General features: G+C 70.8%; 51 protein-coding genes and 1 pseudogene (2 of these 52 cut by a window edge). 17 read left to right on the top strand and 35 right to left on the bottom strand.

Annotation, left to right across the window (positions count from 1 at the left end; all coding sequences use genetic code 11):
- The 5 genes from ACW7GZ_RS13710 to ACW7GZ_RS13690 form a co-directional block, all read right to left on the bottom strand.
- Positions 1-543, bottom strand: the 5' portion of a protein-coding gene (locus ACW7GZ_RS13710; RefSeq protein WP_457009729.1) for a vitamin K epoxide reductase family protein. Its footprint begins 366 nt before the window's first position; only the first 543 of its 909 coding nucleotides appear in the window; the start codon lies at positions 541-543; its stop codon lies off the left edge, out of view.
- Between the two features lie 68 nt (positions 544-611).
- Entirely contained in the window at positions 612-1391 is a 780-nt protein-coding gene (locus ACW7GZ_RS13705; RefSeq protein WP_457004927.1) for a TSUP family transporter, read from the bottom strand.
- Between the two features lie 114 nt (positions 1392-1505).
- Entirely contained in the window at positions 1506-2522 is a 1017-nt protein-coding gene (locus ACW7GZ_RS13700) for a 3-oxoacyl-ACP synthase III (RefSeq protein ID WP_457004925.1), read from the bottom strand.
- 142 nt (positions 2523-2664) lie between these two features.
- Positions 2665-2973, bottom strand: a complete 309-nt coding sequence (locus ACW7GZ_RS13695) for a DUF4156 domain-containing protein (protein WP_457009727.1) — start codon at positions 2971-2973, stop codon at positions 2665-2667.
- Between the two features lie 63 nt (positions 2974-3036).
- On the bottom strand, positions 3037-5901 hold the full coding sequence (locus ACW7GZ_RS13690; RefSeq protein ID WP_457009725.1) for a M16 family metallopeptidase: 2865 nt from the start codon (positions 5899-5901) through the stop codon (positions 3037-3039).
- Positions 5902-6016: 115 nt separating this feature from the next.
- Here ACW7GZ_RS13690 and ACW7GZ_RS13685 point away from each other — a divergent pair, with 115 nt between their 5' ends.
- The 4 genes from ACW7GZ_RS13685 to ACW7GZ_RS13670 all read left to right on the top strand — a co-directional run bounded on the left by ACW7GZ_RS13685 (position 6017) and on the right by ACW7GZ_RS13670 (position 9313).
- Positions 6017-6730 carry an SDR family oxidoreductase gene (locus ACW7GZ_RS13685; protein ID WP_457004920.1) on the top strand — a complete coding sequence of 238 codons (714 nt, stop codon included), beginning with the start codon at positions 6017-6019 and terminating at the stop codon, positions 6728-6730.
- Positions 6731-6781: 51 nt separating this feature from the next.
- Entirely contained in the window at positions 6782-7246 is a 465-nt protein-coding gene (locus ACW7GZ_RS13680; RefSeq protein ID WP_457004918.1) for a tRNA (cytidine(34)-2'-O)-methyltransferase, read from the top strand.
- Positions 7247-7447: 201 nt separating this feature from the next.
- The gene (locus ACW7GZ_RS13675; protein ID WP_457004916.1) at positions 7448-8014 is read left to right on the top strand and encodes an Ax21 family protein; all 567 of its coding nucleotides are present in this window, start codon (positions 7448-7450) and stop codon (positions 8012-8014) included.
- A gap of 564 nt (positions 8015-8578) precedes the next feature.
- A complete protein-coding gene (locus tag ACW7GZ_RS13670; protein WP_457009837.1) occupies positions 8579-9313 on the top strand; it encodes a hypothetical protein in 735 nt (244 codons plus the stop codon).
- Positions 9314-9330: 17 nt separating this feature from the next.
- On the opposite strand, the pseudogene ACW7GZ_RS13665 reads toward ACW7GZ_RS13670, so the two are convergent.
- The 6 genes and pseudogenes from ACW7GZ_RS13665 to ACW7GZ_RS13640 form a co-directional block, all read right to left on the bottom strand.
- Positions 9331-9426 (bottom strand): annotated as a pseudogene (locus tag ACW7GZ_RS13665) (DUF481 domain-containing protein); the annotation flags it as partial.
- A 29-nt stretch (positions 9427-9455) separates the two neighbouring features.
- Positions 9456-10484 carry an NAD(P)H-dependent glycerol-3-phosphate dehydrogenase gene (locus tag ACW7GZ_RS13660; RefSeq protein ID WP_457005103.1) on the bottom strand — a complete coding sequence of 343 codons (1029 nt, stop codon included), beginning with the start codon at positions 10482-10484 and terminating at the stop codon, positions 9456-9458.
- A gap of 21 nt (positions 10485-10505) precedes the next feature.
- Positions 10506-11048, bottom strand: coding sequence for a protein-export chaperone SecB (gene secB / locus ACW7GZ_RS13655; RefSeq protein ID WP_457004914.1), 543 nt, complete (start codon positions 11046-11048; stop codon positions 10506-10508).
- A gap of 56 nt (positions 11049-11104) precedes the next feature.
- Positions 11105-11545 (bottom strand): rhodanese-like domain-containing protein, encoded by a 441-nt coding sequence (locus ACW7GZ_RS13650; RefSeq protein ID WP_343256070.1) that lies wholly within the window; start codon positions 11543-11545, stop codon positions 11105-11107.
- Between the two features lie 90 nt (positions 11546-11635).
- A complete protein-coding gene (locus ACW7GZ_RS13645; protein WP_457004912.1) occupies positions 11636-12070 on the bottom strand; it encodes a hypothetical protein in 435 nt (144 codons plus the stop codon).
- A 31-nt stretch (positions 12071-12101) separates the two neighbouring features.
- Positions 12102-12560, bottom strand: a complete 459-nt coding sequence (locus ACW7GZ_RS13640; protein WP_457004910.1) for a YiiD C-terminal domain-containing protein — start codon at positions 12558-12560, stop codon at positions 12102-12104.
- A 69-nt stretch (positions 12561-12629) separates the two neighbouring features.
- Here ACW7GZ_RS13640 and ACW7GZ_RS13635 point away from each other — a divergent pair, with 69 nt between their 5' ends.
- From ACW7GZ_RS13635 to ACW7GZ_RS13625, 3 genes are all read left to right on the top strand, one after another.
- Entirely contained in the window at positions 12630-13406 is a 777-nt protein-coding gene (locus tag ACW7GZ_RS13635; RefSeq protein ID WP_457009723.1) for a uroporphyrinogen-III synthase, read from the top strand.
- A 22-nt stretch (positions 13407-13428) separates the two neighbouring features.
- Complete coding sequence (locus tag ACW7GZ_RS13630) at positions 13429-14490, top strand: uroporphyrinogen-III C-methyltransferase (RefSeq protein WP_457009721.1); 1062 nt, start codon at positions 13429-13431, stop codon at positions 14488-14490.
- 82 nt (positions 14491-14572) lie between these two features.
- On the top strand, positions 14573-15838 hold the full coding sequence (locus tag ACW7GZ_RS13625; RefSeq protein WP_457009719.1) for a heme biosynthesis HemY N-terminal domain-containing protein: 1266 nt from the start codon (positions 14573-14575) through the stop codon (positions 15836-15838).
- A 19-nt stretch (positions 15839-15857) separates the two neighbouring features.
- Here ACW7GZ_RS13625 and ACW7GZ_RS13620 read toward each other — a convergent pair whose 3' ends face one another.
- On the bottom strand, positions 15858-17135 hold the full coding sequence (locus ACW7GZ_RS13620) for an acetyl-CoA C-acetyltransferase (RefSeq protein WP_457004904.1): 1278 nt from the start codon (positions 17133-17135) through the stop codon (positions 15858-15860).
- Positions 17136-17212: 77 nt separating this feature from the next.
- Here ACW7GZ_RS13620 and ACW7GZ_RS13615 point away from each other — a divergent pair, with 77 nt between their 5' ends.
- The gene (locus ACW7GZ_RS13615; protein WP_457004902.1) at positions 17213-18142 is read left to right on the top strand and encodes a hypothetical protein; all 930 of its coding nucleotides are present in this window, start codon (positions 17213-17215) and stop codon (positions 18140-18142) included.
- Position 18143: 1 nt separating this feature from the next.
- Here the strand turns inward: ACW7GZ_RS13615 and ACW7GZ_RS13610 are convergent, their stop codons facing one another.
- The 4 genes from ACW7GZ_RS13610 to ACW7GZ_RS13595 all read right to left on the bottom strand — a co-directional run bounded on the left by ACW7GZ_RS13610 (position 18144) and on the right by ACW7GZ_RS13595 (position 21924).
- On the bottom strand, positions 18144-18770 hold the full coding sequence (locus ACW7GZ_RS13610) for a superoxide dismutase family protein (RefSeq protein ID WP_457004901.1): 627 nt from the start codon (positions 18768-18770) through the stop codon (positions 18144-18146).
- Positions 18771-18785: 15 nt separating this feature from the next.
- Complete coding sequence (locus tag ACW7GZ_RS13605; protein ID WP_457009717.1) at positions 18786-19322, bottom strand: superoxide dismutase family protein; 537 nt, start codon at positions 19320-19322, stop codon at positions 18786-18788.
- Positions 19323-19393: 71 nt separating this feature from the next.
- Entirely contained in the window at positions 19394-20842 is a 1449-nt protein-coding gene (gene ntrC, locus ACW7GZ_RS13600; protein ID WP_457009715.1) for a nitrogen regulation protein NR(I), read from the bottom strand.
- Complete coding sequence (locus ACW7GZ_RS13595) at positions 20839-21924, bottom strand: two-component system sensor histidine kinase NtrB (RefSeq protein ID WP_457004897.1); 1086 nt, start codon at positions 21922-21924, stop codon at positions 20839-20841. Before ACW7GZ_RS13595 ends, ntrC begins: the two co-directional genes overlap by 4 nt.
- 182 nt (positions 21925-22106) lie before the next feature.
- On the opposite strand from ACW7GZ_RS13595, the gene ACW7GZ_RS13590 reads away from it, so the two are divergent.
- A complete protein-coding gene (locus ACW7GZ_RS13590; protein WP_457009713.1) occupies positions 22107-26396 on the top strand; it encodes a polymorphic toxin type 46 domain-containing protein in 4290 nt (1429 codons plus the stop codon).
- A gap of 42 nt (positions 26397-26438) precedes the next feature.
- On the opposite strand, the gene ACW7GZ_RS13585 is transcribed toward ACW7GZ_RS13590, so the two are convergent.
- Together ACW7GZ_RS13585 and glnA are read right to left on the bottom strand one after the other, a co-directional pair.
- Complete coding sequence (locus tag ACW7GZ_RS13585; protein WP_457004893.1) at positions 26439-27194, bottom strand: N-acetylmuramoyl-L-alanine amidase; 756 nt, start codon at positions 27192-27194, stop codon at positions 26439-26441.
- Positions 27195-27300: 106 nt separating this feature from the next.
- Positions 27301-28710, bottom strand: coding sequence for a type I glutamate--ammonia ligase (gene glnA, locus ACW7GZ_RS13580; protein WP_457004892.1), 1410 nt, complete (start codon positions 28708-28710; stop codon positions 27301-27303).
- A 330-nt stretch (positions 28711-29040) separates the two neighbouring features.
- Between glnA and ACW7GZ_RS13575 the strand changes: the two genes are divergently transcribed.
- Together ACW7GZ_RS13575 and ACW7GZ_RS13570 are read left to right on the top strand one after the other, a co-directional pair.
- Positions 29041-29850 carry an undecaprenyl-diphosphate phosphatase gene (locus ACW7GZ_RS13575; RefSeq protein WP_457009711.1) on the top strand — a complete coding sequence of 270 codons (810 nt, stop codon included), beginning with the start codon at positions 29041-29043 and terminating at the stop codon, positions 29848-29850.
- Between the two features lie 67 nt (positions 29851-29917).
- Complete coding sequence (locus tag ACW7GZ_RS13570) at positions 29918-30778, top strand: META domain-containing protein (protein ID WP_457009710.1); 861 nt, start codon at positions 29918-29920, stop codon at positions 30776-30778.
- A gap of 134 nt (positions 30779-30912) precedes the next feature.
- Here the strand turns inward: ACW7GZ_RS13570 and ACW7GZ_RS13565 are convergent, their stop codons facing one another.
- The 10 genes from ACW7GZ_RS13565 to ACW7GZ_RS13520 form a co-directional block, all read right to left on the bottom strand.
- Positions 30913-31527 (bottom strand): YbhB/YbcL family Raf kinase inhibitor-like protein, encoded by a 615-nt coding sequence (locus ACW7GZ_RS13565; protein WP_457005100.1) that lies wholly within the window; start codon positions 31525-31527, stop codon positions 30913-30915.
- 31 nt (positions 31528-31558) lie between these two features.
- Positions 31559-33625, bottom strand: coding sequence for a tetratricopeptide repeat protein (locus ACW7GZ_RS13560; protein WP_457009708.1), 2067 nt, complete (start codon positions 33623-33625; stop codon positions 31559-31561).
- A 60-nt stretch (positions 33626-33685) separates the two neighbouring features.
- Positions 33686-34678: a YheT family hydrolase gene (locus ACW7GZ_RS13555; RefSeq protein ID WP_457009706.1), complete on the bottom strand. Its 993-nt coding sequence runs from the start codon at positions 34676-34678 to the stop codon at positions 33686-33688.
- The gene (locus ACW7GZ_RS13550) at positions 34675-35475 is read right to left on the bottom strand and encodes a lysophospholipid acyltransferase family protein (RefSeq protein ID WP_457004882.1); all 801 of its coding nucleotides are present in this window, start codon (positions 35473-35475) and stop codon (positions 34675-34677) included. The genes ACW7GZ_RS13555 and ACW7GZ_RS13550 overlap by 4 nt, the downstream gene beginning before the upstream one ends.
- Positions 35476-35522: 47 nt before the next feature.
- Positions 35523-35957, bottom strand: a complete 435-nt coding sequence (locus ACW7GZ_RS13545) for a hotdog fold thioesterase (protein WP_457004880.1) — start codon at positions 35955-35957, stop codon at positions 35523-35525.
- Between the two features lie 75 nt (positions 35958-36032).
- The gene (locus tag ACW7GZ_RS13540; RefSeq protein WP_457004878.1) at positions 36033-36242 is read right to left on the bottom strand and encodes a hypothetical protein; all 210 of its coding nucleotides are present in this window, start codon (positions 36240-36242) and stop codon (positions 36033-36035) included.
- A gap of 131 nt (positions 36243-36373) precedes the next feature.
- Positions 36374-38266, bottom strand: a complete 1893-nt coding sequence (locus ACW7GZ_RS13535; protein ID WP_457004876.1) for a phospholipase D family protein — start codon at positions 38264-38266, stop codon at positions 36374-36376.
- Positions 38263-38877, bottom strand: coding sequence for a YceI family protein (locus ACW7GZ_RS13530; RefSeq protein ID WP_457009704.1), 615 nt, complete (start codon positions 38875-38877; stop codon positions 38263-38265). The genes ACW7GZ_RS13535 and ACW7GZ_RS13530 overlap by 4 nt, the downstream gene beginning before the upstream one ends.
- Positions 38874-39350 carry a SixA phosphatase family protein gene (locus ACW7GZ_RS13525; protein ID WP_457005098.1) on the bottom strand — a complete coding sequence of 159 codons (477 nt, stop codon included), beginning with the start codon at positions 39348-39350 and terminating at the stop codon, positions 38874-38876. The genes ACW7GZ_RS13530 and ACW7GZ_RS13525 overlap by 4 nt, the downstream gene beginning before the upstream one ends.
- Positions 39351-39395: 45 nt before the next feature.
- Positions 39396-40031 carry a nucleotide-binding protein gene (locus ACW7GZ_RS13520; protein WP_457004874.1) on the bottom strand — a complete coding sequence of 212 codons (636 nt, stop codon included), beginning with the start codon at positions 40029-40031 and terminating at the stop codon, positions 39396-39398.
- 109 nt (positions 40032-40140) lie between these two features.
- On the opposite strand from ACW7GZ_RS13520, the gene ACW7GZ_RS13515 reads away from it, so the two are divergent.
- From ACW7GZ_RS13515 to ACW7GZ_RS13505, 3 genes are all read left to right on the top strand, one after another.
- Positions 40141-41628 (top strand): AAA family ATPase, encoded by a 1488-nt coding sequence (locus ACW7GZ_RS13515; protein WP_457009702.1) that lies wholly within the window; start codon positions 40141-40143, stop codon positions 41626-41628.
- A 91-nt stretch (positions 41629-41719) separates the two neighbouring features.
- A complete protein-coding gene (locus ACW7GZ_RS13510) occupies positions 41720-43384 on the top strand; it encodes a hypothetical protein (RefSeq protein WP_457004871.1) in 1665 nt (554 codons plus the stop codon).
- Between the two features lie 54 nt (positions 43385-43438).
- On the top strand, positions 43439-44227 hold the full coding sequence (locus tag ACW7GZ_RS13505; RefSeq protein WP_457004869.1) for an ankyrin repeat domain-containing protein: 789 nt from the start codon (positions 43439-43441) through the stop codon (positions 44225-44227).
- Between the two features lie 124 nt (positions 44228-44351).
- Here the strand turns inward: ACW7GZ_RS13505 and ACW7GZ_RS13500 are convergent, their stop codons facing one another.
- On the bottom strand, positions 44352-45395 hold the full coding sequence (locus ACW7GZ_RS13500; protein ID WP_457004868.1) for a hypothetical protein: 1044 nt from the start codon (positions 45393-45395) through the stop codon (positions 44352-44354).
- A gap of 168 nt (positions 45396-45563) precedes the next feature.
- Between ACW7GZ_RS13500 and ACW7GZ_RS13495 the strand changes: the two genes are divergently transcribed.
- Both ACW7GZ_RS13495 and ACW7GZ_RS13490 read left to right on the top strand, forming a co-directional pair.
- On the top strand, positions 45564-47096 hold the full coding sequence (locus tag ACW7GZ_RS13495; protein WP_457009700.1) for an Mbeg1-like protein: 1533 nt from the start codon (positions 45564-45566) through the stop codon (positions 47094-47096).
- Between the two features lie 96 nt (positions 47097-47192).
- Positions 47193-47846 carry an ankyrin repeat domain-containing protein gene (locus tag ACW7GZ_RS13490; RefSeq protein ID WP_457009698.1) on the top strand — a complete coding sequence of 218 codons (654 nt, stop codon included), beginning with the start codon at positions 47193-47195 and terminating at the stop codon, positions 47844-47846.
- A 23-nt stretch (positions 47847-47869) separates the two neighbouring features.
- On the opposite strand, the gene ACW7GZ_RS13485 is transcribed toward ACW7GZ_RS13490, so the two are convergent.
- Complete coding sequence (locus ACW7GZ_RS13485) at positions 47870-48508, bottom strand: tetratricopeptide repeat protein (protein ID WP_457004864.1); 639 nt, start codon at positions 48506-48508, stop codon at positions 47870-47872.
- Between the two features lie 290 nt (positions 48509-48798).
- Between ACW7GZ_RS13485 and ACW7GZ_RS13480 the strand changes: the two genes are divergently transcribed.
- On the top strand, positions 48799-52509 hold the full coding sequence (locus ACW7GZ_RS13480) for an indolepyruvate ferredoxin oxidoreductase family protein (protein WP_457009832.1): 3711 nt from the start codon (positions 48799-48801) through the stop codon (positions 52507-52509).
- Positions 52510-52575: 66 nt separating this feature from the next.
- Here ACW7GZ_RS13480 and ACW7GZ_RS13475 read toward each other — a convergent pair whose 3' ends face one another.
- The 5 genes from ACW7GZ_RS13475 to ACW7GZ_RS13455 form a co-directional block, all read right to left on the bottom strand.
- On the bottom strand, positions 52576-52812 hold the full coding sequence (locus tag ACW7GZ_RS13475) for a hypothetical protein (protein WP_457004862.1): 237 nt from the start codon (positions 52810-52812) through the stop codon (positions 52576-52578).
- 123 nt (positions 52813-52935) lie between these two features.
- Positions 52936-53712, bottom strand: a complete 777-nt coding sequence (locus ACW7GZ_RS13470; RefSeq protein WP_457004860.1) for a hypothetical protein — start codon at positions 53710-53712, stop codon at positions 52936-52938.
- Positions 53713-53766: 54 nt separating this feature from the next.
- Complete coding sequence (locus ACW7GZ_RS13465; protein ID WP_457009696.1) at positions 53767-54675, bottom strand: hypothetical protein; 909 nt, start codon at positions 54673-54675, stop codon at positions 53767-53769.
- 249 nt (positions 54676-54924) lie between these two features.
- Positions 54925-55545: a DUF938 domain-containing protein gene (locus ACW7GZ_RS13460; protein WP_457009694.1), complete on the bottom strand. Its 621-nt coding sequence runs from the start codon at positions 55543-55545 to the stop codon at positions 54925-54927.
- Between the two features lie 47 nt (positions 55546-55592).
- Positions 55593-55876, bottom strand: partial view of an aspartyl protease family protein gene (locus tag ACW7GZ_RS13455; protein WP_457009692.1) — the 3' portion only. The gene runs 613 nt beyond the window's last position; 284 of the gene's 897 nt are visible here — the last part of the coding sequence; its start codon lies off the right edge, out of view — the gene reads right to left on this strand; the stop codon is at positions 55593-55595.

The following is a 55876-nucleotide window of genomic DNA, read 5'->3' as shown; positions in this document are numbered from 1 at the left end:
CAGGCCATTGCCCAGGCACCACGTCGACCACTGCGCTCCCGGCGCACTGTCGGGCCGGGCCACGTGCACCAGCACGAAGATCGCAAGCAACGTCGCCAGCGACAGCAGGCACCAGGCGCAGAACGCAGCCAACGCGATCCAGCCCGCCAGGGTCAGGTACACGCTGATCGCCAGGCCCAGGAACGACAGGCGCCATAGCCGCCGCCAGCGCGTCAGCCTCGGTGCCGGCCGCCATGTCACCCACGCCAGCAACGCATACAGCGCGCCGCCCCACAGCGCGATCGGCAGGCCGAGGAAGCGCGACCACTGGCTGTTCTGCACCACGTCACACCCCGAGCCTTCCGAGCAGAACGCCGCACCGGTCTCGCGCATCGCCACCCAGGTCAGGTAGGCGGTCAGCAGCAGGCCGAACGCGGTGAGCACACGCAATGCGATGTCGGTGCTTGATCGTGGCGCTTTCAGCGCTTTCGACGTTGCCGCCACGCCAGCGTCATGCCGTGCCGGCTGCGTCCGTTTCCGCTTGGCCTTCGTTCTCTTGCTCATGCGTACCTGCGTCCCGTGCCCTTGCGTCCGTGCACATTGTGGCCGAGATGCGTCGCTGCGCAGGCAGTTCAGCCGACGACGAACGCCACCAGCGGATTGTCCGGGTCCAACAGCAGCTTCACCGTCAACGCCAGCGACATCACCACCAGCAGCGGCCTGATCGCCTTTCCGCCCACGCGCAGCGCGAGATGCGCGCCCAGCTGCCCACCGGCGATGCTCGCCACCGCCATCACCAGGCCCACCAGCCACAGCACCTGTCCGCCGACGATGAGCGTCGCCAGCGCGGCGACGTTGCTCGCCAGGTTGAGGAACTTGGTGTGCGCCGTGGCCGAGACCAGCCCCATGCCGAACAGCGCCACCAGCGCGGTGGCCATGAACGATCCGGTGCCGGGCCCGAAGAAGCCGTCGTAGAAGCCGATCGCGAACATGATCGTGACCAGGGCCGCGTGCCCCAGCCGCGCGTGGCGTTCGGTTTCGCTGGCCTTCGGTCCGAGCAGGAAGTAGGCGGCCATCGCCACCAGCAGCACCGGCACCAGGCCGGCGAGAAAGGACGGATCCACCAGCTGGATCGCGATCGCGCCGCCAACCGAGCCGGTGAACGCACCCACGGCAGGCCACAGGAAGCGCCGGAAATCGATCCGCCCCTGGCGCGCAAAGGCCAGCACTGCGCCGGCGGTGCCGAAGCTCGACTGCAGCTTGTTGGTGGCGATCGCCTGCACGGGCGGGATGCCGGCCGCCATCAGCGCGGGGATGGTGATCAGCCCGCCGCCGCCGGCCAGCGCATCGATGGTGCCGGCGACGAAGGCCGCCAGCGCCAGCAGGGCCAACACCTCGAAACCGAACTCCATCGAACGACCTCCATCGCGGTGACCATCCGCACCGCCCGCCATGCGGGTGGGTGCCCCTGAAACGACGCGGGGCCGGACAGGCCGGCCCCGGTCAGCTTGCGATGTGGCCCGGTCTTACCAGACCACCTCGGCCATCGAGCAGTTCAGCCCCGAGCCGATGCCCAGCAGCGCGACGCGGTTGCCCTTCTTCAGGCGGCCCTCTTCGCGCAGCTTGCTGAGCACGATCGGCACCGAGGCCGGGCCGATGTTGCCGTGCTCGCCGAAGATGGTCATGACCTTCTTCGGGTCGATGCCCATGGCCTTGGTGAAGGCCGCGGTGTGCACCTTGCTGACCTGGTGGATCACGAACTCGTCGAGTTCGCCGACCACCCAGCCCAGCTTGTGCTTGGCGACCTCGAAGGTCTTGGTGGCCAGCTTCACGCCTTCGATCAGCAGCGTGCGGGTGTCGGTGATCATGCCGTCGAGGTTGCCGCGGCAGAGCTTGTTCCACTCGGTGGCCGCGCGGGTCACGCCGCCGCGGTAGCGCGGTGCGCCCGGGGCGAGTTCGGCGCGTGCCAGCACCATGGCGGCGGCACCGGAGCCGAGGGTGAGCGTGGCCAGCTCGTTGCGGAAGTTCTCTTCGGTGGTCTCGGTGCGGCTCAGGCGCTCGATGGTCTTTTCATACGCGAGGTCGGCGGTTTCGCCGTCCACCACCAGGGCGTATTCGATCTCGCCGCGCTCGATCATGCGGCTGGCGATGTCCATGCCGTTGATGAAGGCCAGGCAGGCGTTGGCGACGTCGAAGTTCTGGCACTCTTCGCCAAGACCGAGGTTGCCGCTGACGATGCTGGCCGTGGACGGCTCGAGGTAGTCGCGGCTGACCGAAGTGTTGACCAGCAGCCCTACGCGCGCAGGGTCGATGCCGGCGTCGGCAAGCGCTTTCACGCCCGCCAGGGTGGCGGCATCGGAGGCCAGCATGTCGCCGTCCCAGAGGCGCCGGGCATGGATGCCGGCAACGTCGCCGAGGACATCGGTACGGATGTTGAGGCGATCGAGCGTCGGCTTCAGGCGGGCGTTGATCTCGTCGGAGGTCAACCGGCGCGGGGCGTCGATGTGGGCAAGACCCGCGATGGCTACGTGATGGAACAACATGGGCTATGCCGCCGTGAAGCTGGGAAAAAGATCGCCTAATGTAGCGGCTTACGGCCCCCAGCGCACTTTCCGCCTCGCAAATCCGTTCACTTTTATGCAGGAGCAGCTATAGCTGCTCCTACTGGTGGCTTGGGGCGGGGGATCAGCTGCCGCAGCGCCAGGCGGCCCAGCGCTGGGCGCCGCGGACGGGGTCGGACAGGGGGTGGATGGTGTCCGCGCCCATCCCCGGCGCCTCGTTGCGGGCAAGGGTCTCGAGCTCCTCGCGCACCCGCAGCGAATTCCGGTCGATGAACGCGATGCTGTGTTTCACCGACACCTCGACCTCGCCGCGCTTTTCACAACCCGCCGGCGGCGAGGCGGCGATGCGCACCGCGGACGCGCCGGGCGCCATATGCACCCAGGTGCAGGCGGACAAGACCATCAGGAGGGGAACCAGCAGTAGTTGGCGCATGGAGGAGCTCCGTGTTGGACCCGGTCGATTGTGCCCTGCATTTGTTTGGCGGGAGCGCGGGGGTCAGGGGGTCACGGGCTGGCCGTCGGCGTCGAGCACGGTGACCTCGCCCAGCTCCAGCGCGCGCACCGGGGCTTCGATCTGCGAGAGATCGCCCACGACCACCCAGGTCAGCGCATTGGCGTCGATGGTCTTCGCGGCCTCCGCCACCTGCGCCGGGGTCATGGCTTCGATCTCCGCCTTGCGGCGCTGCACGTAGTCGTCCGGTCGCCCGTACATCACGTTGCCGGCGATGGTCGACGCCACCGAGGAGGCGGTTTCGTACGCGCCCGGCAGGCTGAGCGTGTTGATCGCACGGATGCGTTCGACTTCCTCCACCGTCGGCGGCGCCTCGCCGCTGGCGAAGCCCGCGATCTCGCGCTTCATCTCCGCCATCGCTTCGGCGGTCTTGTCGATCTGCACCGGCGCCGAGGCCAGCCACGGGCGCTGGCCCAGGGCCCCGGAGGCGCCGCTGCGCGCACCGTAGGACCAGTGCTTGTCCTCGCGCAGGTTCATGTTCAGGCGCGCTGTGAAGTCGCCGCCGATCACGCCGTTGGCCATGTCGAAGCGCACCGCGCCGTCGTCGGTCGTCGCAGGCACCAGCAGGCCGGCGTAGATGTTGGCCTGCACCGCGCCGGGCTGGTCGATCAGGAACACGCGCGCCGCCGCGGGGCGGGGCACGGCCGGGATCGCCGCCGCGGCGTCGGGCGCCGCGCCGCTGCCGGACCAGTCGCCCAGGTGCGCTTCCAGCAGGGGCACGATCTCGGCCAGCGTGGTGTCGCCGACCACGACCAGGGTCGCGCCTTCCGGCCGCATCTGTGCGCGATGGAAGGCCACCAGGTCGTCGCGTGTCAGCGATGCGATCGACTCTTCGGTACCGCTGCCGGTGAACGGCATCGCATACGGATGGCCTTCGCCGTAGAGCAGCGGCGGCAGCACGCGCAGCGCCGCGGTCTGCGGACGCGCCTTCTCCTGGGCGATGTTGGCGATCCAGGTCGCGCGCACGCGTTCGATCTCGGCCGCGTCGAAGTCCGGCCGCCGCAGCATGTCCGCGAACAGCGCCAGCGACGGATCCAGCTGGCCCTTCAGGGCCGACAGCCACGCCGTGCCGGCATCCAGGCCGGACCCTGCACCCAGCTGCGCGCCCAGCGCCTCGGCGCGGTCGGCGAATTCAAGCGGCTTGAGGCCCGCGGCGCCCTCGTCCAGCATGCCCATGGCGAAGCTCGCGGTCCCGATCTTGCGGCCGGCATCGGCGCTGTAGCCCGCGCCCGGGAACTGGTAGCGCAGCTGCACCACCGGCACGCCGGTGCGGCGCGCCAGGACCACGGTGGTGCCGTTGCCGAGCGTGGCGCGCTCGACGTCGGGGAACTTCAGCTCCGGGAAGGCGTCGGGCATCGGCACGCCCGCGCTGCGGTCGACCGTCGCCGGCGTGACCGAATAGGCAGGGTCAACGACCGGCAGGTTCCAGGGCTGCGGGGTCCCGGCCGGATCCTCGGCCAGCGGGGTGCGCTCGCCAGGCAGGATCAGCAGCGTGTGGTCGCCGCCGGCCAGCCATTCGCGGCCGGCGGCCTGCACCTGGTCGGCGGTGCTGGTGTCGATGATGCGCAGCGACTCGCGGAAGCAGCCCGGGTCGTCTGCATAGACCGCGCATTCGGCAAGTGCGTCGGCCTTGCCGCCGAAGCCGCCGATGCGCTCGATGCCGCGGATGAAGCCGGCGCGGAACACGGTGCGCGCGCGCTCCATCTCGTCCGCGGTCGGGCCTTCGGCCAGCAGGCGGTCGATCTCTTCGTCGATCACCGCCTCCACCTTCGCCGGATCCACGCCCTGCTTCACGTTGGCCATGAGGATGAAGTTCGAGCCCAGCTGCTTGGCATAGGTGCCCGCGCTGATGCTGTCGACCAGCTGGTCGCCGTGCAGCAGGCGCGCATCCAGGCGCGACGACCGGCTGCCGCCCAGCACCTGCGCCAAGAGCTGCAGTCGCTCAAGGTCGTCATTGCCGACCTCGGCCACGTTCCAGACCCGGTAGATGCGGGCCTGCGGCACCTTGTCATGCATGGTTTCGCGGGTCGCTTCGGGGCGGCGCGCGACGTCGACCTTTGGCTGCGCCATGTCCGGCCCGGCGGGGATGTGGCCGAAGTACTTCGCGACCTTGTCCTTCGCCGTGGCCAGGTCGATGTCGCCGGCCAGCACCAGCACCGCGTTGTTGGGGCCGTACCAGGCGCGGAACCAGGCGTGCACGTCCTCGATCGAGGCCGCGTCGAGATCGTTCATCGAGCCGATCACCGAGTGGTGATACGGGTGGCTGGCCGGATACAGCGCCTTCATCAGCTTTTCCCAGGCCTGGCCATAGGGCTGGTTCTCGCTCTGGCGCTTCTCGTTCTGGACCACGCCGCGCTGCTCGTCCAGCGCCGCCTGGTCGACCGCGCCCAGCAGGTGGCCCATGCGGTCGGATTCCATCCACAGCGCGGTGTCGAGCGCGGTGGTGGGCACGTTCTGGAAATAGTTGGTGCGGTCGGTGTTGGTGGTGCCGTTCTGGTCGGTCACGCCCACCTGGGTGAAGGGCGCGAAGTACTCGCCCGCGTGGTTTTCCGACGACTGGAACATCAGGTGCTCGAACAGGTGCGCGAAGCCGCTGCGCCCGGAGGGCTCGTCCTTGCTGCCGACGTGGTACCAGATGTTGACCGCCACGATCGGCGCCTTGCGGTCGGTGTGCACCACCACGCGCAGGCCGTTGGGGAGGGTGAATTCTTCGTAGGCGATGTCGACGCCGGCCTGCGCGGCCGCGGGCGGTGCCTCGGCCCAGGCCAGCGGGGCGGCGGTGCCAAGCGCGGCGGCAAGCGCCAGGGCAAGCAGGGTGCCGCGGCGCGGCAGGGTCTTGGACGTCGACATGGGCTCTTCCTTAGCGGGTCAGCCCCCGATGGTACGGTGCCGCGCAGCGGGCGGGAGCGGGCCATTGGTCCCGGTCGAAACGCCCGCGTGACCTTGCCTGGTGCATGCTGCCGGCATGGACAGCCCCTCCCGCACCACCCTGGTCACCGGCGCGAACCGCGGCCTGGGCCTCGAATTCGCCCGCCAGCTGCTGGCCCGCGGCGACCACGTCGTCGCCGCCTGCCGCGAGCCCGGGCGCGCCACCGCGCTCAATTCCCTGGCCGGGGAGCATCCGGGCCGCCTGCACGTGCTGCCGCTGGACGTCGCCGACGCCCGCTCGCGCGCGGCCTTCGCCGCCGAGCTGCCGCTGGTCCTGGGCGATGGCGGGCGCATCGACCTGTTGCTCAACAACGCCGGCGTGCTGCACTCCGGCGAGCGCTTCGGCACGCTGGGCGAGGCCCACCTGGAGCACAGCTTCCGGGTCAACGCCATGGGCCCTCTGCTGCTCACCCAGGCGCTGGCGCCGCTGCTGGCCGAAGGCGCCCGGGTGGTAAACGTGTCCTCGCGCCTGGGGTCGATCGGCCTGACCGAACGCTTCGGCACGCCGAGCTACAACATCAGCAAGGCGGCGCTGAACATGGCGACGGTGCTGTCGGCACAGGCGCTGGCCCAACGCGGGATCGTGGTGATCGCGCTCAGCCCCGGCTGGGTGCGCACGGAGATGGGCGGCAGCGACGCCGACGTCGCGCCCGAAGACGCCGTGGCCGGCATGCTGCGCCAGGTCGACGCGTTGGGCGAAGGCGACAGCGGGCGGTTCCTCGGCACCGACGGCAAGACGATCGCCTGGTAGCCGGCACGGCCGGATATCCTGCACGCCGCCAGACCCGACCCCCAGCCCGCGATGATCGACATCATCCTTTACCAGCCGGAAATCCCGCCCAATACCGGCAACGTGATCCGCCTGTGCGCCAACACCGGCGCCCGCCTGCACCTGGTGCGGCCGCTGGGCTTCGACATGGACGACCGGCAGTTGCGGCGCGCCGGGCTGGATTACCACGAGTACGCGCGGGTGGCGGTACACGACAACCTGGATGGCGCCCTGGCCGCGATCGCGCCGCCGCGGCTGTTCGCGCTCAGCGCACGCGGCCAGGTGCGCTACGACGCGCCCCGCTACGCCACCGGCGACGCCTTCCTGTTCGGTTGCGAAACCCGCGGCCTGCCCGGCGACGTACTGGATGCCGTCGCCGCCGACCATCGGCTGCAACTGCCCATGCGTCCGGACAACCGCAGCCTCAACCTCTCCAACGCGGTGGCGGTGGTGGCTTACGAGGCCTGGCGGCAGCTGGGTTTCGCGGGATCGGCATGAAGCGACGGCCCCTGTAAAGGCGATTCCCGGAAAAGTTCCTGCACTCCCGGGTTCACTATTCAGGTGAGGTTGCTCTCGCGGGGTGAGAATGCGTCTACCGGCCACGGGCGGTATCCGATTTCCCCGATCGGTTCTCTCCCTCCCCTGCTTCCCGTGGCCGGTCCTCTTCCCAGAACCAGAAGAAACAGAGGATTCCCCCTGATGAAGCGCACCCTGATCGCCATTGCTTTGGCGGCAACGGCGCCGTTCGCCGCCAATGCGGCCGAAGGCGTCTCCTACAACTACCTTGAAGCCGGCTATGCGGCTTCGAACGGCGACCTGGACGCCGACGGCTACGCGGCGCGCGGTTCATTCGCGTTCCACGACAATTTCCACGTCTTCGGCGGTTTCGGCAGCCAGGAGATCGACAACACGCGCTTCGACGTCGACCAGTACAACATCGGCCTCGGCTACAACCTCGAGATCTCGCCGCGCGCCGACCTGCTGGCCCGCGTCGCCTACCAGAAGCTCGACGCCGGCACCGTGCTCGGCAACGACCTCGACTTCGACGGCTGGAGCACCGAGGTCGGCGTGCGCGGCCTGCTCGCCAACAACTTCGACGGCTACGCGCTGGTCGGCTACGAAGACTACGACGGCGGCATCGACGGCGATTTCTACGGCCGCCTGGGCGCCAACGTGAGCTTCAACGCCAACTGGGGCATCAACGGCGACGTCAAGTTCAACGGCGACGTGACCGAGTGGTTCGTGGGTCCGCGCTTCCGCTGGTAAGCGCGCGTCCCGCACGACAGACACACCGCGGCCGACTCTCTCCCCGATCCGCGATGCTGACCCCGGCCGAAAGGCCGGGGTTTTTTTTGATCATCTCCCGACTGAGGGAGAGGCGTATGGCCGGCCCGGCGTTGTGGCTGGCTCTTCTCGAGGCATCCGGGATGCTGACGTAACAGTTGGAGCGGTGTTGCGCCGGCGCGGGCTGGTTTGACACCCGCCACATCACCGCGCAACGATCGCCCGCGAGGAGCTGATTGATCTGGAAGTGCCGGGCATCATCGTGATTGATCCGGGGCATGGAGGAGCAACGAGCGTAGGAGCCTCCAGTCCCAACAACGCGACCAGCTTTGGAAACGCTGATCGAGACTACAGCGGATGGGAATGTGAACTAGGCCGAAGACCAAGTGCTCGCCCAAACTCGCGCGCGTGTCTGGCAGAAATTGAACTCATCACGAATCCTGACGTGGAGCGAGCCTTGATTTCCGGGGAGAGTGCAGAAGCGAACCAGGATGCCATAGCGATCGCGCTTGCAAGTGCTTTGCTTGGTGATTTGTTGCGGCAGCCATGACCATGGACTTGAAAACATCCCTGCTGAGCATTGTTTTCACGATTCTCACTTCCTCTTGCAGCCCAACGGAAACACATTCAGCCGCAATCCGAACGTCTCAAGCCGACCACCTTCCGAGTGCCATTCCCACCCTGAATCTGGTAGAGATCCCGGTTAGCTCACCGACTCTCATCGAGGATCTTCCGCCTGAAGGATGGCGTCTGAGTCGAGGCGCAAATGGCGGCCTGTCGCGAGAGGACGGAAGGATCATCCTTGAAGGAACGCGTGATCGCCCGCTCCAAAGCGTACGTCGCGCCCCCGAAGCAGACGACCTGCTTGTCTATTTCGGCTCCGGACACTACGGGATCTATGCGCCTGATGGAGCGCTGGTGGCCGAAGTGCCCCTTATACACAGCATCATCAAGGACGCGAGCGTGGTTAGCTGGCGATGGAAAGACGCCGGCACCCTGGTTGGAGTGACCGAGCTCTCGCCTCCAGTTGAACGGCCACAGTATCCGGATGCTGACGTTCTTCCGGAGGCCACGCTTCTTTTTCTGTATCAACCCTACGAAGATCCCATCACTGTCTATCACTTACGGACGGAACAGCCGCCGCCCGGAACCGTCATTCGCCTGGAAGGCGTGACCGGGGATGGGATGCTGCAGCTCGGCGCGGTAGAGCCGAACCAGTATTTCGGCGGGCCTGCCAGTAAAATTCTCGGCGTGTTCGACGCTCCAACCCAGTTCAGATAGCCTTTTCCAGCCGCGCCGGCCTTCAGCGCGAAGGCCTCGTTCATCGCCACCGCCACGCCGAAGTCGTTCTGGGCGAAGGTGTTGTCGCTGCCCGCTTCGAGCAGCAGCCTGTTGCCGAACACGGTGCCAGCCGACCGGCTGGTCAGCCGATCAGCTTGCCGGCGTACTCGGCCTTCTGCTCACGGGCGAGCAAGCGGGCCAGGCCCTCCGCCGGAGTGATGCCCCCATGGAGCACGTCGCGGACGTTGCTGGAGATCGGCAGCTCGACGCCGTGGGCGTCGGCCTGGCGCATCACCTCGTCGGCGGTTTGCAGTGATTCCACCACCTGGCCGATCTCGCGCACGGCATCGTCCAGGCTCTGGCCACGGCCCAGGGCCAGGCCCAGGCGACGATTGCGGGACAGGTCGCCGGTGCAGGTCAGCACCAGGTCGCCAAGCCCGGCCAGGCCCATCAGGGTTTCAGGCCGGCCGCCGATGGCGATGTTCAGGCGCAGCATTTCGTTCAAGCCGCGGGTGATCAGGCCGGCGCGGGCGTTGAGGCCCAGGCCCATGCCGTCGGCGACGCCGGTGGCGACCGCCAGCACGTTCTTCATCGCGCCGCCGAGTTCGGCGCCGCGCATGTCGTTGCCGGTGTAGGCGCGGAACGCGGGGCCATGCAGGATGTCGGCAACCGCCTGCGCAAAAGCCTCGTCATCGCCGTGCACGGTGACCGCGGTGGGCTGGCCGGCGGCGACTTCCTTCGCGAACGAAGGGCCGGTGACCACGGCCAGGGGCACGTCGGCGCCCAGCACCTCGCCGGCCACTTCGTGCAGGAAGCGCCCGGAACCGGGTTCGAAGCCCTTGGTCGCCCAGGCCACGCCGGCGTGGGCAGGACGCAGCGGCGCCAGCGCGCGCAGGGTGTCGGCGAAGGCGTGCGACGGCACCACCACCAGCACCAGGTCGGCGCCGGCCAGCGCCGTGGCGAGGTCGGTGGTTGCGCGCAGCGACTCCGGCAGCGCGATGCCCGGGAGGTAGCGCGGGTTTTCGTGTCGGGAATCGACCGCCGCCGCGACGTCGGCGTCACGCCCCCAGAGCAGGGTCGCGTGGCCGTGGCGCGCGATCAGCGCCGCGAGCGCCGTGCCCCAGGAGCCGGCGCCGAGCACCGCGACCGCCGGTTTGCCCGGCGGTGCGATGTAAGGCTGCGTCACCACGGGTCAGGCGTTGCCGCCGGTCTCGCTGCTGGCCAGGTCGGTGCCGCCGGGCTGCTGGCCCTGGGCCGAGCGCTGGCGCAGGCCTTCGGCATACAGCGCGTCGAAGTTGATCGGCTGCAGCACGAAGGGAGCAAAGCCGCCGGCCTGGATCAGGCTGCCGACGAGCTGGCGCGCATAGGGATACAGGATGGCCGGGCAGTGCGTGCCGAGCATCGCGTCAAGCGACTGCTCGTCGAAGCCCGCCATGTTGAACAGGCCGGCCTGCTGCACTTCGACCAGGTAGATGACCTGGTCTTCGCCCAGCTTGCAGGTCAGGTTGATGCCCAGCACCACTTCGAAGGCCGAGTCCGCGATGCGGTTGACGCGCTGGTTGAGGTTCATCTGCAGCTGGGGCTGGCCCTGCTCGGAAAACGTCTGCGGCGACTTCGGCGATTCGAACGAGACGTCCTTGACGTAGATCTTCTCGACGGTGAACTGCGCGCCCGCGGGCTGCTCGGGGGCGGCACCGGCGGCGCCGTTCGCGTTCGTGGCTTCTTGCTCGGACATCTGGGTCAACTCCAGCGGAATTCGGTTAAGAGGGGATTATCGCACGTCGGTCGTGGCTACTTGCCGCGCCCCTTGGCCAGCGGAAGGTCCGCCTGCTGCCAGGCGCCGATGCCGCCGTCGAGCACATGGACCCGCTCGAAGCCGGCCTTGCGCAGGCGCTTGGCCGCATCCATCGCAGTCATCCCGGCCTTGCACACAGCCACCACCGGCAGCGCCTTCGCGCCGGCGAGTGCCTTGTTCTCGGGGTCGAACTGGGCCATCTGCACGTTCTTCGAGCCCGGGATATGCCCCTTCTCGAATTCCGCCGCCGGGCGCAGGTCGACCACCAGCGCGTTTTCACGATTGATCAATGCGGTCAGCTCGGCCGGGCGCAGGCTCTTGAAGCCGCGGAACAGGCGCGCGACTTCGGTATAGACCAGGGCCACCAGGATGCCGGCGAAGGCCAGCGAAAGCATGGGGTTGCGGCCCAGGAAGGCCCACAGTTCTTCAGGATTCACGGTGCTTGGCTGCTTGGCGGCGGGCAGCGATTGTGGCCCAGCGCCGGCGGTGGCGCAAAGCCGCATCGGCGGGCCGCGCGCGGCGCCGTGCTATTCCCCGCGCCAGAAGTCCGGCAGGCCGCCGGTGATCCACCAGGTGCGGGCTTCTTCGTCGTAGCGCCAGGCCTCCTGGTAGCGCATGCCGCGCTCGGCCATGGTGTGGCGGTTGATCACGCCGATGTCGACGTCGCGCAGCGCGGTATCGCCCGCCACCTGCGCCGCGCCCAGTTCGCGGTAGTGCGAGACCTGGACCTGCTTGTAGCGCTCGAACTCGACCTCGCTCAGCGGGTGTTTTTCGCGGAAGCCGGGATCGACCAGGTTCCATGCACCTTCGAAGTCGCCCCAGCGGATGGCCGCCGACCAGGCGTACTGGGCGCGATGCAGGGCCTCGCCCTTGCCGGCACCGCTGGCGCAGGCGGGCAACAGCAGCGCGCAGGCAATCAGCAGGATGAAAGTGAGGGCGGTGCGGTGGCGCGTCAGTCGCATGGGCAGTGTCCGCGGAACGTCGGCGGCCATGCTAACCCTTGGCGATGGCGGCGTAACCCGCGCGCAGGGTGGTGGCGATGCCGCCGTCGGGAAGCGGCACGCTGGCGGCGATGCGCACCCGGGCGCGGCCGCGGCTGCGCAGGGCCGCATCGAACGGTGCCCAGCCGCTGCCGTCGGCAAGCGCGGCGGTGGCCTGCAGGTCGGTGTACAGCGGCGCCAGGTAGCGGATCTCGCTGTCGGCCACGTAGACGTCGGCGTCGATGCCCAGCTGCCGGCAGCGCAGCGTCACCAGGCCCCAGCCGGCGAGGGTCATCAGCGACACCAGGCTGCCGCCGAAGGCGCAGCCCTTGTCGTTGACGTTGAGCGCCAGCGGCGCGCGCAGGCCGAGCGTGTCGCCCTCGCGGCCGGCGATGGTGATGTCCATGGCCGCGACCGGCGGCATCGAGCGGTAGTGCGCATCCAGCGCGCGAAGGTCGTCGTCCAGTTGCATGCAGCCATTCCATACGGGTTGCGGGACCGGCGCCTTGCCGGCGCCGGCGCGAGGCACCAAGCTTGCGCGATGCCTGCGCACGCCTCCACCGGGCCACTGTCCGGATGCTACGTCATCTCGCTGCGTCCGGTCGGCGGCCACGGCCCGGTGCGCCGCGCCGCGGCCGCGCTGGGTGCGCGCACGCTCGCGCTTTCGCCGTGGCGCATCGCAGGGCTCGATGATGACCACGCGCGCACCGGCCTGCGTCGCGCGCTTGCGGCACCGCGCGTGGTGTTCACCAGCCCTGCCGCGGTCACCGCCGCGGCGGCGCTTGAACCACTGCGGCCAAAGCCCGGACAGGCCTGGGTCGCGGTCGGCGCGGGCTCGGCGCTGGCGCTTGGCCAGGCAGGCGCCGGCGACACCCCATTCCCGGAGCGCATGGACAGCGAAGGCCTGTTGGCGATGCCCGCACTGCGCGAGGTGCACGGGCTGGACATCGGCCTGGTGACCGCACCGGGCGGCCGCGGCGTGATCGCCGCCACCCTTGCCGGACGCGGTGCGCGCGTGCTGCGCGCGAACGTCTACGAGCGCGTGCCGGTTCGGCCTTCGCCGCAATCGCTGGCCGCGCTGCGCGCGCTGGCGGCGCCGGCATGGCTGCTGCTGAGCAGCGGCGAGGCCCTGGAACACGTGCTTTCCGCAGTGGCCGGGGACGCGCTGGCGAGGCTGCGCGACACGCCGGTGATCGCAGCCAGCGAGCGCCTGGGCGACCTTGCCCGGGAACATGGCCTGCGGGTGGCCGCGGTCGCTACCAGCGCACGGCCTTCAGCGATGCTCGCAGCCTGCGTCGGAGCGGCGGCAAAGCCCTAACATGGGCGCTCCGACACCGTCCTTGCGCACCGTGAACCCGCCCCAGCCCCCTGCGCCCGCACCGCGGCGCCGCACCTCCGGCTTCGCCTGGCTGCTGCTGCTCGTCATGGTGCCGATCGCCGGCGCCCTGGGCTGGCGCGCCTGGCAGGCCGAAGTCGACGCCCGCCGCAGCGCCGACGCCGAGGAAACCCAGCGCCTGGACGCCCTCACGCAGCGAGTCGCCGTCATGCGCGACAACCAGCAGGCCCAAGGCAAGCGCATGCAGCAGTCCGAGGCCACCAATCGCCTGCTGCGCGACGAGCTGCTGGCCATGGGCCAGCGCGCAGCCCTGCTTGAAGACAGCGTGCAGCGGCTGGCGGACCCGGCGCACGATGTCGCCCGGGCGCTGCGCATCGATGAAATCGAGCTGCTGCTTGCCCAAGGCCAGCAGCGCCTGCTGGTGGCGGGTGATCTCGGTGGCGCACGCCGTGCCTACGCCCTGGCCGCGCGCCTGGCCGATTCGCTGACGGCCCCCGGCGACATCGACCTGCGCCAGGCACTGGGCCAGGAGCGGGCCGTGCTCGATGCCCTGGGCGAGGATCCGCGGGTCCGCGCCATCAAGCGCATCGATGCCTTCGAAGCAGGTTTCGAGGCCGGCCCGACAGGGGTCTTCGAGACGGAGGCGGAGGCCGCGCAGGGCACCGGCGTGGCCTGGTGGCGACGCCTGGCACGGCGCATCGTCGAGGTACGCCCCAGCGATGATCGCCTGGCCGTGGATTCAGGCGAACAGGCTGCGGGCCATGCCGCGCTGCGCCTGGAACTCACGCTTGCGCGCGCCGCCGCCGAGCGTCGGGACGCGGACGGCCACGCCGCGGCGCTGGCACGCGCATCGGCGTGGCTGCCGCGGCTTCGACCTGTTTCGCCGGCGCGCGAGGCGTTGGCGCGCGAGCTCGAAGCGATTGCCGCGCTGCCGCTCGCCCTCGCCCTGCCCGAGCTCGGCACTTCGCTGGAACAGCTGCGGAGGCTCCGCGGCAATGACGCAGCCGCGGCTCCGGACGCGGCTGCGGACGCATTTCCCGACGCCGCCCGGGACGCGTCCAACTGAACCGGGTGCCGCACGCGAAGCGACATGAACACGGCCGCGACACGCGCGCGGCTACGGTGGCGCGAGCATCTGGAGACCTGCCATGAACCTGTTCCGCACCCTGCTTGTCTGGATCCTGCTGGCGATCATCGGCGCCCTGGCCTGGCACCTCCTGGCCCAGGACCCCGGCTACGTACTGGTGCGCTACCGCGGCTGGGACTACACCACCAACCTGCTCTGGGTCTCGGTGGCCGTGGTCGCGGGACTGTTCGCGCTCTGGTTGCTGTGGTCGCTGGTGGCGCTGCCGCTGCGCGCCTTCCGCCGCCGCCGCGACCAGCAGTCGCGCGCCCGCCTTGGTTCGGGCCTCGAAGCGCTGCACCAGGGCCACTACGCGCGCGCCGAGAAGCTGTTGCCGCAGGCCGGCGACGAAAGCGATGCCGCGATCGCGCGCCTCGCCGCCGCACGCTCCGCCATGGCCCGGGGCGACCACGCCGCCGCGCGCAGCCATCTTGATTCGATCGACGCCGGCCACGCCCTGACCCGGGCCATCGGCCGCGCCGAACTGGCGCTCGCCGAACATCGCCCAACCGACGCCCTGGTCGCACTTGACGACCCCGCCGCGCAGCCGCTGTCACCGCGCGGGCTCGCCCTGCGCGCCGACGCCCTGGCCGCCTCGCGCCAGGCCGGCGATGCCTATGCCCTGCTCGGCGCCCTGCGCCAGCAGCAGGCGCTGCCGGAAGCGGCACTGGCCGAGCGTGAACGCAGCTGGGCCGCGCAAGCCCTCGACGAGGCGTCCGACGCCAACGCCCTGGCCGATCGCTGGGAGAGCGTGCCCAAGACACTGCGCAGCGAGCCCGCGGTGGTGTCGGCCTACGCCGAACGCGCCGCCGCCCTGCGCTGGGAAGACGCCGCCACCTCCAGCATCGAACACGCCCTGGACACGCGCTGGGACGAAGGCCTTGCTGCGTGCTACGGCCGCCTGCCCATCGACCGCGTCGAACACCGCGAGGCCCACGCGACCCGTTGGCTGCAGCAGCATCCGGGCAGCCCTGCCCTGCTGCTTACCCTGGCGCGACTGGCGCGGGCGCGCGACCAGTGGCCGCAGGCCGAAGACCACCTGCACCGGGCACTGGCCCAGGGCGCGGGCGCGGAAGCCTGGGAAGAGCTGGGCGACGGCCACGCCGCGATGGGCGATGACGCCCGCGCCCGGATCGCCTATGCCAATTCGCTGCGCGCGCTGCGCGGTGAAGCCACGGAGCCGCTGCCAGACCGTGAATCGCGCCAGGACATCCCGAACAGTGGTGTGATCGAGGGCGGCGCCGGGATCGAGGACCGCGACGAGCACGGGTTCCCCCGCATCCGCGACTGAAGCCACATCGCCACCAGCATCAGCGCTCCAGGATCGCCACCACGCCCATCCCGCCGGCGGTGCAGATCGAGATCAGGGCGCGGCCGCCGCCGCGTTCCTGCAGCTGGCGCGCGGCGGTCGCGACCACGCGCGCGCCGGTGGCGGCGAACGGATGCCCGGTGGCCAGCGACGAGCCGACGGGATTGATCTTCGCCGGATCGATGCGGCCCAGCGGCGCGTCCAGGCCCAGGCGCGTGCGGCAGTAGTCCTCGCTTTCCCAGGCGCGCAGCGTGCACAGCACCTGCGCGGCAAAGGCTTCGTGGATCTCGTAGATGTCGAAGTCCTGCAGCGTGAGGCCATTGCGCGCGAGCATCTCGGCGACCGCAACCGTGGGTGCCATCAGCAGGCCTTCGCCATGCACGAAGTCGACCGCGGCCACGTGCGCGTCGCGGACGTGGCACAGCACTTCGTGGCCATGCGCGGCCGCCCACTCGTCGGTGGACAGCAGGCAGGCGGCGGCACCGTCGGTAAGCGGCGTCGAGTTGCCGGCGGTCAGCGTGCCAAGCCCGGAACTGCGATCGAAAGCCGGCTTGAGCGTCGACAGCTTTTCCAGCGACGTCTCGGCACGCAGCACGTTGTCGCGCGAGACGCCGCGGAAGGCCACGACCAGGTCATCGAAGAAGCCGCGTTCGTAGGCCGCGGCGAGCTTGTGGTGCGAGGCCACGGCGAGTTCGTCCTGCGAATCGCGCGAGATGCTCCATTCCTTGGCCATGTCCTCGCAATGGTCGCCCATCGACTTGCCGGTGCGCGGCTCGGCCACCCCCGGGAAGTCGGGCTTGAGTTCGCCCAGGCGGAAGCCCCTGAACTGCGCCAGTTTGTCCTTGGTGGTCTTCGCCGCGTTGGCAGCCAGCAGGCGCCTGCGCAGCGACTTGCCGTACACGATCGGCACGTCGGACGTGGTGTCGCTGCCGCCGCCGATGCCGCTGTCGATCTGCCCGGCGGCGATCTTGTTGCCGATGGTGATGATCGAATCGAGCGAGGTGCCGCAGGCGCGCTGCAGGGTGATGCCTGGCGTCAGCGGGGACAGCCCAGACGACAACGCCGCCTCGCGCCCGAGGTTCCAGTCGCTGGAGTGCTTGATCACCGCACCCATCGCGACCTCGCCCAGGCGCTGGCCGTGCAGGCCGAACTTCTCCACCAGCGCACCCAGGGTGCGCACGGACATGCCGAGGTTGCCGACATCGGCATAGGCCGTGTTCTGGCGGCAAAAGGGAATGCGAACACCGCCGAGGACGGCGACCGGGCGACCATGCAGCATCTGGGGACCTCGCAGGCTGCCCACCGACCGTGGCAGGCATAATGCAACGAGTTTAGCGCCGCCCATGCGCAGGGCCAATGAACAAGACCGCAGAGAACAATCCCCGGACCAACCGCGTGCTTGGCGCGCTGGCAATTGAACTCGTGCCGGGCAGCAGCGCCGCGCGCGACGCGGTGGCGCAGGCCGATGCCGGCGAAATCGCCGCGCTGGTCGCCGCCGACCTGGCGAAGTTCGCACCCGAAGCCGCCAGCCTGGACTGCAGCCTGGTCGCCGCGCACTTCGACCCGGTGGAGCTGCTGCGCCCGGGCTGGCCCCTGCACCAGGAGCTGTGGCAGCTCGCGGCCAAGGCGCCGCGCGCGCCCGGCGGCGGTCCTCGCATCCTCGCTTTCGGCAGCCACGAAGGCCGGCTGCCCGGCGCGCTGTCGCCCGCGCCGGAGTATTCCGGCGGCCCGCTGCGGCTGCTGCCTTACGTACTGGATGGCGACCCGGCCACGGTCGCGCGCGTCGCGGCCCGCTGCGAAGCCGACCTGATGGAAGAAGGCATGGCCGGCGCCGGCACCGCGCTGGCGATGCAGGACGCGTTCGGCATGCGCGTGGAGCACGCGCGCCATCTCACCGTGCACGACCTGTGCGCGCTGACCGCGATGCAGTACGAGCACGCCGGCCTTGCGCCGCTGTGGCCGCTTCTTGAAGCCGCGTTGCTGTCGCCCGCACGCGAAGCCTGGCTGGATGCGCCGCCGGAACCCCTGCTGCACTACGCCGACGGCACCGCGCGGATGGCGATGTTCACCCCCGCCGCATGGCGTGAGCGTTACGCAGCGCACGCCCCGGCGACGGAAGACGACGCCGACGACCAGGCGCGCAATGGCCTCGCGCGCCTGTACGCCCATTTCGAAGCGCGCCAGCGCCAGTTCACCAGCCTGCTGCGCGCGCACGGCGTGGCCGTGGAGTTCATCCACTGCCAGGGCGACGCGCGGACGGAGCTCGAGGCCCCGCCCGCGCGCTGAATCACATCGCCTGGGTGATCACGCCGCAGGCCAGGCGTGCGCCGGCATTGCCGGTGGGCTGGGTGGCGTAGTCGTCGGGATCGGCATGCACGATCACCGCGCGGCCGAGGACGTCGGTCGGCGCGCCATCGGCCAGCGTGGCGCCGTCAAGGCGGGTGTCGACCCGGGCCACGCCGGTGTCGTCGGCCCTGATGTTGTCGGTGTCGCCGACATGGTGCTCGCCCGCGCTGACGCGGCCGTGGGCACTGTCGGTCGGATTGAAATGGCCGCCGGCGCTGGTGCCGTCCGGCGCGCTGCAGTCGCCGGTCTCGTGCACGTGGAAGCCGTGCTCGGTATTGGGCGGCAGGCCGTTGACCTGGCCGGTGATGGCGACGCCGCCGTCGACGGCCGCGAAGGTGATTTCACCGGTGACCGAATTGCCCTCGGTCGCGGCGAGGATCGCCATCGTGCCGGCGGCAGGCGCGGTGGTCATGTCGGCGGCTCCGGCCTGGTCGACCTGGTCGGCCGGGGTGGCCGGTGCCGCCGGCGGGGTCGCGGCATCGTCATATGCGTCCTGGCGGTTGTCGCCGCAGGCGGCAAGTCCGAGCACAAGCGAGGCGGCGAGCAGGGTCATGGGGATCGTGCGCATGGGTAGTACTCCTTCCTAGGGCGCGCCCACGGGCGCGATGGTGATGACGCCGCAGGCGATCCGCGCGCCGGTCGCACCGGCGGTGGAGCCGAGGACGACCAGCGAGCGGCCGGCGATGTCGTTGGCCGCGGCGGCGCCGAGCACGGCACCGCGGACAAGCTGGTCGACGTGGGCCACGCCGCGCTCGTTGGCGATGATGCGGTCGCTGCCGCCATCGAGCGCGCCGCTGCCGCTGGCATCGAAATAGGGCCCGGCGCTGGAGGCGTCGATCGCGCTGCAGTCGCCGCGCGCGTGCACCTGCAGGACGTGGGCGCCGTTGCGGGTCAGGCCGCCGACGTCCCCGGACAGGCGGACCCCGCCCGGCTCGGCGCGCAGCACGACGCGGCCGCTGGCCAGCGTGGCCGAAGCCGCGGTCAGGTTGGCGTGCGCGGTGGCCGCCGTCCCGGCGTCTGCCCGCGGCGGGGGCGGTGGCGGTTCGCGCGTCGCCGGTGGCATGCCGGCGCAGCCGGCGAGCACTCCCGTGGCGAAGATCAGGGCGGTCAGGCGACGCATGCGGCTCACGACTGGATGGGCAAGCGCCATAGCGTAGCGTCCGTCCGGTATCGGGTGCGTGAGTCCGGCGTTCAGGACGCGGGACGGCGCGCGCCGAGCTTGCGCGTGAGCGTGTTGCGGCCGACGCCGAGCGATGCGGCGGCCTCGCTGCGGCGGCCGCCGGCCTGGTCGAGCGCGGTTTCCAGCAGCACCCGGTCCAGGCGTTCGCGGGCCTCGGCGTGGATGCCCCGGGCGCCGGCGGCCAGCCGTGCCAGCGTCCAGCCGCGCAGCGCGGCCTCCCAATCGCCTTCGTCTCCCGGCGCCACGTCGCCTTGCGCGCCCCGCGGTCCCCATGCCTCGTCGAGGTCGGCGACATCCACCACGTCGCCCGACGCCAGCGCGGCCATCCGCCAGCAGAGGTTCTCGAGTTCGCGCACGTTGCCGGGCCAGGGATGCGCCTGCAGGCGCTCCAGCGCCAGGCGCGACAGGCGCTTCACCGGCGCCGCGAAGCGCCGGGCCGCGCGCTGCAGGAAGCGCTCGGCCAGCCGCGGGATGTCCTCGCGCCGCTCGCGCAGCGGCGGCAGGCGCAGGCGCACCACGTCCAGGCGATGCAGCAGGTCGGCGCGGAAGCCGCCGTCGCGCACCTTCGCCTCCAGGTCCTGGTGGGTGGCGGCCACCACGCGCACGTCGACCCGGATCAGCTCGCGGCCGCCGACGCGGAAGAACTCGCCCTCGGCCAGCACCCGCAGCAGCCGGGTCTGCAGCGGCAGCGGCATGTCGCCGATCTCGTCGAGGAAGAGCGTGCCGCCGTCGGCCTGTTCGAAGCGGCCGACGTGGCGCCGGCTCGCGCCGGTGAAGGCGCCGGCCTCGTGGCCGAACAGTTCGCTCTCCAGCAGCTCCGACGGGATCGCCGCGGTGTTGAGCGCGACGAAGGGCATGCGCGCACGCGGCGATTCGCGATGCAGCGCGCGCGCCACCAGCTCCTTGCCGGTGCCGGTCTCGCCGGTGACCAGCACCGACAGCGGCGCCTGCGCCAGCCGGCCGATGGCGCGGAACAGCTGCTGCATCGCGGGCGCGTCGCCCACCAGCGCGTCGTCGTCGGGCGCGGCGCCGGCGCCCGCTTCGGGCCCGACGCCATCGCCAGGCGCGACGCCGGCGCCGGCGCTGCCCAGCGCGCGCGCGGCCAGCGCCACGGCGTCGTCGAGGTCGAAGGGCTTGGGCAGGAAATCTTTGGCACCGCCGCGAAACGCACCGGCGGTGCTGGCGACATCGGTGTAGGCGCTCATCACCACCACCGGCAGTGCCGGCAGCCGCTGCCTGAGCGCATCGAGCAGGCGCAGGCCGTCGTCACCGGGCATGCGCACGTCGGTGAACAGCAGCCGCGGCGGCGCGGCGCCCCGTTCGAGCGTGGACAGCACGTCGGCGGCCGACTCGAAGCCGGTGACTTCGTAGCCGGCATCGCGCAGCGCCGTGGCCAGCACGAAGCGCACGCTGCGGTCGTCGTCCACCACCCAGATGCGCGGGCCTTCGCTGCGTGTCATGGCGCGTCCCCACCGCCCACGGCGGCAGCGTTGTTCGCGGCGACCCCGGCCGGCGCGGCGGAGGCCGGTGGATACGGCAGCAACAGCGTGAACACCGTATGTCCCGGGCGCGAGCGGTAGGCAAGGCTGCCGCGGTGCTCGCGCGCCACCTGTTGCGCCAGCGCCAGGCCCAGGCCGCTGCCCTCGGCGCGGCCGGAGACCAGCGGTACGAACACCTGCTCGGCCAGCTCGTCGGGCACGCCGCGGCCGTCGTCAACAACGTCCAGGCGCAGCGCCAGCGCATGCAGCCCGCTGCCGATGCGCACGCCGTGTTCGGCGCGCGTGCGCAGCGCCACTTCGCCGGCGCCGGCCTCGATCGCGTTGCGCACCAGGTTCCACACCGCCTGCACCAGGCGGTCATGGCCGCCGTCGAACTCCGGAAGGCTGGGGTCGTAGTCACGCACCAGCTTCACCGCCCAGCCGGCGTCGGCCTCGGCCAGGCGCAGCACGCGCTCCAGCACCATGTGCACGTTGAGCGGGGCGTGCGGCACCGGCGGCGCCGGGTCGAGCATGCGGTCGACCAGCTGCGCCAGGCGCGCGACCTCGGAATCGACCAGCTCCAGCAGCTCCCGCGCCGGGGCGTCGTCACCGGGGATGCGGCGCGCCAGCAGCTGCGCGGCGCCCTTCAGGCCCGCCAGCGGGTTGCGCAGCTCATGCGCCAGGCCCCTGAACGCCGCCGACAGCGCCAGCGGCAGGGCCGCGACCGGATCGCCACCGGGGAATTCGTCCACCGGGTGCAGTTCCAGCAGCCAGCCGCTGCCGTGGGGGCCCAGCCACGCGTCCGCGAAGCGCGGCGCGGCGCCGGGCACCGCCAGCGCCAGCCGCTGAAGGCGCCTGGATTCGCGCGGCTCCGCGGCCTCCAGCGCGCGCGCCAGGGCATCCCCCTCGAACTCCAGCGAGGCCAACGGCACGCCCGCCAGGCGCCGCGCACTGACCACCAGCCACTGCGCGCAGGCGGCATTGGCGGCAATCACGGTCCCATCGCCGGCAGCCACAAGGACCGGCGTGCCGAGGCATTCGAAGTCGTGGGCGGGCAGCGACATTGCACCAATCTAGTGCAAGAGGCGGGCATCGCGACAGCGGCGCATGGGGTTATCCCGTATTGAGCCGTCGGGCCGGCAATGCAACCCTCGTACCCGCGCACCCGCATGGCATCGGCCCGGCGGACGGTGCCGCCCGAATTTCGCCCGCTCCGCTACGCCGGCGCAGGGCCTGGAGAGCCACCATGAACAACCCCGTCTCTGATCGATACACCTGCGTCGCCCCGCCGCCCCCGCCGCCCCCGCCGCCCCCGCCGCCAAAGATCGAAAAGGCCGAGGACGCCCTCGCGCAGGCCGGGCACGACCACGGTGGCAGCGTGCACGGCGCCACGCATGCGGACACCCAGGCCAACCTCGCCGAGAGCCGCCAGGCGGCGATCGACCAGGCCATGCAGGAAGGCCGCGGCGGCGACATCAGCACGATCAACACCGCCTTCGACCACGCCCTGGCACGCCTCGACGCCGGTGACATCGCCTACCAGCACCAGTCCGGCCAGGCGGTCGACACCAGCACCGGCCAGGCGGCGGACGGAAGCAGCATCCGGACCTCGACGCACGCCGATGGCACCCGGATCGTGCAGGCCGAAGGCATGGACGCGCGCGGCAATGCCGTGGCCACCACGCAGGTGTTCGACGCCGGCGCGACCGGCGCCGCGGGCCAGGTGCCGCTGGAAAGCCGCACCGTGGTCGCCAACGGCACGTCGACCACCAGCGGGCTGCCGGAACGCAGCGTCGAGCAGGCTGCCGACGGCCAGGGCACGGTGATCACCGACACCTGGGGCGATACGCCCGGTGCGCCCGAGCGCGTGGTGCGCCACGTCGTCCTGCCGGCCGCCGACGGTGGCCAGCAGGTCCAGTCGGTGACGCTGCTCGAGGGTGGCGCGGACGCCGACGTCCCGCCCGCGCTGCGCATCCGCGAGATCGCCGCGGACGGCACGGTGGCCTTCGATACCGGCGAAGTCAGCCATGTGTCGTCCACGCCCGTGCCCGGGCAGTCCGGCGTATCGACCGTGACCCACGCCTACGACAGCGGCATGCGCATGGAATACGCCATCCATGCGGCGCCTGCCGGCAGCGAAGGCGTGCCGGACGCGATGCTCTCGCAGACGCTGACCACCGAAGACGGCAGCGTCGTCTTCGAGGCCACCGGCGTGACCCGGACCGAAGCCACCGGCCCGCAGGGCGACCTGCAGGTCACCGACACCGCGGCCGACGGCAGCCGCACCGTCTACAACCTGGGCACCGACGGCCAACTGGCAAGCACCCGCGCCTACGGCGCCGACGGCGCCCTGCTGCAGACCGTCACCCGCGAGTCGCTGGACGGCCTGCCGGAAGTCGCCAGCCGCGAAACCGTCACCGCCGCCGATGGCAGCCAGGTGGTGACCGAGTACAACGCCGACGGTGAACCCCTGGGCATCCGCGAGATCGACGCCAATGGCGCCACCGTCCAGGAAGTCGGCTCGCTCAAGGGCGAGCGCATCGACGCCGCCCGCGCCGACGAGGTTGCCAGCGAGATCCTCGACGTCGGCGTCCGCCGCCTGTGGAGCGACGACTACGAGAAGCGCCTGCTCTATGCCCTCGAAACCCTGCAGGACCTCGACCCGGTCTCGCAGCAGATGGTGCTGGGCGCCCTGCAGGAACAGGACCCGGGCATGGGCCAGTCCTGGTTCCGCACGGGCATCCTGGAAAACCTGAAGACCGACGAACTGGCGCTGCTTGACGGCGGCGGCCTCGACATCATGACCGGCGTGCCCGGCACCACCGCCGACGACCTGGAGGCGATCAGGACCATCCACGAGCTGGACGTGGACGCCGGCGAATACACCGGCGAATACGGCGAGTACGCGGCCACCGGCGACGAGCAGCAGGCCGGCCAGCTGCAGGCCTTCATGACCGAATACGACGCGCGCGCCGGTGACCCCCAGGCACAGGCCCGGTTTGTCGCGCTGTACGAGCGCATGCACGGCGATGCCTTCGTCGAGGGCTTCCTGAGCGACGAGACCCTGGCCGAGGCGAAGGACACCGGACTGTCGCTCTACAAGGATGCCGGCGTGGTCGGGATCGACACCGCGGCCCATGACGTGCTGATGGGCAACCGCCTGGAGACCGCGGCCGATTCCCGCGACGACGTGCTGTCGGCGCGCGACCGGGTGATGGACGCCGGCGTGCGCCGCTTCATGGTCGACAACCAGGAAGAGCGCGTGCAGGCGCTGGTGACCGAAATGGCCAAGCTCGACCCCGAAGGCCAGGCGGCGCTGATGCGCCAGGTCGTCGAGACCGATCCCGATGCGCGCCTGAACTGGCTGCGCGACGGCATCATCGACCGCGCCACCGAGGGCAACCAGGCATTCACTCCCGAAATGCGGGACGTGATCACCGGCATACGCGGCAACGGCGAGACCAGCTTCATGGGCCAGCTGCAGGGCTTCGGCGGCGGCGTCAAGGACGCCGGCGTGGGCTTCGTGGTCGGGCTGGGCGTACTGGCCCGGACGTCCTACGACCTGTCCGGCGCCGGCGCCATCAGCGACATGGTCACCGGCGGCGACGGTCCCGCTTTCCTGCCCAGTGCGCAGCGTGGACAGGAAACCGGCAAGGCGATGATCGAAGGCCTTCCGCACATGTTCTCGCACATCGGCGCGGCCTGGGGCGACGGCCGCTACGGCGAGGCCCTGGGCAACATCACCTTCGACGTCGCGTCGATGCTGATACCGGTCAAGATCCCCAAGATCAGGCTGCCCGGAGGCGCGGGCGCGGCCGACAACATCGCCGGCGGCGTCGACAACCTGGCCACGGCGCGCTACGTGGACCAGCAGGGGCGACCGGTCAACGCGCCGGCGACCGAGCCGCGGCTCGCCACGGCGGGTCCGGACGGCGCATACACGATCACCGACGCGGCGCCCCCGGGCGGCACCGCGGCACGCCAGGGCATCGAGGCTCCGCCGCCGCGCCTGGCGATCGAAGCCGCGCCGACGCCCGAGCTCCTCGCCCAGCGCCAGGCCACCGCGGCCGCGTTCTACGAGCGCGCGACCGGGCGCCCGGCCGACCCCGCGCACCTCGGCGGCATCGACTTCAGCCGCCCGGTGGAAGTGCAGACGCTGCGCGAAGGCACGGTGGTCTACCAGTGGCAGGCGCCGGGCGCGCCCAAGGGCAGCTACTTCTCGCCCTCGCCCAGCGCGCGTCCGACCGACATCGGCATCTCGAGCGTGGGCGTGCGGCCCGAGGTGTACGGCAAGGTGTCCGAGGTGCTCCGCAACATCGATCCACAGGCCCCGGCCCCGGCCCGCAACGCCGACGGCACCTACAGCGGCATGGACCCCGGCCATGCCATCGAGGTCACGCCCGGCGGGATCGTCGACAAGACGCGCGTCGCCTACGTGGTGACGCGCGACACCGATGTACTGGTATCGACCGCGCGCCAGGTCGACGACACCTGGGCCATCCCCGACCGCTCGATGACGTCCATCCCGACCGAAGGTGGCCGGCTGCAGATCTACACCGGCGACGGCCACGTCTTCAAGGCGATGGAGCCGCCGGTGGCGGCGCCACCATCAGGCGCGGCCCCCGCGTACGCCGTGCCGTCCGGCCGGACCTTCGCGGACGACGTGCTTGGCACCCAGCCACACCGCCTGGACGGCGACTTCCTGCAGATCGCCAAACACGTGTACAAGGCCGACGGCACTCCGCTTGAAGGCGGCTTCCGCCAGCTCGCCGAGGCCGACCTGCCACCCGGCATCAGCGCGGCCGACCTCGACCATCCATCCGGACTGCGTGCCGCGATCTACAGCAATGGCGATGGCCAGTTCGTGCTTGCGTTCAAGGGCACTTCGCCCACGTCGCTGCGTGACATCAAGGCCGACGTCGTGCAGGGCCTGGGCTTCCCGAGCGGGCAGTACACGCATGCGGTCGAGCTCACGCGCCAGGCCCATGCCGCCTATGGCGACAACCTCGTGCTGACCGGGCACTCACTGGGCGGTGGACTGGCCTCGCAGGCCGCGATGGCCGCTGGCGCCGGGCACCTGCCGGCGATCGTGTTCAACCCGGCCGCGGTGCATCCGCGCAACCTCGCGCGCGAGAACCCGCTGTTCCAGGACGGCGGTGGCGTCCAGCATGCGGCCGAGGGCGGCAGCTTCGCGAACGGTCGCGAGCTGGCGCCGTACTACGCAGGCGAAGGCGGCCTGGTGCGGGCCTACATCGTCAGGAACGACGAACTCACCCTGCTCCAGGACCGCGTCCCGGGCATGCCCAGTGCGCTGGGGCATCGCGAGGGGCTGCCGGCCAACTTCCCCTTCGGGCACGGCACCGCCGCGCTGCAGGAGGGGTTCGCCAAGCGCTTCCCTGACGGCGTGCCCGAGATCGACCCGGACGTCGGATCCCTGTACATCGATCCGGCCAACGGCGAATGGACCACGCGCGCGCCCGATCCCGAGGGTCCCACCTGGCCCGGCAACTGGTTCATGGGCGGGTCCACTCCGTAGCGGCGGCGGCTTCGCGGGCGCTCCAGCGCCCGCGTAGGCAGCTCAGCCGGCCGGGTCCAGCAGGCCGGCACCGCCGGGCAGCGTCAGCGCGTGCAGGATCCGCAGGTCTTCCTCGTCCAGCGTGGTCAGCGCATCACCGCGGAAGCGCAGGCGGAAGGCCCGGATCGCCGCCGCGGGATCGTCCACGGCATAGCCGACCAGCCGCAGCGCGCGCATGGCATCGAAGCCTTCCGGCGCCGGCGGCGCATCATCGGCGGGCCAGATGCCGAAGCCGGCCGCGGCCAGCCGCTTCCAGGGGAACAGCGCACCGGGATCGATCTTGCGCGAGGGCGCGAGGTCGGAATGGCCGATCACCTGGCTGCGCGGAATCCGCAGGCGCGCGGTCAGGTCTTCGAGCAGGCGCAGGAGGGCCTGCACCTGCGGCTCGGTAAAGGGTTCACGACCGTCGTTGTCGATCTCGATGCCGATCGACGCCGAGTTGAGGTCGGTGATCGTGCCCCAGCGTCCGCCTCCGGCATGCCATGCGCGCCGCGAGTCGGCGACCAGCTGGTAGATCGCGCCGTCGTCGCCGACCAGGTAATGCGAACTCACCGGCCCGCCGCTGTTGCGAGTGCTCAGCGTGCGCAGGCTCTGTTCGACCGAGTCCTGCTCGGTGTAGTGCAACACGATGATGACGGGGCGGCGTTCGTCGTGGTTGGGCGACGGCACCCACTGCGCGATCGGGTTGCGCGCCGGCTGGTGCACGCAGCCGACAAGCAGGGCAAGGCAGATGGCTGCGAAAATCGTTCTGGTGCGCATGCCCCATTCCACCCGCCACCCGCCAGATTTGCAACCGCAACAGTAGGAGCAGCTATAGCTGCTCCCACAAGTGTTCGGCGATGGCGGCTCCCGCAAGTGCTCGCTGTCAGATCGCGTAGTACATCTGGTACTCGAGCGGATGGGTTGCCGAGCGGAACGCGGTGACTTCCTTCATCTTCAGCGCGATGTAGGCATCGATGAAGTCGTCGCTCATCACGCCGCCGGCCTTGAGGAACTCGCGGTCGGCGTCGAGCGCCTCCAGCGCCTGGTCCAGCGAATGGCAGACGGTCGGGATGCCCTTGGCCTCTTCCGGCGGCAGGTCGTAAAGGTCCTTGTCGCTGGGGCCACCCGGATCGATCTGGTTCCTGATGCCGTCAAGCCCGGCCATCATCAGCGCGGTGAACAGCAGGTAGCCGGAGCTCATCGCGTCCGGGAAGCGGAACTCGATGCGGCGCGCCTTCGGATTGCTCACGTACGGGATGCGGCAGGAGGCGGAGCGGTTGGACGCCGAGTAGGCCAGCATCACTGGCGCCTCGAAGCCCGGCACCAGGCGCTTGTAGCTGTTGGTGCTGGCATTGGAGAAGGCGTTGATCGCGCGCGCGTGCTTGAACACGCCGCCGATGTACCACAGCGCGGTCTGGCTCACGCCGCCGTAGCCGTCGCCGGCGAACAGGTTCACCCCGGCCTTGGCCAGCGACTGGTGCACGTGCATGCCGCTGCCGTTGTCGCCGACCAGCGGCTTGGGCATGAAGGTGGCGGTCTTGCCGTTGCGGTGGGCGACGTTCTTGACCACGTACTTGGTGGTCAGCAGTTCATCGGCCTTGCGCGTGAGCGAGTTGAACCGGGTGCCGATCTCGCACTGGCCGGCGTTGGCGACCTCGTGGTGATGGACCTCGGTCTCGATACCCATGGCGTCGAGGGTCTTGCACATCTCGGCGCGGATGTCGTGCAGCGAGTCCAGCGGTGCCACCGGGAAGTAGCCGCCCTTCACGCCCGGGCGGTAGCCGGTATTGCCACCTTCGTATTCGCGGCCGGAGTTCCACGCGGCCTCTTCCGAGTCGACGTGGAAGAAGGTGTGGCCCATGTCATTGGCGTAGCGCACCGAGTCGAAGATGAAGAATTCGGGCTCGGGGCCGAAGAAGGCCTGGTCGGCGATGCCGCTGGACTTCAGGTAGGCCTCGGCGCGGCGCGCGATCCCGCGCGGGTCGCGGTTGTAGGCCTGCATCGTGGTCGGGTCGAGCACGTCGCAGGTCAGCACCAGGGTCGGATCGGCGGTGAACGGATCGAGGAAGCCGGTCTCGGGGTCGGGTAGCAGCACCATGTCGGACTGGTGGATGCCGCGCCAGCCGCCGATCGAGGAGCCGTCGAACATCTTGCCGTCCTCGAACAGCGCCGGCTCGATGATCGAGGCCGGATAGGTGACGTGGTGCTGCACGCCGCGCATGTCGGAAAAGCGCAGGTCGATGAATTCGACCCGATGGTCGCTGATGAGCTTTTCGACGGTTTCGATGGACATGGACGGCTCCGGATGTTCGAGGGCAGGTCCCGGGCACGCCCGGGTGTCGGTAGTGGTTACGCAAGCGCCGTGCCATGCGGCAAGTCCTTGAACCCACTACGATCAGCAGCGGACTGCAAGCCTTTTTGCACCCGAATGGTGCGGCCACTCCATCAATCGCACCAGTAAGGTGCACCTGTTCCGTCGACCGTCTCGCCCCTGCAGGAGGCCCTGTGGAGCGGTAGCCCTGCGGGACAGCTGACGCCCTTACTGGAACTTTCTCGTACCCTTTCCCGAAGAAGTTCCAATGAAAGCATCCCGCCCTCCCCTCCACCGCCCGGATCCCGACCCATGACCGACCCGCTGGCCGCCCTGCTGCTGGGCATCCTCGAAGGCCTGACCGAATTCCTCCCGATCTCCAGCACCGGCCACCTGCTGATCGCGCAGCACTGGCTGGGCGCGCGCTCGGACTTCTTCAACATCGTCATCCAGGCCGGCGCGATCCTCGCCATCACCCTCGTGTTCCGCGAGCGCATCACCGGCCTGGTCACCGGCCTGGTCACCGGCCTGGGCGAGGCCCGCAACCGCGACTACGCGATGAAGCTGGCCGTCGCCTTCCTGGTAACCGCACTCGTCGGACTGCCCGTGCGCCTGCTGGGCTGGGAGCTGCCGGAAACCGTGAGCCCGATCGCCTGGGCGCTGATCATCGGCGGCGTGTGGATGATCGTCGCCGAGCGCGTGGCCGAGCGCCGCAGCCCCGACGGCACCGAGGTCACGTGGACGATCGCGGTACTGGTCGGACTGGCGCAGGTGGTGGCCGGCGTGTTCCCCGGCACCTCGCGCTCGGCGGCCGCGATCTTCATCGCCATGCTGTTCGGCCTCAGCCGGCGCACGGCCGCGGCCGAGTTCGTGTTCCTGGTCGGCATCCCGACCATGTTCGCGGCCAGCGCATACACCTTCATGGAGCTGGCGATGGACGGCGGTCTGGGCGGCGAAGCCTGGGCCGACGTCGGCATCGCCTTCGCCGCGGCCACGATCACCGGCTTCATGGTGGTCAAATGGCTGCTGGGGTATATCGAACACCACCGGTTCACCGGTTTCGCCGTGTATCGCATCCTGCTGGGCGCGGCACTGCTGCTGTGGTTGCCGATGGGCGAATGACGCCGGCGCCCGACCCCGTCCGGCCCCGTCGCGCGTTCGCCCGGATCCCTGCCCCTGGAGGTCACCGATGAAGCACCCGTCCCTGTTCGCCCTGCCACTGGCACTCGCGCTCGCGGCCTGTTCGCCCGGCACGGGCGACGACCCGTCCGCCTCCACGCCGGCCGTCGCGCCGGCATCGGAAACGGCTCCGGCACCGGCAGGCCACGCACCTGCCCCCGACGTCGCGACCACCCTCGGTGGCTACCACTGGCAACTGGACTCGGCCACCGCCGCCGACGGCGCCCGCATCGACGCGCTGTTCGGCAATGCCGAGGCCCCGCTGCAGCTCGACTTCGCCGAGGGCCGGGTCTCGGTGACCAACGCATGCAACGGCATGGGCGCGGACTTCAACCTCGCCGCCGGCGAACTCACGCTGGGGCCGATGATCAGCACGCAGATGGCCTGCGCCGAGCCGCTGATGGCGATGGAACGCGAAACCCATACCCGCCTGGCCGGCAGCCATGCGCTCGCCATCGAAGCCGGCGAGGCGCCGCGGCTGCGGCTGGTCAATGCCCTGGGCGATACGCTGGCCTTCAGCGGCGCGCCAAACGCGCGCACCCGCCACGGTGGCGAACCGGAGCGCGTGTTCCTGGAGGTCGCCGCCGAGCGCATCGACTGCCACCACCCGCTGATGCCCGACCACCGCTGCCTCGAGGTCCGCGAGTTGGAGTACGACGCGGAGGGCCTCAAGCGCGGCACCGGCGAATGGGGCCCGCTGTACGAGGAGATCGAGGGCTACGAACACCAGCCCGGCGTCCGCAACGTGCTGCGCGTGGACCGTTTCCGGCGCCAGGACGTGCCCGCGGACGCTTCTTCCATCGTGAACGTGCTGGACATGGTGGTGGAGAGCGAGCAAGTCGCCCGCACCGAGCAGGCAAAACCCCAGTAGGAGCGGCTATAGCCGCGACACGCCAAGCCCACGACCGCGACACGGCATTCACCGGTTGCTGGTCGCAGCTATAGCTGCTCCTACAGGTTCGTGGACGGCGGGTTCGTGGGCCGCGGATCGCGGCCATGTCGCCTTTACGCGGTGTGCGAAGGATGCAGGCCGTAGCTGCCCCAGGTGGCGGCTTCGGCCAGCACGTGGCCCTGCATCGCGCGCAGCACGTCGCCGGCGGTGAAGCGCCCGGGCAGCTCCAGGCGCTCGACGTCCAGGGCGAACACGCGGAAGAAGTAACGGTGCAGGCGCAGGTCGTGTGCCGGCGGATACGGGCCGTCGTAGCCGGACCAGTCGCCGCCCATGTCCGGGTCGCCGGCGAACCAGCCGGTGTAGTCGTTGAGGCCCTGGCGCGTGCCCGACGGCCCCGGTGGCGTCCGCTTGCCGCCCTTGGTGACGCCGTCGCTGCAGCTGCCGGCCTCGATCGAGGTGACCTGTGGCGGGATGTCGACCATCGCCCAGTGCATGAAATCGCCGCGCGGATGTTCGACCGGGATGTCGACCTTGTCATTGGCGACCAGCGCCGGATCGGTCGGCGCGTCCGCATCTATGCAAAGCAGCGCGAACGCGCGCGTGCCTGCCGGCGCACCGCCCCAGGACAGCTGCGGGTTGCGGTTGCCGCCGAGGCCGTCGGGCGTGCCGAAGGCGAACCCGGCGGGAATCGGCTGGCCGTGGTCGAAGCTTTCGCTGGCGATGTGCATGGCGGTGGCGGTCATGGTGATGTCCTCGTGGTCAGGCTTCGGGATAGCCGAGGCGGCGCGCGACCGGCGCCAGCGCCGCGAACGGGCCGGCAAGCTGGTCGGCATAGCGGCGCCAGTCACCGGCGGCAAAGCGCGGGGTACCGAACAGGCCGGCTGGCGGCGGCGGCAAGTTGCTGCCCAGCGCGCTGCCGATCAGGGCGGCCATTCCGGCAGGGTCGTCGGCGACGTCATCGACACGAAGAAGGCGGTGCGGCACCAGGTTCTGCTCGTGCAGGGTGGCGATCTGGTCGAGCGCGGCGGCAAGCCAGCCGGCCGCGACCCGTGGCGATTCCGCCGCGAACGGCGTACCCGCGGCGAATGCGATCCAGTCCATCAGCATGTCGCGCGGGTCGCGCAGCATGACCAACAGCTGCGCTTCGGGCAGCGCCGCGCGCACCGCGGCGGTGTAGCTGTTGTCCCACCACGGCATCCAGTCGATCACCGCGTCATGGATGCCGCGCCCCGGAAGGGCCTTGCGCCAGGTGGCGATCACCGCAGGCGCATCGAACTTGCCCGAAGCGACGTTCGCCCACGACCCGATGTCCTGGAAGATGTCGGCCGGCGGCTTGGCACCGACGCGGTCGTCGCGGAACGCCGGCACGACCTTCAGCAGCCGCGCGCCGCGCTCGGCCAGCGCACCCGGCAGGCCGAGCAGGAATACCGCCGGAGGCGCGGCGACCGGCGCCGCGGCTTCGGGCCACTCGGCCGGTGCCGGGGTGGCCCTGGGCAATGCCAGGCGATTGCCCGGTCCCGCCGCGATGCGCCGGGTCCAGTGATCCAGCGCGCCGGCAAAGTCACCTGCGCGGTGCCGTGCCAGGCCCAGCCCCATTTCCAGGGTCGCCCTGGCGTCCGGGTGCAGGTCTTCCCGCGCCAGCAACGACTCGATGCGCCGCAGCGCCTCGGCAGGGTCGGTCACCAGCAGCGCGTCCACCAGCTTCATTCCGGCGTCGAAGTGGTCCGCCTCGAGTTCAAGCAGCGCCCGCGCCGCGGCTTCGGTCCCGGCAGGGCGGTTTTCGATGGCGTGGAGCTTCATCTCCGCTTCCAGGGCATCGATCGATTCCGGGCTGTGCTGGCGCCAGCGCTCGATCAGCCCGGCGGCAACGTCGCCAAGCGGATCGAAGACCAGGCGCACGTACCACAGGAGATCGATTCCTGGCGAAGTAGCCAGCGCCGCATCAAGCATGTTCCGCGCTTCGTCGGTCGCGCCAAGCCGGCGCCAGGCCTCGGCGATCGCCGTGGTGACCCGGAGTTCGCCCGGCTGCACCGCGAACACCTCGCGCAGGTGCTGCAGCGCACGCGCCGGGCGGCCCGCCGAAAGTTCGAGCTCGCCGACGAAACGCCGCACCTGCAGCGTGGCCGTGGCCTGGTCGGCCAGCAGCGGGGCAAGTTCGTCGATGGCATCGACCGGGCGCCGCTGGCGGGCCAGCGTGAGCGCGAGCATGAGGCGCGCGTCATTGGCCAGCGGCGGAAAATCGAGCAGCTTGCGGAAGGCCTGTTCGGCGAAGGCGAAGTGCTCCTCCTTGAAGTACGCGAACGCCAGCGCCTGCATGGTCAGCGGATCGTCGGGTACCCGCTGCAGCGCGGCCGACAGCTGCGCGATGGCGGCGCCGCTGTTGCCCTTGCGCAGCGCGATCATGCCGCCGAGCGCCTGCAGTTCGGGATGATCCTGCTCGACCCGCTCGGCCAGGCGCAGCTGGCGCTCGGCTTCGGCGATGTCCCCTCCCGCCAGCGCCAGGTGTGCTCGCATGGCGTAGGCGGCAAAGTGGTTCGGGTCGACGCCTGCCGCCGCGCCCATCGCCTGCCGCGCCGCCTCCAGGTCACGCATGCCGAGCTGCAGGGTGGCATGTTCCATGTGCAGCTCGGCGGCATCGGGAGCCAGTTCGATCGCCGCCAGGATCACGTCGCGCGCGCCGTCGAGGTCGCCGCTGCTACGAAGCGCCAGCGCCAGCAGGCGCTGGGCGTCCACGTCGCCGGGCGCTTGCGCTGCATGGGTGCGCGCCGCATCCAGCGCGGTCCGGGTGTCTCCGCGGCGCAGCGCGTCGAGAATCTTTTCTTGCATGGGAAGGCCGTCCTGCCGGCGCGGCGCGCCGAAAACCCCGATTGTAGCCGCCCGTCCCGCTCAGCCTTCGCCGGCCAGGCGTCCGACCACCCAGCGCTCGGCGTAGCCATCCAGCCGCGGTCCCTCGATGAAGCCGCAATGGCCTCCCCAACCGGCCACTTCCAACCGCGCCGGTGCAGGCAGGACCAGGCGATGGAAGTCATCCACCGGGATCACCGGATCGTCGGCACTGGTCAGGATCGAGGCCGGCACCGCGAGCCCAGCCAGGCGATCGCCGGCGATCGAATAGCCGTCGAAATACGCCTCGAGGCTGCCGAAGTCGGTGTGCCGCAGCACCAGCCATTCGGTGAGCGCGCGCATGCGCAGGCGCAGCACCGCGTCGTCAAAGCCCACGCGATCGGGGAACAGCGCGCGCTTGCGCACCAGCGAGCGCCGCCAGCTGCGCTCGAAGTGGTGCATGTACAGGGGGAATCCCCGCTCCATCGCGTCCATGGTCCGCGCCGGGTCCAACACCGGGCAGACCGCGGCCACCCCGTCCAGCGACAGCCCAGCGGCGGGCGCACGCAGCGCCAGGCGCAACGCGAAGTTGCCGCCCAGCGAATGCCCCGCGACCACCAGGCGCGGCCGCGGCATGCGTCCGGCGACGTCACGCGCGGCGCGCACGACTTCGTCGATGCGCGCGGAATGGAAGATGTCGGGGTTGAGGTGGTGGCTGCCACCGTGGTCGCGGAAGTTGAGCCGGAACACGTCGTAACCACGCGCCAGGAACCCGGCCGCGACCAGGCAGACATAGGCCGACTCCGCGCTGCCCTCCCAGCCGTGCAGGAGCAGCGCCATGCCGCGCGGCTCCACGCCGGGAAGCGCGGTGTGCAGGCCAAGCAGGCGCACATCCCCGCCGCCATCGACCACGACCTCCCGGGTCACCGCGCCGCTGGCGGCGAGCGCGGCCAGCCCGCGGCGACGGCGCAGGGGGCTGCCGGCAAGCACCGATTGCAGGTGCGCGCTGCGCAACCAGCGCGGCGGCCGGTAGGGACTGGTCGTGACCGGGCTCACGGCTCCCGCAGGGCGCCGACGATGCGCTCGCGGGTGATCTTCGCGATAGCGGCGCGGCCCTCGGCCTGGCCCGGCAGCACCGGGTCGAGGAACACCACGTCGACCACGCGCGAAGGCTCGCCGAGGAGGCGCAGGAAGTTCTGCACGAAATTTTCGCGAGGATGGAACGCGACCACGCTCTGGCCCTCGGCGCGGGCGCCGTAGCGCAGCGCGACCGGCTGCACCGCCACCCCGGCCTCGACCGCGGCGGTGAAGATGCGGGCATGGAACGGTCCGACCTCGACGCCGTCGCGGGTGCGCCCCTCCGGGAACACGCCCACCGAACGGCCGCTGCGCAGGCGCTCGACCATCACGTCGAGCACACCGCCCAGCGATTCCTGGCTGCCGCGCTGGTGGAAGATGGTCTCGCCGCGCCGCGCCATGCGCCCGACCAGCGGCCAGCCGTCGATCTCGCGCTTGGCGACGAAGCCCATCATCCGCTGGCTGTGCAGGGCCGAGATGTCCATCCAGCTGACGTGGTTGGCCACGAACAGGGTGCCGCCCGGCAGCGGCGTGCCGACGCGGCGCATGCGCAGGCCGAACACCCGCAGCAGCCCGCCCTGCCAGGCCCTGGCCAGGCGGTGGCGCAGGCTTTCGCCGCCGAAGCCGATCCGGTCGGTGGGCAGCGCGAGGCCGATCATCACCAGTGGCAGGTGGACGAGCGCGTGCCAGAGCAGCATCGGCACGCGCAGGACATAACGGCCCGCGCGCGCCAGGGAGCCACTGGCGGGCGCGGTGGGAACGGTGGGGGAACGCATCGCGAAACGATACCGGATGGCTTCCGGCCCGGGTAGCTTGCCGCCGATCAGGCTGCGGGGACCACTGCCAGCGTCAGGCGCGAAATGCAGACCAGGCGGCCGCGGGCGTCTTCGACGCGGATCTCCCAGACCTGGGTGCTGCGGCCGATGTGCAGCGCGCGCGCGGTGCCCCTGACCACCCCCTCGCGGGCGGCGCGCACGTGGTTGGCGTTGATCTCCAGGCCAACGCAGACTTCGCCCTCGGCCACGCACATGTTGCCGGCGCTGCTGCCCAGGGTTTCGGCCAGCAGCACCGAGGCGCCGCCGTGGAGCAAGCCGTAGGGCTGTCGGGTGCGGGCGTCCACGGGCATGGTCGCGACCAGGTGGTCATCGCCGATGTCGACGAATTCGATGCCCAGGGCCTCGATCGCAGTGCCCTTGGACATGGCATTGAGCGCGGCCAGGTCAAGGCCGCGGCGGAATATCGACGTTGGGACGGTCATGGAGGCTCCAGTGGTCCCGGGCTGACGCCGCGGCGCGCCAGCCTAGGACCGGGTTCCCCCGGGGTCAATCGAGAATCAGACCAGGCGGAAGCGGGAGGTCGGCTGGCTGCCGGGGGCGTAGCGACGGGCGGCGGCGTAGCCGCTGCTGCTGCCGTAGCCGGTGCCGAAGTCGCGTGAGCGGTAGCGCGGCACCTGGCCCGCGGCGCTGCCCGACTTCGCGGCGCCGTTGGCGCTCGCGGCGGCGTGGTGGGCGGCGAAGGAAACGTTGGCGTCGGTGCGATACATGGCGGTGTCCTCTGGGGGTTGTGACTCGGTGTGCTGGTAAAGTACCACACCACAATCCTACTGCAATAGGTAAAAAGTCACGGCAGCCCGTTTCGGCGTTCTTGCCGACAAACGGTCGTCCAGAGGAACACTCAGAGAATCGGGGCCAGCCCGGCACCGAAGGCGGTGAAGATGCGGGTCAACAGGCCGCGCAGGCCGACCCGCACTTCGGGGAAGTCGCCCACCGGCTCGTGGCAGGCGCGGAACCGCGGGTCGCCCGGCGGCGGCGGCTCCACGCAGCCCGGCCCCGGCTGGAACTCGTAGCTGGTGGCGTAGCGCGTCGGCCACAGATCGAACACCGGCAGCGATTCGGAGACCTTGCCCAGCGAGTAGTCCAGGCCCGGCAGCAGCCACGGGCGGTCGCGGCGCGCGATGGTCCAGGAATTGGCCGGCGCCATGTCGCGGCGGACGCTGGCGGCGAGTGCGAGCGCGAACGCCTCGTCTTCGATCACCACCGCGCTTTCAGTGTTGTAGTTGTCACCGCGCGGATCGAAGTTGTGGGTGCCGATCACGCCGATGCGTTCGTCGACCACCAGCGACTTGGCGTGCAGGCCGAAGCGCACGCCGCCGCGATGCAGCGGCACGCGCTCGTGCGCCGAGAAGCCCGACCAGCGCAGCGCCGAGTACTCGCGCTCGAGCGGCCGGATACGCGCACGCTCCCCGTCGCCGCCGGCGGACGTGCCGGCGACGCCGTCCCCATCCAGCTCCACCGTGCCGGTGGCCTCGACGTCGATCGGCGCGTCCTGCGGGAAGGGCTTGAACTCGTGGATCTCGAAGCCGAATTCACGCAGGTGCCGGCGCTTGTACTTGTACGACAGCGCATAAGTGATGAAGGCGTCGGTCGCGGCCAGGCTGTTGGTCGACACCAGCACCCGCGGCGGATCCTCGCGCCCGTGCAGTTCGCGGAACAGGTCCTGCGCCACCGGCGACAGCACCAGGTAGGGCGTCTGCAACAGCACCTCCTCGCGCGCGCCCTCGATCAGCTCGCGCAGGCCGCGAGTGGAAGGCGCCACGCCCTCGTAGTCGCGGCGATGCTTCTGCGGCGGGTCGGAAATGAACTCCACGGCCCCAACCGGCAGCGCGTGCGCCGCCAGCGCATCCACCAGACCAGCGTCGTCGGCGTCGCGCGAGATCCGCTCCACCCGCGCCGGCAGCTGGAAGGGCGCGTGCGGGAGCCGCGGCACGCCATCGCGCAGCAGCAGGCGGCCGACATCGGCCAGGCCCGGCAGCGCGCGGGTCAGGCGCGCGCCCCAGTAGTCCTCGAAGCTTGCCGCCATCTCCGCCACCACCGGGCCGGCCACGAACAGGTCGCGGTCGCGGAAGTTGTACTCCGGGTCCCAGTCGTAATAGCTGTTCTGGTAGTTGCGCCCGCCGGTGACCCCGGCCACGCCGTCGATCAGCAGCAGCTTGTTGTGCATGCGCTGGTTGAGCCGCCGCCAGCAGCAGGCCGCGGCGAGCACGTACTGCGGATAGCTGATGCGCGCGCGTCCCAACACCGGGTTGTAGATGCGCATCTCGAAGTTGGCGTGGGCCCCGGCCAGCGCGGCCAGGGTCTCGACCTCGCGCAGCGCCGACAGCTGGTCCACCAGCACCCGCACCCGCACGCCGCGCCGCGCCGCGGCCAGCAGCTCGTCAAGGAACAGATGGCCGGCGTCGTCCTCGTCGAAGATGTAGGTCTGCACGTCGATGGTGCGCTGCGCCGAGCGCACCATGCTCAAGCGCGCGAGCAGCGCATCCTGCCCGTAGTCGAGGATCAGCGCGTGGTGGCGCGGCGCGCCGGGGGCGCTGTCGGCCATGGCGTCGAGCCCCAGCCTGCGCAGCGCCGAAGGCGTGGCGCAGGCATCGTCGCGCAGGCAGTCGACCAGCACCGGACGCGCCTGCCCGGCCACGCGTGCCGCGGCCGCGGCCTGTTCCGGCGTCAGCGTGGCGCAGCCGCCGGCAGCCAGCGCGGCGGCCAGCAACAACAAGCGCAACAGCACCTTCATCCCACGCCCCCCGCCCCGGGCGGTTCCGCATTCCCACTGTTGTCCCCCATCGCCCGGATACGCAGCTGGAAGCGGACCTTGCGCCCGATCACAACGCTCCAACGGGTCATTCCGTAGTGGCTGCGATCGATCAGGCCCGCCGCCAGCACCGGACAGTCCAGCGCCGGCCGCGCACATGTCGAGGGCAGCACCGTGAACGCCTCGCGGTGCTGCACGTCACGGATGCTGAGCACGCCAGGCAGCGCGCCGCCGTCCACCAGCAGTCGCGGATCGAAGGGGTCGGACACGAAGCTGAGCCAGGGATAGCGCTCGGCGTCGAAGAAGCCCCTGCCGCGGGTGAGATAGGTATGGCGCCGACTGCCGAGGATCTCCACGTCGGTCGTCGACAGCGACAGGCGCACCTGCTGGCGGCCATCGGCCAGGTGCGTCAGGCGGCCTTCGAAGACCGGAAAGCGACCCTCGACCACGTCGCCCCAGCGGGTGGCCAGGCTGAAGCCGACTTCCGAGGTCGCGGTGTCGACGTCCGCGGCGCGGACCGGAACGGCCGCCGGCAGGATGGCGGCAACGAGGGCGACCAGGAACGCGCAGGCAGCGACCGGGACACGCCTCACGGCCACCAGAAGTCGATGAGGCGCGCCGCGCCAGGCTCGACCTCGGCGCCCACCGGCAGCTGCAGCATCGCGATCGAGCCCGGCGGCATGCCGCGGTATTCCCCCGACTGGCCGCTGTGCAGCAGCGCCACCAGGCGCTCCAACCCCGGATTGTGGCCGACCAGCATCAGCCGGCCGACATCGCGATGCTGGTCGGCCAGCGCCGCCAGCGTGCCGGCGGTGGCGTCATAGATGGAGGGTTCCAGGCGCTGCTCGACGTAGCCGACCACGCCGAACACGGCTTCAAGCGTCTCGCGCGTGCGCCGCGCCGGCGAGCACAGCACCTGGTCGGGCAGCAGCCTGTGCTCCAGCAGCCAGCGCCCGGCGGCCTCGGCCTCGGCCTGGCCCTCCGGCGAAAGCGGGCGATCGAGGTCGGCCTGTCCCGGCCCCGCCGCCTCGGCATGGGCGTGGCGCAGCAGCAGGATGTCCCTCACGTCGGTTGCCATCGGTCGATTCTCCATTTGTCCGCCGCGAACGGCTCAGGCCTTGCGCAGCCATTTAAGCAGCGGCGCCCAGTCCGCCTGATGGTTGCGTACCTGGGCGGAACGGTAGTCGAACAAGCTGCGCCCCAGGCCCACCAGCAGCACATAGGCCTGGCTGTCGCGCAACGAGGCCACCACCGGGTAGGGCCACTGCCCCAGCAGGTCGAGCGTGGCCTGCGACGCGTTGGTCCACGGCTTCATGCGGTTGGCGACCAGGCCCACGCGCAGGTCGCCGCGGCGGACCCTTGCGTGCTGGGCCAGCGAGTTGAGGAAGAGCACGGTGGCGTCGAGGTCGAGCGCCGAGGGCAGCACTGGCACCACTACGGCGTCGGCATGTTCCAGCCAGGTCCCCAGGTCGTCCGCCATGGCGCCGGCCGGCGCATCCACCACGACCCGCTGGGTATCTTCCGGCAGCGACTTCCAGGCAGTCCCGGCGCGCCTGGCACCGGCGATCGGCAGGACCGCGCTTTCCAGCCCGGCGCGGCGCTCGGCCCAGCGGGTGGACGACTGCTGTGGATCGGCGTCGATGATCACCGTTCGCAGGCCGTCGACGGCCGCATGCGCGGCGAGGTGGGTTGCGATCGTGGTCTTGCCTGCACCGCCCTTGGAACTGGCCACCAGCACCGTCTTCATGCGCTCTCCGGTCACGTCCGCCAACGTACGGCAGTCGAGGGTACACCGCCCGACACGACATCGCGCACCTAGAATGCACCGACTCCCGAGCACTGGCACCACGCACCCGATGAGCGACCTGCAGGACCTGGCTGCGCTGATCCGCGCCGATACACCGTTGATCATCGTCGAAACCCCGGACGAGCCGCGGGTGGTCGAACTGTTCCGGCAGTCGCTGCTGCACGTCTGGCGCGCGCTGTACCGTTGGACCATCACCGAAGGCTTGCGCCGCCTGGACCTCGACGGCGAGGACCCCACCGACGACGCCCCCGACGCCACCAGCACCCTGCGCGCGATCCATGGCGCGGAGCAGCGCGGCGTCTACCTGCTGCTCGATTTCCACCCCTACCTGGGCTACGCCGGCACCCAGCGCATGCTCCGCGACCTGGTCCAGCGCCGCGGCTGCCAGCCGCACGTGCTGGTTCTGGTCGGCCACAAGGTGGAGCTTCCGGCGGAGCTCGAAGCCAAGGCGGTGCGCTTCGGCATCCGCCTGCCGGACGCCAACGCCCTGCTCAAGCTGGTCCGCGAGGAGGCCCTGCGCTACCAGGCCGAGCACGGCGGCCGCCGGGTCGAGGCCGACGCCGACGCGGTGAAGCTGATCGTGCGCAACCTGCAGGGCCTGGCCCTGGGCGACGCCCGGCGGATCGCCCGCCAGCTGATCTTCAACGACGGCGCGCTCGGCCACGACGACCTGCCGCAGCTGGCGAAGCTCAAGTTCGAGCTGCTCAACCGCAGCGGGCACCTGCATTACGAATACGACACCGCGGGATTCGCCGACGTCGCCGGCGCGCGTGCGCTGAAGCGCTGGATCGACCAGCGGCGCGGGGTGTTCACCTCCGGCAACGCGCCGCCCGGGCTGGATCCGCCCAAGGGCGTGCTGCTGCTGGGCGTGCAGGGCTGCGGCAAATCGCTCCTGGCCAAGTCGATCGCCGGCGGCTTCGGCGTACCGCTGGTGCGGCTGGACTTCGGCACGCTCTACGACAAATTCCACGGCGAGACCGAGAAGAACCTGCGCGCCGCGCTTGAATCGACCGAACAGCTGGCGCCCTGCGTGCTCTGGATCGACGAGATCGAGAAGGGCCTGGCCTCATCCACCGGTGACGGCGACGGCGGGGTTTCACGGCGCGTGCTCGGCTACCTGCTGACCTGGATGGCGGAGCGCAAGTCGCACGTCTTTCTGGTCGCCACCGCCAACCAGGTGCACGAGCTGCCGGCGGAGCTGCTGCGCAAGGGGCGCTTCGACGAGATCTTCTTCGTCGACCTGCCGGGCGTGGAGACGCGGCGCGAACTGTTCGCGCTGCACCTGGGCAAGCGCGGGCTGGATCCAGTGGGCTTCGACCTGGATGGCCTGGCCACGGCCGCCGAAGGGTTCTCGGGCGCCGAGATCGAGCAGGCCATCGTCTCCGGCCTGTATGCCGCGCACGCAGCCGGCACGCCGCTCAACGACTTCCTGCTGCGCGCCGAGCTCAAGCGCACGCGGCCGCTGTCGGTGGTGATGGCCGAGCAGGTGGATGCACTGCGCGGCTGGGCGCTGGGGCGGACGGTGCCGGCCGACTGAGCGCCGGGGGCCGCATTCACTAGGGTCACTCCCAGCTGGCGCCGCCGGCCGGGCTGGCTAGGCTTCATGGCATCGATCCGTGGAGTCGGCCATGAGCTTCCAGGTATCCAGCCAGATGTCCATCGCGCAGCAGATGCGCCTGGACAACCGCTTTGCAGTCGCCCTGCAGCCGCCGCCGCAGCTGCAGCAGGTCGCCAACCAGTATCCCCAGGGCGATGGCAGCTTCGCCGGCCAGGTCGCGGGCACCCAGCCGCAGCCGGACCTGGACCTGCAGATGGCGATGATGGCCAACGATGTCTACGCGGCCGACAACCCGCAGACCGAGCAGGCCCTGACCGACGCCGGCTGGACCGCGCTCGAGCCCAGCGCCGACGGCAGTTCGCTGGTCGACGCGCAGGGCAACGAGATCCCGATCGATCCGGCGCTGCTCAGCACGTCCGAAGGCTTCGACGCCTCGATCTACCAGAACGACCAGGGCCAGTACGTGGTCGCCTACCGCGGCACCGACGACTGGGGCCTGGCGCCGTCCGGCGATGCCGACGACAACGCGCAGCAGGGCCTCGGCTTCGAGAGCGGCCAGTACAAGGACGCCGTGGCCCTGGCCGAGGCCGCCAACCGCGTCTTCGGCGACGGCAACGTGGCATTCACCGGACACTCGCTGGGTGGCGGCCTTGCCTCCGCCGCGTCGCTGGCCACCGGCGTGCCGGGCGTGACCTTCAACGCGTCGGGCCTGAGCGACCAGACCCTCGAATCGCTCGGATTCAATCCGAACGCCGTGCGCGAGGACGCCGCCGACAGCGGCCAGCTGCGCCGCTACATCGTCAACGGTGATCCGCTGAACGGCGCGCAGCAGGACCTGCCGATCATCCCGATCCTCGGCATGTCGCCGCCCAACGCGGTCGGGCATGAGCTGCGCATCGACCCGCCCGCCGGCATGGGCGGCATCGGCGACCTTGCCGCCCTGCATGGCGGCGGTGGCGACAACGCCTCCTACGTCGACGCCCTGCAGCAGAACACCGCCTACGATCCCTCTACCCGTCCCAGTCTGTCCGAGCGCGCCGGAAGCGCCGTCGACGGCGGCCTCGACCGGCTTGGCGACTTCGCCAACGACGCCCTGTCCGCAGGCGGCCGGCCCATCCTCGGCTGGGCCATCGACCAGGCGCTTGACGTCGGTGGTGACATCGCCGGCGGCACCATCGGCGTGGTCGGCAACATCGGCCGCGACGGCCTCGAGCGCGTGGGCGAGTACAACCTCAACCAGCTTGGCAGCGTGATCCGCCAGGGCCAGGACGTGGTCGGCGACCTCTGGGACAACGGCGCCGAGATGATCGACGGCATCGGCGAGGCCGGGCGCGAGGCCTTCGCCAACGGCGACCACGTCGACGGCACCGCGCAGGTGGTCGGCGACGTGCTCGACTTCGCCATCGACAGCGTCGGCGACATCGCCGACGGCGCGCTGGGCCTGGTTGGCGACACCACCCAGAACCTCGCCAATGCCGGCGGTGGCCTGCTGCGTGACATCGGCGACGCCACCGGCCTCGACGCTCCGCTCGACGCCGTGGCCGGGTTCGTCGAGGGCACCGGCAAGGTTGTCAGCGACATCGCCGACGGCGCGGGCGACGTCATCGACACCGTCACCGACGTGATCGGCGACGGCGTCGAGGTGGTGTCCGACTTCGTCGGCGACGTTGGCCAGGCCACTTCGGACGGCGTGGAATGGCTGGGCGAGAAGCTCAACCCGACCAACTGGTTCTGAGCCATCGGACCGGCGCCACGCAAGCTGCAGCCGTGACGTAGTAACGTGACCCGCATGACCGACGCAGCCCCCGTGCTCCCGCTCGCGGCGCCCTCCCGCAGGATGGCGCCGCGCTGCGTTCGCGCATTGCTGGCCGCGTCGCTGATGCTCGCCTCCACCGCCGGCTGCGCCCGGCAAGGGACAGACGTGACTCCAGGAAAGGGCTTCGACAATCCCGGCAACGCCCAGCTTGCCGACGCCGTGACCGGCGGCGACGAAGCGCTCGCGCGCGAGCTGCTCGCCGCGGGCGCCAATCCGAACAGCGTCGACGACCAGGGCCAGCCGCTGCTGCAATGGGTGATGAAGCAGGGCGACCGCGGCGCGTTCCGCCTGCTGCTCGCGCTTGGCGCGGACCCGGCGCTCGGCAACGCCGACGGCCGCACCGCATTGCACCTGGCGGCGATGGGCAAGACCCAGGGCTGGCTGGAGGTGCTGCTCGAACACGGCATGTCGCCGGATACCCCGAACACCACCACCGGCGCCACGCCGCTGTTCGACGCGCTGCGCGCCGGCAGCGACGACAACATCGCGCTGCTGCTGGGTGCCGGCGCCCGCCTGGACGTGGCCGATCGCAACGGCACCACGCCGCTGCACCAGGCGGCCCTGGTCAAGGACTCGGGCGCGGTCCTGCGCTTCCTCGAAGGCGGCGCCGACCCGCGTGCCACCGACCGCACCGGCGCCACGTTCCAGGACTACCTGTTCCGCGGCGACCCCAAGCTGCTCAACGTCGCCACCCGCCGCGACCTCGAAAAGATCGACGCCTGGCTCGAAGCCAACGGCGTCGCGGTCACGCCGCGCAGCTGAAGCCGCGGCGAGGGAGCTGCCTGGGCCTCGCACCGACCCTGCTGGCCTCGCACCGACCCTGTGGGAGCGGCTATAGCCGCTCCCACAAGGGCGCGGTTACGGCCACGGGCCCAGCTGACCGCCGTCAGCGTCGCGGCTGCTGCCACGGCGCCCGCCACCCTGCCGGTGGCTCCTGCGCAAGACGGGCCTCGGCCAAGGTGCGCCTGACCAGCGCGTCTTCGGTATCGATCGCGGGATCGGCTAGCAGGCGGGCGAGCAGCTCCGCATCGCCCGTACCGGCCTCCTCCCGCCCTGACAGCTCCGCCAGCTGCTCCTGGCGCCAGTCCACGCCGCGGCGGCGTGCATCCAGCGGCGCGCGCTCGGCAGCGCTGCGGGTCAGCGCGCGCGCCATCGACAGGCCGATGCGTTCGTCGAGCACCGTCTGCGGTCGGGCCAGCAGCACATCGGCCATGTGACGGCACGCATCCGGGCGGCCTGTCGCGCGCAGCTGGCGCCCCGTGCAAGCAGCCAGCACCTCGCGGTAGTCCGGCAACAGCACCCCGTGGAGCGACGACGCCCAGACCGCGGCATGCGCTGCCGCCGATGGCTGCGTACCCTCCCCGAACGTCGCCCATTCCGCCCGCGTGGGCGAATGCCTGGCCAGCGCGTCGGCGACCCAGCGCAGCATCGGGTACGGATCGGGCGCGTTGCGGGAGGATTGTGCGGCGGCGGAAAGCAGAGCCTCGGGTCCGAGACCCTGGTGCAGCAGCGGCGCCAGGTTGCCGGGCGAGAGCGCCTGCCAGCGGCGCGCGGCGGCGGTGGCCGCGGCCTGCTCGCCAGCCACCGTGCCCGCGGCCAGCAGCAGCTGCTGGGTGATGGTGTCGCCGGCGCCCTTGGCCTCCGCGCCCGAGCGCCAGCGGGAGGCGTCCACGCCGGCGGCGACGCGTCCGCCTTCGTCATACGGCTGCGCCATTGCTTCCAGCAGGGTGGCCAGCGCCAGGTCGCGGGCGCCGTCCGAACGCCCCAACGCCGTCGCCACGCGCAGACCATAGGCCTGCCAGGCCTCGGCGCGCTGCTGCGCACGCTGCAGCTCGGCTTCCGTGGGCGCGGGCTCCGAAGGCATCTGTGCAAGGGCGGGCGCGGCCAGCGCCGGCAGCAGCAGGAGGGGCAACAGGAAGCGGATGCGCATGTGCGGCTCCATCAGCGTGGTCGATCGGCGCAGCATATCCGCGCGTTGGTGAATGCGGTCCGGGGCGTCACGCGCCAAGCCTGGCGAACCCGACCTAGGGTGCACCCCCGATTGAACGCGGCCGCGACCGGCGGTCCACTGGGTGCAGACTTCCGCCGGACCGCCGTCATGCAGCTGATGCGCCTGGACAACGATTCCGCCTCTGCGGTCCACCTGCACAAGCTGCGGCAGGCGCCGCCGCCCGCAGCGGACGCCGCGAACGCTCCGGCCGCACAGCCGCTGCAGGGCCGCCACGAACCCGCATACCACCCCCAGATGTCCGCGCTGGCGCCCAACGCCGCCCCGCAATGCGCCCCCGGCGGCGTGGGCCCGGGGGAACTCTCCGCGGTGGCCGGCGGCCAGCAGGCGCAGGAATTCGACGTGGTGCTGTCGCAGTTGGCCACGGCAGTCTATGAGGGCCGTCCCGCACCGCCAGCCGGCTGGTCGGCCGTGACCGACGCCGACCTCACCGCCCGCGGCATCGACGATCCTGCCGCTTGGCGCACGCAGTACCTCGAGGGCGGCGACCAGCTCGTCGCCCAGCACTTCAAGGCCGAGATCTACCAGGACTGCGACGGCAACTTCGTGCTCGCCTACCGCGGCACCGACGGCAGCGGCGCGGACTGGATGAACAACTTCCGCCAGGGCACCGGCTTCACCACCAACGACGAAATCGACAAGTTCAGCGGCCTGGCCACCCGCACCGCGGTCGAGTTCGAGCGCCGCTTCGGCACCCCGGATGCCGATGGCAACGCCACCAACCTGGCCATCACCGGCCACTCGCAGGGCGGCGGCCTGGCATCGGTGGCTTCGCTGGCCTCGGGCGTAGCCGCGGTCACGTTCGACGCGTCCGGTATCCATCCCAACACCCTGGACCGCATGGGCATCGACCCGCAGGCCGCGCGCGACATGGCCGAGGGCGGCCTGATCCGGCGCTATTCCCTGGCCGACGACCTGCTGACCAATGCCCAGGAGTCGAGTCCGCTGGCCCTTGCCGCACCCGATGCCCTGGGCACGCAGATCGTGGTCAAACCCAAGGGTGTGCAGGACCTGACCCTGGTGCCGCGCGGCCTGGCCCTCGAGACCGGCCTGCCGACGCCGGTCGCCATCGGCCTGGGCGCCGGCCTGGAAGCGCTGGACCGCCTGAACGTCCCGGTGCTGGGCGATGTCGCCAGCCTGGTGCGCGGCGCGGTCAGCCACAGCCCGGAACTGCTCACCGACGCCATGATCCAGCAGCAGCCCTGGCAGCCCGGCTATGAGAACCCGCCGCAGGGCACCACCGGAACGCTTGTCGACCTGGTCCCGGATGCGCTGCAGGACGACTTCGCGCGCAACACCCACGACCTCGCCGGCGACATCATCGACGTGGTCGAGACCGACTTCGCCCACGGCAACGGCGTGCAGGGCGGCTTCCGCATTGCCGGCGATGTCGCCGAAGGCGTCTTCAACTCCACCGGCGACACCCTGCGCCACGGCGCCGAATCGCTGGCCCAGCGCATCGACGACCGCTTCGACGGTCCGGTCAGCGACGTCGCCGCGGACGTGGTCGCCAGCGGCGGCCGCGCGGTCGAGGCGGTGGCCGACTTCGGCGGCAACGTGGTCGAGAAGGCCGCCGACCTGCTCGGCGGTGCGGCACAGACCGTGCGCAACTGGTTCCGCTGACCGCGCGCCGCTATGGCACCATCCCCGGGGATGCGCACCAGTGCCCTGATCCTCCTCCTGGCGGCAAGCGCGGCCGCATGCAGCGGACCGCCGACCATGGACCATCCTTTCACTGACCCGCAGCTCGCCCCACTCGCCGACGCGGCGCTGCGCGGCGACGCCGACACGCTGCGTGCAGGCCTGGCCGGGGTCAACCCGGACACGCCCGGCAAGGACGGCACCAGCCTGCTGCAGCTGGCCGTGGCCGCCGGACAGCCCGCGACCGTCGCCGCGCTGCTCGATGCCGGCGCCGACCCCAACCGGCAGTCGCCGGGCGGCGGCGGCCCGATGCACGCGGCCGCTTTCGGCGACGACCCGACCCTGCTGCGCGCCCTGCTCGACCACAGCGGCGACCCCGACCTGCGCAACAGCGCGACCGGTGAAACCCCGCTGGTGCGCGCCATCCTCGGCCGCAGCGACGCCCAGGTGAAGATGCTGCTGGATGCCGGCGCCGACCCCGGCGCCGCCGACGACAACGGCGCCACGCCGCTGCACGCGGCCGGCTCGATCAACGCCGGTGCGGTGGTGATGCTGCTCCTGGCGTCCGGCGCGCCCGCGCACGCCACCAACTCCGCCGGCGACACCTTCCAGCCGTATTACTTCCAGCTCAGCGAATCACTGCTCAATGAGCGCGCGCGTGGCGAGCGCCAGGCGGTCATCGACTGGCTGCGGGCGCACGATGTGCCGCTCGAGGCCGGCGTCGGCGAGTAGCCGCCGGCGTCGATCCGCCGCGATCAGGGCCAGCTCGGCGGCGCCACGCGCCAGGCCGCGGCCACCTCGGCCAGCAGCGCGCGATCGGCCGCGGTCCAGTCCGGCAGCAGCCGCGCCAGGTCGGGCGACTGCCACAGCTGCGGTTCGGTGCGAACGGCGGCGGCGTACCAGCGCACGGCTTCGTCACGGCGGTCCAGCCGCCACAGCCCCAGGGCAAGGGTCGGCGGCAGCCAGGCCGGCCCCTTGAGCCGCTCGGCGCCGGCCATGCGCCACTGCTCGAGCGCGCCGGCGAAATCACCGTGGCGGTACAGGTCCCAGCCATGGTTCCAGTGCATCGCGTCGCGCTGGCGTGCGCCTTCGGCGCGCTGCAAGGCCTCGGCGTAGAGCGCGGCGCCGGTGTCGGCGCGACCGGTGGCATAGGAAATGTGCGCCAGCTGCGCCGCGGCCAGCGCCGCGTCGCGGCGACCGCGGTCGCGTACCTGGAGCAGGCGCGGGACGACGTCTTCACCATCCGCCGCCGGATACAGCTCAAGCCGCCGGGTCACCTCGGTGTCGGCCTCGAAATAGAATTCCTTTGGCCTGGGGATGCCCTGGGCCCAGAGGCCGAGCGGCAGGACGATAAGCACGAGGGCGCCGATCAGGCGCGTGGCAAAGCGGTTCATGGCGTCACTTGGATTGGCGGAGCCCCTGTACTCCGGGGCGCATGGTACCGGCTGCACCGCGTGGATTCAGCCTCCGTCGCCGCACCGGCGCCCCGGCGGGCGCTTGCGGGGCGCGCCCGCTGCTAGAATCCGCGCCGCTTCCGCACTTCCGCGCTTCCGCGCTCTCGCGCAGCCGTGCGACGGCCGGCGCGCCCCTCCGCCAGCGTCCACGCACGCCACAGGGCCCCGCCATGACCAGCACCGCCGAACTCTCCTCTCCCGCCTCCGCCCGCATCGGCCTGACCCGTGGCGTGACCGACCACGACTACACGCTGGACGACAGGTACACCCGCACGCAGGGCCGCATCTACCTGTCCGGCGTGCAGGCGCTGGTGCGGCTGCCGATGATGCAGCGCCTGCGCGACCAGGCGGCGGGGCTGAATACGGGCGGCTTCGTGTCCGGCTACCGAGGTTCGCCGCTGGGCGGCTTCGACCTGGAGCTGTGGCGCGCGCGCAAGCACCTGGAAGGCGCGAACGTGCACTTCAAGCCGGGCCTCAACGAGGACCTCGGCGCGACCATGGTCTGGGGCACGCAGCAGACCAACCTGTTCCCGGGCGCCAAGGTCGATGGCGTGTTCGGCATGTGGTACGGCAAGGGCCCGGGCCTGGACCGCTCCGGCGACGTGTTCAAGCACGCCAATGCGGCCGGCACCTCGCCGCATGGCGGCGTGCTGGCGCTGGCCGCCGACGACCACGCCTGTCGCTCATCGACCCTGCCGCACGGCTCGGAAGGCGAGTTCACCAGCGCGCTGATGCCGATCCTCAACCCGGCCGGCGTCCAGGACATCCTCGACATGGGCCTGGTGGGCTGGGCGATGAGCCGCTACACCGGGCGCTGGATCGGCTTCAAGACCATCGCCGAAACGGTCGAGTCGTCCGCGTCGGTGGACGTCGATCCGTTCGCGATCGAGATCGTGACCCCGGACGATTTCGACATGCCGCCCGGCGGCCTCGGCATCCGCTGGCCCGACCCGCCGATGGACCAGGAGATGCGCCTGCATCGCTACGCGGTCAAGGCCGCGCAAGCCTTCGCGCGCGCCAACCGCATCGACCGCGTGGTGATCGATTCGCCGCAGGCCCGCCTGGGCATCGTGACCACCGGCAAGAGCTACCTCGACGTGCTGCAGGCGCTGGAGTACCTCGGCCTCGATGCCGACGCCTGCGCCCGGATCGGCATCCGCGTCTACAAGGTCGGCATGACCTGGCCGCTCGAGCCGATGGGCATCCGCGCGTTCGCGCGCGGGCTCGAGGACATCCTGGTGGTGGAGGAGAAGCACGCCTTCATCGAAAGCCAAATGAAGGAGCTGTTCTACAACTTCGACTTCGGCCTGGACGGCGGCCGCCGCCCGTCGATCGTCGGCAAGTATGACGAGGCCGGCGAGTGGATCCTGCCGTCCACCGGCGAGCTGACGCCCGCCACCATCGCCGGCGTGATCGGGCGCCGGCTCCACGGCGGCACCCACCAGCGCGGCATCCGGATGGACGCCCGCGACTCGGCGCACATCGGTGAGGTGCTGCGCTGGATGGAGGAGAAGGAAGGCGCGCTGGCGCTGCCGCGCGCGCAGTTCCCGCGCGTGCCGCACTACTGCGCCGGCTGCCCGCACAACACCTCGACGCAGGTGCCCGAGGGCTCGCGCGCGATGGCGGGCATCGGCTGCCACTACATGGTCACGTGGATGGACCGCAGCACCGAGACCTTCACCCACATGGGCGGCGAAGGCGTGACCTGGTCGGGGCAGGCGCTGTTCACCGAAACGCAGCACGTGTTCCAGAACCTCGGCGACGGCACCTACTTCCACTCGGGCACGCTGGCCATCCGCCAGTCGGTCGCGACCGGCGTCAACATCACCTACAAGATCCTCTACAACGACGCGGTGGCGATGACCGGCGGCCAGCCGGTGGACGGCACGCTGTCGGTGCCGCAGATCGCGCACCAGGTGAGGAGCGAGGGCGTGCAGGCGATCGTCGTGCTGAGCGACGAGATCGAGAAGTGGTCCGATCGTTCGATCTTCCCGTCGGGCGTCGAGCTCCACGACCGCCGCGAGCTCGACGCCGTGCAGAAGCGCCTGCGCGAAGTGAAGGGGACGAGCATCCTCATCTACGACCAGACCTGCGCCACCGAGAAGCGCCGCCGCCGCAAGCGCGGCAAGATCGCCGACCCCGCCAAGCGCGTGGCCATCAATTCGCTGGTCTGCGAAGGCTGCGGCGACTGCGGCGTGAAGTCGTTCTGCGTCTCCGTGCTGCCGAAGGAAACCGAGTTCGGGCGCAAGCGCGAGATCGACCAGTCCGCCTGCAACAAGGACTTCAGCTGCGTCGAGGGCTTCTGTCCGAGCTTTGTCACCGTGCACGGCGGTGCGCCGCGCAAGGGCAAGGCGGCCACCGGGCTGTCGCGCCTGGCGAACCTGCCGGATCCGGTGTTCGCCAGCGACGGCTCGCGGCCCTGGAACATCCTGATCACCGGCGTGGGCGGAACCGGCGTGGTCACCATCGGCGCCCTGCTGGGCATGGCCGGGCACCTGGAAGGCCGCGGTGCAAGCGTGCTCGACCAGACCGGCCTGGCGCAGAAGGGCGGCGCGGTCACCACCCACATCCGCATTGCCGGCGCACCGTCGGACATCCACGCCGTGCGCATCGCCGCCGGCGAGGCCGACCTGGTGCTGGGCTGCGACATGGTGGTGGTCAACGACTACTGGACGCTCTCCAAGCTGCGCGCCGGCCGTTCACAGGTGGTGATCAACAGCTACGAAGCGATGCCGGGCACGTTCACCACCCGGCCGGACATGCAGTTCCCGGCGACCGACATCATCAGCGCGGTGCGCACGGCGCTGGCCGGCGACGACGTGGCCGACGCCGCGGCCGCGGCCCGCGCCGCGCGCGCGCTGAACGTGGTCGATGCCACCCAGCTGGCCACGGCGCTTCTCGGCAACGCCATCGCCGCGAACCTGTTCATGCTCGGCTACGCCTGGCAGCGCGGCCTGGTGCCGCTGTCGCTGGACGCGCTGATGCGCGCGGTGGAGCTCAACGGCGCCGCAATCGAAATGAACAAGACCGCCTTCGCCTGGGGCCGCCTGGCCGCGGTCGACATCGAAGCGGTGTACGAAGCCGCCGGCATCGTGCGCAACACGCGCACCGCCGCCGAGGACACGCCGTCGCTGCTCGACGCGCTGCCCCCGGGCGACTGGGAAGGCAACGAATGGGGCGCCACCAGCGCGCCCAAGCCGCAGCGCACCGAAGACCAGCTGCGCCACCTGCCCGAAGGGGCGGACAGCATCGCGTTCCTGCCGCTGGACGACGCCCGCCTTTCACGCAGCCTCGACGAACTGGTCGCCCGCCGCAGCGCCTTCCTTACCGACTACCAGGACGCGAAGTACGCGCGGCGCTACACCGAGCTCGTGGCCCGCGTGCGCGCCGCCGAAGAAGCCCGTGCGCCCGGCGCCACCGATCTCAGCGAGGCCGTGGCCCGCTATTTCTTCAAGCTCATGGCCTACAAGGACGAGTACGAAGTCGCACGCCTGTACACCAGCGGCGAGTTCAAGCGCCAGCTGGAGCAGCAGTTCGAGGGCGACTACCGGCTCGAGTTCCACCTCGCGCCGCCGCTGCTGGCCAGGCGCGACGCCGAGGGCCGGCTGCGCAAGAAGGCTTTCGGCCCGTGGGTGTTCAGCGCGTTCAAGGTGCTGGCGAAGCTCAGGGGCCTGCGCGGCACGCCGCTGGACGTGTTCGGCTACACCGCGGAGCGGCGCACCGAGCGCGCGCTGATCGACGGCTACGAGCTCACGGTCGGCGGCCTGCTGGACGCGCTGGACTCCGGCAACGTCGCGCTGGCGGCGGAAATCGCATCGATCCCCGAGCACATCCGCGGCTACGGCCACGTCAAGCACGCGCACCTGGAGAAGGCCAAGGCACGCGAAGCCGACCTGCTGCGCGAGTGGGCCAATCCGCTGCGCATCGTGCAGGCGGCCTGACGCCACGAAGCCCCAAGTCGCAGGGCCGCTGCTCCTACAGGTCCGTGGGGCGGATCGGTGCCGGCGTCAGCCGCTGCAGCCGCCGCAGCACACCGAGGGCTGCTGCTCGACTTCGGCCGGCTGCACGTCGCCGCCGACCTCGTTGATCAGGGCCGCCAGCCGGGCGGCGTCGATCGCCGCGTTCACGCGCAGGCCGTGCGCCGGGTCGATATCGACCACCGCGGCGGGATCGAAGGCCAGCAGCGCGTCCTCGATCACCACCAGCGGCGGCAGCGGCCGCGACGCGCGGACATGGAACTCCATCGTCGACTCCTGCTGTGGCGGCGCGCACGGCGCCGATGGCCCCATGCTGCGCCGCCTGCGGCGCGCCCGCGATGATCCAGGTCAAACCGCGCGCAGAACGGGAGCCGGGCTCCCGCGCAGTGGCTAAAGCGCCGCGACTGCAGCCCGCGCGACCGCGATCGACTGTTCTTCGCGCTCGGCCAGGGTCGTCTGGTGCCAGGCCCTGCTGGCCGCCACCAGTTGCTTGAGGTCGGGCGGCGCCGTCATCCGCTTGCCGTGATGGGCGGTGACGCTGAAATGCAGGTTGTCGACCAGCACGCTCAGTTCACCGCGCCCGACCAGCATGCGGGCCTGGTCGCCGACCCCGTCGACGTCGCTGAACTCGATTCCGCGCGAAGCACTGCGCGTAGCGTCAGCGACCCCTCCAAGCAGCGCGTCGGCCGCCGCGCTGTCCGGCCCCGCGTTTTCACGCGCCTGCTCGCGGACGCCGTCCATCGCCTTGTCGAGTTCGGCACCGCTTATTCCACGGGTGACGTTGGCGAAGTGTTCCGCCGCGGCCCTGGCATCGTCCGCAACCCGGGTCACATGGATGGTGGCGTCCATGACCATGCCTTCTCCCTTCCAGTTGTACAGGCACATGCCCGAGGATTCGTGCTGCTCGATTTCGCCCGCCGGCAGGCCGAAGACGGTCGCCACGGTGTCGACCGTGACCACGCTGCACGGTGAGTCCCGCAATGAAGGATCGAACCTCGCCGAGGCCGCGGTCGACGCCTGCGTCCCACCGGCACCCGGGCTCCCGGCCACGGTCGGGCCATCCCCGCCGCAGCCGGCCAGCAACAACGCAAGCGTGGCCGCGGACGCGACCGGAACAAGGGAGGGGCGGACAGACCGCTGGCGGTACCGATGGAAAGGCTTGTGCATGGCACGGATCTCCTGCCGCGATCACTCGCGGGTTCGTCATGGATCGGGGATGGATCAGCGATTGCGCGACTGGTGCAGCAGCGCCGATTCAGCGGTCGCATCGGACACCTGGTGCCAGCGGGCCCAGATGGTGCCGATGTCGTCATCGAACACCATCGCGTCGCGCGCAAGCGCCGTGGTCGCAAGGTCCTGGCCATCCGCGTTGGCGGAGATCACGAACACGAAGCGCGGCGTAGCGGGGTTGAACGGCGCTGCGCGATCGGCCTCCTCGCCCATCGCCGCGACCAGGTCCTCGGCGACGCGCGCCGGATGCGGGCTTCCGTCCCCGGCTCTGGTCGCATAGCGATCCGACGGCGCGGAAACATCACGCGCGAACCATTCGCCTTCGGGTTCGGCAGGACCTGCCAGCGCAGCGCAGGGAGACCCGAGGCAGTCCACCGCGATCGATTCATCAGCGGACAATTCCCTGCGCGCCGCCTCTTCCACCCCGGCGCGCATCCCCTGCCGCGGTGCCATCACGAATCGCCAGGCCACGTCCGGCCCGACCCCGAATTCGGAGACATCGGCCAGGTGCTCTTCCGGCACCGATCCGCGCAGGTCCTGGTGCCGTGCCGGCCCGAGATTGAAGCGCTGCACTTCGACGTAGTCCAGGTTCCGGTCCGGCGCCTGCGCATCGGGCGCAACGTGCCAGGTGACCCGGTAACGCGCATGCGGCAGCAGTCCTTCCCGGTGTTCGACCAGCAGCAGCGCCCGCACCGGCGGCGCCAGGTCGGCATCGGGATTGAAGGCCGACGCGCCCTGCCCCGGGAAGCGCTCCGCGCTGTAATACCCGGAGTTTTCAACGGCTTCGACATCGACGGCGCTGAAGCCCGCAGCGCTGGCCCAGGCAGGCGGCGCCGGCTCCGACGCTGCGAAGGACAGGGAACCCGTGCTCAGCAGGCAGGCGAACAACAGTGGGCGCATGGGCATCATCGGCGGCATCCTTTCCTGGGCATGAAGAGAAGTTCCGTTCGCGTGGCGAAGCCAGCCGAGCGGGTCCCGGAGATATACGCCACCCGATGCACCCACCGGACAGTGCCTCCGGCGCTTCAGTCGGATTCCGCGCCGTCGTGCGCGCTTCCCACCAGCCGGCGTAGTAGCCGCCGAAGCGCTCGGGCGCCAGGTCTGCGAACGCGCCGCCGCGCGATGGACAGCCGGTTCAAGCGTCGATGGTCACGGTGTCGAGTGGCCGGGCGCCCTGCGCGAGAACACCAGGCAGCGGTTGTTGGCGGGCATCGTGACATCAGCCGCGATATCCAGGCCGACTGCGAATGCCAGTGCCGCCACCGCTTCGAAGTCGCGGATGGCCGAGCGCGGGTCGCGGGCTTTCAGCCAGGCGTCGAAGTCGCGGTTGCTGGCGCTCGTGTACGCACCGCCGTAGTTGAACGGGCCGTAGACGACCAGCGTGCCGCGCGGCGCATCGCGCAGCACCTCGCCGACGCCGGCGAAGAAGGCTTCGACCTCGGGCCAGCCCATGATGTGCAGGGTGTTGGACGTGAACACCGCATCGAAGCCGCCTGCGGCAGGCCAGGGGCCCTGCGCCACGTCGAGCGCGATCGGCGCCGGCGTGTTGGGCAGCGCGGCTTCGTCGAGCCAGGAACGGATGCCGGCGAGCTTGTCCGCGACCTCGGAGCACTGCCAGCTGAGCCAAGGCATGGCCGCGCCGAAATGGACCGCGTGCTGGCCGGTGCCGCTGCCGATCTCGAGCACCCGGTGATGGCCGGCGAGGCGCTCGCGCAGGACCGCGAGGATCGGATCGCGGTTGCGATCGCAGGCGGAGGCGTGTGGTTTCATCGGGCCAGTCTGACCGATCCCGCAGCGGCTGTTGCGCCAGGCAGCCGTCAGGCTTTTCCGGGGCTGGCGGACGGACACAGTGCGACCCGCTTCGATCGCTGGTCGACAAGGATCACGAAGCCTTGGAGCGCATGCGCGCCGACCAGGAGTTCCGGATAGCGATCCGACACCCGCACTTCGGCATCCTCGATGCTCGCCGCACCGATCCTGACGGGCCCGCGGACCACGCCGCGCATGGTTTCGATCCGTCCGTTGGTCAGCCCTCCCGCACCGGCAGGTTCCAGCGGGTTGCCCTGGAGCTGGCCATACAGCGCCTGCGGCATGAGGAATG

It is taken from the genome of Luteimonas sp. A537 (assembly GCF_054052065.1).
The sequence above is the reverse complement of the archived record's forward strand: the minus strand, read 5'-3'. Positions and strand labels throughout refer to the sequence as shown.

Excerpts from the sequence above, each read along its gene's own strand:
- ACW7GZ_RS13705 (WP_457004927.1), bottom strand. The coding sequence starts at position 1,391 with ATGGAGTTCGGTTTCGAGGTGTTGGCCCTGCTGGCGCTGGCGGCCTTC.
- ACW7GZ_RS13700 (WP_457004925.1), bottom strand. The coding sequence starts at position 2,522 with ATGTTGTTCCATCACGTAGCCATCGCGGGTCTTGCCCACATCGACGCC.
- ACW7GZ_RS13695 (WP_457009727.1), bottom strand. The coding sequence starts at position 2,973 with ATGCGCCAACTACTGCTGGTTCCCCTCCTGATGGTCTTGTCCGCCTGC.
- ACW7GZ_RS13690 (WP_457009725.1), bottom strand. The coding sequence starts at position 5,901 with ATGTCGACGTCCAAGACCCTGCCGCGCCGCGGCACCCTGCTTGCCCTG.
- ACW7GZ_RS13685 (WP_457004920.1), top strand. The coding sequence starts at position 6,017 with ATGGACAGCCCCTCCCGCACCACCCTGGTCACCGGCGCGAACCGCGGC.
- ACW7GZ_RS13680 (WP_457004918.1), top strand. The coding sequence starts at position 6,782 with ATGATCGACATCATCCTTTACCAGCCGGAAATCCCGCCCAATACCGGC.
- ACW7GZ_RS13675 (WP_457004916.1), top strand. The coding sequence starts at position 7,448 with ATGAAGCGCACCCTGATCGCCATTGCTTTGGCGGCAACGGCGCCGTTC.
- ACW7GZ_RS13670 (WP_457009837.1), top strand. The coding sequence starts at position 8,579 with ATGACCATGGACTTGAAAACATCCCTGCTGAGCATTGTTTTCACGATT.
- secB (WP_457004914.1), bottom strand. The coding sequence starts at position 11,048 with ATGTCCGAGCAAGAAGCCACGAACGCGAACGGCGCCGCCGGTGCCGCC.
- ACW7GZ_RS13645 (WP_457004912.1), bottom strand. The coding sequence starts at position 12,070 with ATGCGACTGACGCGCCACCGCACCGCCCTCACTTTCATCCTGCTGATT.
- ACW7GZ_RS13640 (WP_457004910.1), bottom strand. The coding sequence starts at position 12,560 with ATGCAACTGGACGACGACCTTCGCGCGCTGGATGCGCACTACCGCTCG.
- ACW7GZ_RS13635 (WP_457009723.1), top strand. The coding sequence starts at position 12,630 with ATGCCTGCGCACGCCTCCACCGGGCCACTGTCCGGATGCTACGTCATC.
- ACW7GZ_RS13625 (WP_457009719.1), top strand. The coding sequence starts at position 14,573 with ATGAACCTGTTCCGCACCCTGCTTGTCTGGATCCTGCTGGCGATCATC.
- ACW7GZ_RS13620 (WP_457004904.1), bottom strand. The coding sequence starts at position 17,135 with ATGCTGCATGGTCGCCCGGTCGCCGTCCTCGGCGGTGTTCGCATTCCC.
- ACW7GZ_RS13615 (WP_457004902.1), top strand. The coding sequence starts at position 17,213 with ATGAACAAGACCGCAGAGAACAATCCCCGGACCAACCGCGTGCTTGGC.
- ACW7GZ_RS13610 (WP_457004901.1), bottom strand. The coding sequence starts at position 18,770 with ATGCGCACGATCCCCATGACCCTGCTCGCCGCCTCGCTTGTGCTCGGA.
- ACW7GZ_RS13605 (WP_457009717.1), bottom strand. The coding sequence starts at position 19,322 with ATGCGTCGCCTGACCGCCCTGATCTTCGCCACGGGAGTGCTCGCCGGC.
- ntrC (WP_457009715.1), bottom strand. The coding sequence starts at position 20,842 with ATGACACGCAGCGAAGGCCCGCGCATCTGGGTGGTGGACGACGACCGC.
- ACW7GZ_RS13595 (WP_457004897.1), bottom strand. The coding sequence starts at position 21,924 with ATGTCGCTGCCCGCCCACGACTTCGAATGCCTCGGCACGCCGGTCCTT.
- ACW7GZ_RS13590 (WP_457009713.1), top strand. The coding sequence starts at position 22,107 with ATGAACAACCCCGTCTCTGATCGATACACCTGCGTCGCCCCGCCGCCC.
- ACW7GZ_RS13585 (WP_457004893.1), bottom strand. The coding sequence starts at position 27,194 with ATGCGCACCAGAACGATTTTCGCAGCCATCTGCCTTGCCCTGCTTGTC.
- glnA (WP_457004892.1), bottom strand. The coding sequence starts at position 28,710 with ATGTCCATCGAAACCGTCGAAAAGCTCATCAGCGACCATCGGGTCGAA.
- ACW7GZ_RS13575 (WP_457009711.1), top strand. The coding sequence starts at position 29,041 with ATGACCGACCCGCTGGCCGCCCTGCTGCTGGGCATCCTCGAAGGCCTG.
- ACW7GZ_RS13570 (WP_457009710.1), top strand. The coding sequence starts at position 29,918 with ATGAAGCACCCGTCCCTGTTCGCCCTGCCACTGGCACTCGCGCTCGCG.
- ACW7GZ_RS13565 (WP_457005100.1), bottom strand. The coding sequence starts at position 31,527 with ATGCACATCGCCAGCGAAAGCTTCGACCACGGCCAGCCGATTCCCGCC.
- ACW7GZ_RS13560 (WP_457009708.1), bottom strand. The coding sequence starts at position 33,625 with ATGCAAGAAAAGATTCTCGACGCGCTGCGCCGCGGAGACACCCGGACC.
- ACW7GZ_RS13550 (WP_457004882.1), bottom strand. The coding sequence starts at position 35,475 with ATGCGTTCCCCCACCGTTCCCACCGCGCCCGCCAGTGGCTCCCTGGCG.
- ACW7GZ_RS13545 (WP_457004880.1), bottom strand. The coding sequence starts at position 35,957 with ATGACCGTCCCAACGTCGATATTCCGCCGCGGCCTTGACCTGGCCGCG.
- ACW7GZ_RS13540 (WP_457004878.1), bottom strand. The coding sequence starts at position 36,242 with ATGTATCGCACCGACGCCAACGTTTCCTTCGCCGCCCACCACGCCGCC.
- ACW7GZ_RS13535 (WP_457004876.1), bottom strand. The coding sequence starts at position 38,266 with ATGAAGGTGCTGTTGCGCTTGTTGTTGCTGGCCGCCGCGCTGGCTGCC.
- ACW7GZ_RS13520 (WP_457004874.1), bottom strand. The coding sequence starts at position 40,031 with ATGAAGACGGTGCTGGTGGCCAGTTCCAAGGGCGGTGCAGGCAAGACC.
- ACW7GZ_RS13515 (WP_457009702.1), top strand. The coding sequence starts at position 40,141 with ATGAGCGACCTGCAGGACCTGGCTGCGCTGATCCGCGCCGATACACCG.
- ACW7GZ_RS13510 (WP_457004871.1), top strand. The coding sequence starts at position 41,720 with ATGAGCTTCCAGGTATCCAGCCAGATGTCCATCGCGCAGCAGATGCGC.
- ACW7GZ_RS13505 (WP_457004869.1), top strand. The coding sequence starts at position 43,439 with ATGACCGACGCAGCCCCCGTGCTCCCGCTCGCGGCGCCCTCCCGCAGG.
- ACW7GZ_RS13500 (WP_457004868.1), bottom strand. The coding sequence starts at position 45,395 with ATGCGCATCCGCTTCCTGTTGCCCCTCCTGCTGCTGCCGGCGCTGGCC.
- ACW7GZ_RS13495 (WP_457009700.1), top strand. The coding sequence starts at position 45,564 with ATGCAGCTGATGCGCCTGGACAACGATTCCGCCTCTGCGGTCCACCTG.
- ACW7GZ_RS13490 (WP_457009698.1), top strand. The coding sequence starts at position 47,193 with ATGGACCATCCTTTCACTGACCCGCAGCTCGCCCCACTCGCCGACGCG.
- ACW7GZ_RS13485 (WP_457004864.1), bottom strand. The coding sequence starts at position 48,508 with ATGAACCGCTTTGCCACGCGCCTGATCGGCGCCCTCGTGCTTATCGTC.
- ACW7GZ_RS13475 (WP_457004862.1), bottom strand. The coding sequence starts at position 52,812 with ATGGAGTTCCATGTCCGCGCGTCGCGGCCGCTGCCGCCGCTGGTGGTG.
- ACW7GZ_RS13470 (WP_457004860.1), bottom strand. The coding sequence starts at position 53,712 with ATGCACAAGCCTTTCCATCGGTACCGCCAGCGGTCTGTCCGCCCCTCC.
- ACW7GZ_RS13465 (WP_457009696.1), bottom strand. The coding sequence starts at position 54,675 with ATGCGCCCACTGTTGTTCGCCTGCCTGCTGAGCACGGGTTCCCTGTCC.
- ACW7GZ_RS13460 (WP_457009694.1), bottom strand. The coding sequence starts at position 55,545 with ATGAAACCACACGCCTCCGCCTGCGATCGCAACCGCGATCCGATCCTC.